Below are 57,405 nucleotides of genomic sequence, written 5' to 3'. Positions count from 1 at the left end.
GATGTTGGGGAAATCCGTTGTCGGCGTGGTTCCAGACGATGGGATCCATGTGGCAATATGTGCGCATCTGTTTCATTTTACGAGCTATACGATGCCTGAAGAGATTGAAGTCGATACCGACAAATTGCGCGAGGCTATTGATGAGGAGATCGAGAAAAAGTCCGCCTCACTGTTGCGTTTAATCGCTCTGACCACTGCGCTCTTCGCTGCGCTTGCTGCAATCGGCTCGCTTCTCGCAGGCGGCACCATCAACGAGGCGTTGGCCCTGAAGACCGAGGCGGCGCAAAAACAAGCCCAGGTCTCGGATCAGTGGGCCTATTATCAGGCCAAAGGCATCAAGGCTGCGATCCTCACATCACAGAAAGAGCTTCTAATTGCCGACGGCAAATCAGTGCCTCCTGACCTCGATGCGACGAGCCAACGATATGTGGACGAGGAGAAATCGATCAGTGCCCAGGCACATGAACTCGAAAAAGTCCGCGACGAGAGGGATGACGAGGCCAATAGGCTTATTCATCGCCACCACTTCTACGCCTATGCGGTCGCTATGTTGCAGGTGGCGATCGCGTTGGGAGCCGTGGCTGCCTTGACCCGCAAGCGTCTGGCCTGGTGGGGGTCTTCGGCTCTGGGGCTTTTGGGAGGAATGCTGCTATTGTGGGCTTGGGCTTCAGGGTGAACCCGCCCCGAACCGTCGCCTTAACGATCGAGTGAGGTCGACCTTCTATGAGGTGTGACCAATCGTTCTGCCACGGCTCGTAGCCGTTAGAACCAGCCCTTCACCTTGAACCAAGCCAAAGGAATGATGGCGCTGAGTAGGATCACCGCCCAGCCATATTGATAGCCCCAAGCCCAGTCATATTCCGGCATGTTCTTGAAGTTCATGCCGTAGATTCCGGCCAGAAGGGTCGGAGGAATTCCGACAATCGACACGATGGTGAGAACCTTAAATATGTCGTTTTGAGCAATGCCAATCAATCCGACGAGAGCGTCCAGGACAAACTGGACCTTGTTGGCAAGTTGCTCTTCATAATCAATCAGGGAATGAATATCGCGGCCCAGGATTGCCAAGCGCGGTTCAAGCTGTCCTGCAGACCAATCGTTGGCATGTAGATCGGTGTAGGCGATGATGCGCCCCAGGGCCTGTAGACTGTCCCGAACTTCTGAGAGCCGGTCCCCCAGGCGACCGACCTGACGCAATTGTATCCGCAGGAGACGATTGGCATGAGCAGCGTGGCGGCCGCGGGAGTCTTCCGCATGAAAGACATCGACAGACAGACCATTCAATTCGGCCGCTAGGTGCTCCAACCCGTCTGCGACTCGATCGACGATCTCCTCGCAAAGCGAGGTAAACACCCCGAGGCTGGATTTGGGAGCGCTCTCACCTGCGAATTTGGCGGCGACAGCTTCAAAGGCCGGCAAAGGCATGAATCGGACAGTAACCAATCGATCCGAGGACAGGATGAAACCGATCGGAGGGGTAGTCTCTGTCCCCGCTGGGTGCTTTGCAGCCGATGGCATGCTCATGTAGAGAACGCCGTTCTGATTTCTCAAGCGGCTCGATGATTCGATCTCACTGAGCGCTCCGAGGGAAGGGAGCGGTGCTCCAAGGCCCTTTTCCACATCCTTTATTTCGACGCTATTGGGACTGAGGAGATCAATCCACACAGCCCCTGGGGCAAACGCTCTCGGCTGCCCCTTTTCGCTCTCTTCCGGCACAGGGAAAAAATTTAACATTTCTTGCCGTCACCCCTGCAATCTGTGTGGAAGCTCTCACGGAGCGATAGTGGACTTAACCGGAGCCTTTTCGCAATCGCAATAGGCTACTGGCTTACGCAATGCATGAGGCGAGCGGTGGCAAGCATGCTAATTCCCACCGAGAACTGCCAGTGCACGCGCCGCACTAACCTCGCGCCCCGCATGACAGCGACGGAATTGGAACATAATTGCACAACATTACCTTCGCCGCCTGGCGAAAGTTTGTCCCCTTGCTACTATCCAGGGGTGTCATATCCTTCTTAGCCAAACAAGCTTGCCCAAATCTGAGGTGCTGCAGTCACCAAAGCGAGCCCGCATTGCCTCGATCGAACATCATCGATATCCTTGCCGCGTTTCCTATCCATCGATGAGCTTCATGACACTCGCTAGATCAGCACACAGCGCATCGCCGCCGACAGAATAGTTCGGCCCCAATCCACTCTCGTCGTCCTGTCAATCCATCCATCCTTACGCTTGCGGCGACGCATTGCAGATCGATCATCGACCGGTTCATGCCTCTCATTCAAACCGCTGCTGTAAATAAGCATCAAGTAATGACCCCAGACGCTGCAGCGAAAACAATTGCTTGTTGTGCCTATCGGCATCGTGACCCCCATGCCGATTCGCGCGCTGAAGATGAAACACGCCCAGGACCATGGATCGAGATGAAGCGCTGGGGTTCTGTCGCAAACCGGGCACCAAGCGCAAACAACGGTTCTGGATATTCGTTCGAAGACAGTTAATTCGTGAAAACAACTGTGCAAAGCAACAAATTTTACGGGATTTCTTAAGCCGGTTTTTTCAGGCCCCTGTTTAGCTGGCGCTGCATTACAGAACGGGTATAACTCTGATATGATTCTACAACAGCGACATCCCTCCGCCACCGTTTTCAAAGCCCTGCGGAGGGCCACGCTCGGCGCGCTATGCGCCGTGGTCGGTTCCGTTGGTCTTTTACTTCTATTAAACCTATTGATGCCGGATCGACCATTTTTGGTCGGATTTGTCGGTGCAGCACTTATTTCCGCATTTGTGGCCTTTCCGCTGCTTTTTGCATTGCAGCTCAAGAACGGCGTCGTCCGCAAGATGCAGGAAAACGTCACCCAGGCGGCGCGCTACGACAGCGTGACGAAGACGCTGAACGGCACCGCCTTTGCCGCGGCCGTCGAGCACTTTATCGACCGGCGCAAGCATGTCGCCACCGATGCCGGCGGCATCGTCATCGCCGTCGTCGTCGATACGCTCGACGACATCGGCCGCCGCTACGGGCCGCAGTGGGCCGACACCGTCATGCAATCGCTTGCCTCGATCATCCAGTCCTCGGTTCGAAGTGGCGATCTCGTGGCGCGGCTTGCGACCAACGAACTCGGCATCTTCCTGCCTGGCGCCACGGTCGAGAACGCCCGCGACATCGGCACCCGCATCCGCACGCGCGTCGCCGCGGCCACCTTCAGCGCCGACGGCGCGCCGCTTTCCGTCGCCATCCGCCTCGGCGGCACCTCCTTCGACGGCCCGGCCGACTTCAACCAACTCCGCCAGCTCGCCGACCAAATGGCCTTCGAGCGCGGCGACGAGAGCGACGACATCCCGATCAGCGCGCTGCCGGCCGCATGAGGCTGGCGACCCCACCGCCGCGGCGCCGGCGGCACGGGCCCAAACGGCGAGACCCGTCTTTGATGCGGCGTTAAAGCCAGCTGGGATCTCGGTTGGCCTTCTGGATCCGCCGAGGCTGATCAGGCCTCGAAGGATGAAATGTCGGTGTGGGGTCTCGCTAAACAGCCTTCATGACGGAAACCTCGATTACTGCACCCGCCGTCACATATTTACACATCACGACGAGCAGCTTTCCCGGCAAGGCGACGATGGTTGTTTCTTAAGGCGCCCCTGGTTGCGCCTTAAGCCAATCGAGATCGTCGCCTTGCCGGGAAAGCTGCTCTATTTCCGCTTCAATGTCGGCCTGCGCGAAGTCGAAGAATTGATGCTCGAACGCGGCGTTGTCGTTCCTCACGAGACGATCGGGTGGTGTCGTAAACGACGCAATCGAATTCCACGCTCTATTTTGCCGGCGCGCCTTCCAATAGCCCATCGAATTGCTTGTCGATTGGACACGCTTCACCTGTGCGACCGTCCTCATATTGCCCCAGAGCAGCTTGCGCGCTACGCGAGGCATGCCTGACCCCGTAAAGCCCTTGCGTGCCGCATCGGCCATCTCCATCAAACCGGGCCCCGGCGGTAGTCAGATGAGCTGCTGCGGCTTGCGGCGGACTCGCGGTCTGGTCGTCACCACACCGGCGAGCCAGCACCGACTACCTAACATGCCAGCTCTCTCGACGGTGGCGCAACTCCACGAGCGCGTCCGCCAGCATCCGAAGCGCATCGTCTTGCCGAGGCCGAGGAAGAAAGGGCCATGCGCGGCACTGTTTATGCCAACCAGGTCTCGGCACCGCCATCCTGCTCGGCCGCCAGATCCCGCGTTTTGATCGATGCTCCGTTAAATTGCGTTGCCGCGATGTCCTCAGACCGTTGCCCCCTGACGTTACGGTTTCACGACGCGATAATCGAGGGTCCAGGCGCCGACATGGCGTTTCCAGATCGGCGGCCCTTCCGTCCAGGGACCCCAGGCGGCAACCTCCTCGTCCGTCGCATCCTGGAAGCCGACAGCCTCGTAGAGCACGAAATAGCGTGGACAGCCGGGGGACGGATGCAGGTCGGCATGGTCCAGCACCCAGCGCGTCGCGCGCGTCCAGCGCCGCCGCTGCATGGCTTCATGCACATGCACATCGGTATAGAAGCGGTTCCACTCGGCGATCTCGCCGTCACTCGCATCGGCAGGCGGGCTCAGCGCCAGGAGGCGGACGCGATCAGGTCTCCGCCGGGCCGGGCCGGTGTCGGAAATCTTACGCCAGGTCATGCTCCACATTGCCTCGCAGGCGTCGTTCCACGGCTGCGTCGGATCCGCGGGCAACTGCGGCAAATCGGAAGCTCCTGTGAATTCGAAGACTGAAAGAAAATCCGGGCCGAAAGAGCGACGGGGCGACTGCACCATCTTTTCCAGACGATGGGCGCTCGTCGCGCCACAGGGGCCGGAGAGCAGCGGCAGTTCCACATGATCGAGATAGCGTCGATAGGTTTTCCGCTGCGAATTGGTCGCTCCGACCAGGTTGGTGCCGCTCCAGCGCATGATGGCACCCGAAAACAGGTCTTGCATGGCCTCTCCTATGCAGGTCCGCCCGGACGACCCAACACATTCCGTCCGGGCGGGGCCGGCCTCGCTTATTTGCAGCTCTTCCAGGCGTGCAGGAAGGTTACCGTGTTGCCGAAATAGGACGTGTTATGGAGACACGGGGTGTACACGTTGTAGCCAGGCGCGGCGATCACCGGCAGCACGTAGGCGTCGCTCGCCAGCTGCTTATAGATGGTGTTCCAGTCCTGCTGCAGCTCATCGCCGGAACGACCGAGCGACCTGTTAAAGGCATCGGTTACGACGGAATCGTCGACCTCGTGCTGCTGGTCGAGCGGCTGTTGCGGCGTGATGTATTTGGCAAACAGCCTGGGATCAGGCACGCCGCCCGTGTTCACCAGATAGGCCTGATAGGTGCCGTTCTGCAGGATCGACGTATATTGTGCCGGCGGCGGCAGATAGATCTCCGCGTCGATGCCACATTCAGCCCATTCCTGCTGCAAAGCGACAGTAATGTTCTTGGAGATGTCGCTAGTCAGCTTGAACTTGAGGCCGCCGAGTTCCTTGACGAGCGCTTTCGCCCTTTCCTGATTGTAGGAATAGGGATTGAGCGCCTTTGCGGCCTCGATGGAGGGCTTGCCGGACGCATCCTTGGGATAGAGATCCATCCCGTTCACCGGCCCGCCCCAGACATAGGCAGGTTCGGCGAAGCCGCCAAGCGTCTGCTGGGCGATCGGCTCGCGGTCAATGCAATAGGCGAGCGCCTCGCGGGCACGCTTGTCGTTGAAGGGCGCGGCATTGGTGAAATCCACGAAGGCGAAGCTGGCGCCGACGCCCTGCGAATTGGCGAGTTTGGAATTGGACAACGCCTGCTGGATGATTTCCGGATCATAGGCGAAGACGCCGATGCCGGGCAGCAGGTCGACCTGGCCGCTGGCCAGCTTCTGATAGTTGGCCGTCGCATCGGTGCCGGTCAGCACCTCGCGGATGCTGTCGAGATAGACGTGGCTCGCATCCCAATAGTCCGGATTCTTTTTCAAGACGATCGACTGGTTGGGAACATGGGTCTGCACCGTATAGGCGCCGGCGCCGACCGGAAAGAGATCGAAGCCGTTGCGGCCGAGTTTCTTGAAGGCGGTCGGCGAGGCGACAAGACCGACAGGCTGCGAGGCGAGCGCCGAGACGAAGGTGGTATTCGGTGACTTGAAATCCACTTCGACCGTCAGGTCGTCGATCTTCTTCACCTCCTTGACGCCGGTCAAATAGATTGCCGCCTTGGACGACGGGTTCATGTCGTATTCCGGCGACCAGAGCCAGAGGATGGCATCGGCGTTCAGTGGCGTGCCGTCGGTGAACCTGACGTTCGGACGCAGCTTGATGGTCAGGGCCGTGTTGTCGGCATTGTACTGATAGCCCGTGGCGAGATCCGGAATGACCGGGCCGCCGATCTTTTCCGGCGACAGGAACAGGCTGCCCTGGATGAGCACAGAAATATTGAGGTTGCCGACGTGATATCCGGGCTCCAGCCAGGACAGATTGGGCCAAGGCGTACCGTTGACGCCCGGAATGGTCAATGTACCGCCCGGTTTCGGGGTGTTATCGGCCCTTGCAGCAGTGGCGGCCCCCCAGCCGGCCACCATGGCAAGCATACCCATTGCCGCTGCAGCGCGGCGCACGCCACCCGCAGCCAAGAACTTACGCATGTCTCTCCCCTCCTTTGTTTTGGATGTCATCATTCGCTCCTACCCGGCGCATCCTGATATCTCCGCCGTCACCGGCGATGCCTCGCTCCCCGCCGCTATCGCCGAAGGTTGACGGGGATCGTCTTCAACATCTCGTTGATCTCTGTCAGTTCGTCCGCAGCAAGCGGGCGCTCGGTCACTTTCGTTTGCTCGGCGATCTCTTGCGGCGTATGCGGCCCGATCCAGAGCGACGCCACCGGCTCCTGCGCCAGGGTCCAGGCTTGCGCCATTTCAAGCGGCGCGCGCCCGAGCCGGCGGGCGCAGGCACCGATCTTCTCCATGGCTGCGAAGGACTCGTCGTTCCAGAATGGATCGATGTAACGCTGGCGGGCACCCTCGCCGCCGGGACGCTCGCTGGTACGATCATATTGGCCGGTCAGCATGCCGCCGGCATCGGTGATGGCGGCAAACAGGCTGGCGCCCGTGGCGCGCAACGCCGGCAGTACCTCGGCCTCAACACCGCGTTCCAGCATGCTGAAATTCAGCTGCGAAGCCTCGAAGCGATGGAGGAAGGCCTTGTCCGACACCCAAAGCGAACGAACGAACTGCCAAGCATTGAACTGCGCGCAACCGAGATAGCGCACCTTGCCGGAGCGTACGAAACCGTCCAGCACATCCATCGTTTCCTCGAGCGGCGTCGTTTCGTCGAAAAAATGCGCCATGTAGACGTCGATATAATCGGTCTGCAGGCGCTTCAGGCTTTCGTCCAGCGCCTTTGTCATGTGCTTGCGGTTGAGCCCGCGCGCCGTCGGCGCCACGCCTGCCTGCCAGAGTCGGTCGTAATCGAGATTGCCGGTGCGCTGAGCGACATAGTCTTCCCTGATATCGGTCGGCATTCCCTGACGCGAATAGTTCCCGTAGGCACCGACCCGGTAGCCGGCCTTCACCATCAAGACGAGATCTTCGCGGCGCGACTTGATCGCCTCGCCCAGCATGCGCTCGCCCTCGCCGACATTGTAGTCGTCGCCGGTGTAGAAGGTGGTGATGCCCGCATCCCAACCGGCATGCACGATCGCATCGAGTTCCTGCTGTGTCAGCGTCTGCCCGAAATGGGCGCCGCCGATGACGAAACGCGAAACCCTGAGGCCGGTCCTGCCGAGATTGGTATATTGCATGGTGCTTACTCCTTCCCGGCGGTTCAAACCCTTTCAGAGATTTCGGGAACCGCCTTGCCTCCCTGTTTCCTGCGCAAATTCGGGCAAGACCGCCTCGCAGCCTGCCGGAATTGCGCTACAGCATCCTCGCCGTGTAGCGGGAGCCGGGGTAAATGCATGTCGAGATACGCCGATAGACATGCCGCCAGGCCACGCGTCGCCGTTCCCACGCGGCCGGTGCGGTGATCAGATCGGGCGTCACCACGCCGCGAGGTAGGACAGCCGCCGTCGCGGCATCTGCTTCGAAGACGCTGAGAAAACGCGGCGTGTCGGTCGCCGCCGCACCCGGCTTCGTACCGAGATCCTCGAATTCGTATTTGATGACGCGGGAATAGGCGATGCCGCCGACCTTGAGCGGATGATGGTCGAGAAAGGTTTTGCGAAAGGCCGCCTCGTCGGCTGGTGTAGCACCTGCCGGCAGGTCAATGCCTTCCAGGACCACGGCAACCGGCAGGCCTTTGGACGGACCGGATTCGGCAAGCTTGTTGCACATCAGCCGGCCCCATTGCTGCGGACCGCGGCCGACGCCCATCCAGATCGGCGGCTCGGGCAAATAGTCCGGACGCCAGCTTCCAGCCGGATCCTCTGCCCGCACGACGAAAACCTGCGCGCCGTGACGGCTGCTCCACTCATAGACGGACAGCCATTTCGGGCCGAAGGCGCCGTTCGCATCGGCAATGGAAAGCTCGTAACGATAGGCGCGGCGGATGCCCGGATTATTGCGCACGACATCGGGTGTATGGACCTCCGTATAATATTGGCTGAACCGCGCCAGCACGGCCGGGTCCGTATCATGGGCCGGATCGATGCAGGTCATCTGCAGATACAGTTCCGCGAATTCGACACTTTCGCTTTCGTCCATCTATTCCTCCGTCACGGCCCAAGAGAGCCGGCATCCTCCATTTCATTCGTTCATCGGCTATTTCATCGATATCGTCCAATACCGACATCCATGGCTTTCGATAGCTTTCCGAAATCGACCGCCGCCACCTGCGCGAAGATGTTTCGATTTGGAAAAGCTATCGAAGCGCACAAAAACCGGTATTGGACTATATCGAAAAAAGCTGGCCCACTCGTTGAGAGGCTTGGAGGAGAGTCTCGTCGCAATCGGGTGCCCCGTTCCGCGATACCCCCTCCCCTTCTCAGCCACAACCGGCGCAACCGGGCCTATAAAGCCTATCGAACATGGTGCGACCGCAACGGAGATCGCCATGTTACGCATGATTGTTACCCGCATCCCGCAGATGATCGTGGTAATCCTGATCGTGACGATCATCGCCTTCGTCATGGTTAACCTGCTGCCTGGCGACATCGTCTCGGTCATCCTTGGCGATCAGTACACGCCGGAAGCAGCAGCCCAGCTTACGCAGGAGCTATCCCTCGATCAGCCCGTCCCGATCCGCTATCTGATCTGGCTCTGGCGGGCTGTTCATCTAGATTTCGGCACATCGCTGGCGACGCATGTTTCCGTGGTGGAATCCATGCTGCAGGATGCCTTGCCGACGCTGGAACTGGTGATCGGTGCGATGGTTTCGGCCGTCATCCTTGGATCGGCGCTCGCGATTGGCGCCGTCGCCAGCCGCAATCCGTGGATCGATCGCGCCGGCACCGCGCTGGCGCTGTTCTGCACGTCGCTTCCCAATTTCATCCTGGCGCTGATCGTCACAACGATTTTCGGCGTACAATTGCATATCATCCCGACCATCGGCTGGGCCGATCCCGGCGATGCCGGCTGGGGCGCCAATATCGGCGCCATCATCATGCCTTCCATCATCCTTGGGCTGACGATCTTCCCAAGCATCATGCGCATCTTCCGGTCCGAACTGCAGGAACAGCTGGAGTCGGAAGAATATGTGACGCTGGCGCGCATGAAGGGCGTGACCGGTTGGGGCCTGATCTGGCGGCATGTTGCCCGCAACTCCGCCTTCGGCCTCATTACCGTGGTGGCGGCCGGCCTCGGACCACTCGTCTCCGGCGCCGTCATTCTCGAAAACATCTTCGCCATTCCCGGCCTCGGAACGCTGCTGTTCCAGGGGATCCAGCTGCACGACTCGCCCGTCGTCGTCGGCTGTGTCACCGTCGTGGCGGTGATCGTGGTGCTCTCCAACCTGGGAGCGGATCTGGTCTATGCCGCCCTCGATCCGCGTGTGCGCGATGCCCTCAACAGCTGACATCTCCGCTGGCAAGCCGTCTCTGACAGCATCTGTACCCAACCGCATCGCCCTGTCGGAGGCCGACCGGGAATGGGTCGCCACCGGCAGCCGCGCCCAATGGGCGCGAAAATTCCGACGCCTGGCGAGGGCCTTCCGTGATCCGGGCGTCGCCGCACCGGCAGCCATCCTGCTGTTCATTGTGGTCGCCTGCTTCCTCGGCCCGACCCTTTTCAACCTTTACGATCCAAACGTGGGCAGCCTGCGGCAGGGCCTGCTTCCGATCGGCACGCCAGGCCATCCGCTCGGCACCAACAATCTCGGCAACGACCTGCTGTCCCGGCTGCTGCATGGCGGGCAGGTTTCGATCCTCGTCGGCATCGTCGCGACCGGCATGGGCTTTTTAGTCGGCATGACGCTCGGCGCGATCGCCGGCGTCTTCGGCGGTATCTTCGAAGCCGCCATCATGCGCATCTTCGACGCGCTCTATGCCTTCCCGTCGCTGATCATCGCACTGGCAATCGCTGCCTATCTGGGGCCGTCGGTCTTCCACACGATGATCGCCATCGCGCTGTTCACCGTTTCCGGCTTTGGCCGGCTGGCGCGCGGCCAGACCATCCGGGTGCGCAATTTCGATTATATCGTTGCCGCACGGTCCTCGGGCATGCCGGAGGTCAAGATCGTCTTCCAGCATGTGATCCCGAACATCATCCCGCCGCTGATCTCGCTCGCCGTCTTCAACATCGGCAGCGCCATGGTGGTGGAGGCAGGCCTCAGCTATCTCGGCCTCGGCATCCGCATTCCCGACCCGAGCTGGGGCAACCTCATCGCCGACGCCCAGCCCTATCTCGCGCGGGATCCGACGCTCATCTACATCCCGGCGACAGCGCTGTTCGTCACGGTGCTCGCCATCACCCTTCTTTCCGACGGCTTCCGCCGGCGACTGGCTATCGACCGATGAAAACTGCAGCTCCGCAAAAGACCCTCGCCGATCTGGCGCCGATGCCGTCCTCCAACGGCAACCGCGGTCCGATCCTTGACATCAAGAACCTCAACGTGCGCCTGAAGCGGCTGCCCGGCGATGTCACCGTGCTCGACGATGTCAGCTACACGGTCGAACACGGCGAAGCGCTTGCCATTGTCGGCGAATCCGGCGCCGGCAAGTCGGTCAGTACGCGCGCGGTGCTGGACCTGCTCGACGACCGGCGGTTCACGATCGAGGGTTCGATCAAGCTGGACGGCCAGGAATTGCTGACCATGCCGCACCGGCAGCGGCGCAAATACATATCGAGCGTTGCTTCCCTGGTCTTCCAGGATCCGACGCGGGCGCTGAACCCCTCCATGCGCGTCGGCGCGCAGATCGCCGAGGCCATGTACCGGGTCAAGGGCCGCGCGCAGCGCTACAGCCGGAAGGAGGCGGAGGCGCGCGCGCTGGAACTGCTGCGGGCCGTCGGCATCGCCGACCCGCAAGAGCGCTTCCACGCCTATCCGCACCAGCTTTCCGGCGGCATGCGCCAGCGCGTCGTAATCGCCGTCGCCATTGCCTGCGCACCGAAGATCATCTTCTGCGACGAGCCGACCTCCGGCCTCGACGTGACGACGCAGGCGCTGATCATGGATCTCCTGCAGAACCTGCGCGAACAACTCGGCGTCGCCATGGTGCTGATCACCCACGATCTGTTGCTGGCAGCCTCACGCGTCGACAATGTCATGGTCATGTACCAAGGCCGGCTGGTGGAAAAGCTGCCGTCGAACGGCCTGTTCCACAACGCCGCCATGCCCTATACCCAGGCGCTGCTGCGCGCCATGCCGGGCTTCAGCGGCGAGGTTCCCGAGCCGATGCCGACCCTGCCCTATCGCCTGCGCGCAATCCAAGTCGCATGCGCCTATGCGCCGATCTGCCCACGCGTGCAGGACATCTGCCGCGAACGGACGCCGCCGCTTGCGGCGGTCGGAGACCATCACGACGCCCTTTGCTTCTTTCCTGGACCTGCGGAAAAGGCGACGCGCCGGAGCGTCGTCATCGACAACACGAAGCCGGCATCCGCCGATAAGCGCGAGCCGCTGCTGATCTGCGACGACATCGTCCGGGAATTCTCGGTCCGGCGCGGGTTGTTCGGCAAGGGAACGGTATCGGCCGTCGATCACGTGTCGTTCGACATCGCCCGCGGCGAGACGCTGGCGATCGTCGGCGAAACGGGATCGGGCAAGTCCACACTGGCACGCGCGATCATGGATGCGCCCGGACCGAAATCCGGACGTATCAGCATCGCCGGCCGGGCGCTCACTGGCGGCCGCTCGGTATCGCGCAAGCAGCGCGGCAAGCTGGTGCAAATGGTGTTTCAGGATCCGGTCGGCGCGCTCGATCCGAAGTGGACCGTCGCCAATCTCATCGCCGAACCGCTTGGTGCCCAAGGTAGTCTTGCCGCCGAGGAAAAGCGGCGGCGCATCGCCGAAATCCTGAGCCGCGTCGGTCTATCGGCGAGCGAATTCGGCGCGCGGCTGCCTCGAGAAACCTCGGGCGGCCAGGCGCAACGCATCGCCATCGCCCGTGCGCTGGTGTCCTCGCCCGACCTCGTCATCTGCGACGAGCCCGTGACGGCGCTCGACGTCTCGGTGCAGGCTCAGATCATCCGTCTGCTGTTCGAGCTGAAGCGCGACCTGAACCTGACCTTCCTGCTGATCGCCCATGACCTGTCTGTGGTCCGCGTGCTGGCAAACCGGGTGGCGACCATGTATCTCGGCCGTTTCTGCGAGATCGGCGATACAGCCGACATTTTCGCCCGGCCGGCGCATCCTTATTCGGCTGCATTGTTGTCGGCCATCCCGCCGCATCCGGGCGATCCGGTCGAACGTCCGCGCATCCGGCTGCTTGGCGAGCCGCCCTCACCCCTGGCGCCACCGTCTGGCTGCCGGTTCCGCACGCGGTGCGCCTATGCACAGGATATCTGCGCCAAGGTCACACCGAAGCTTACGGAGCACGGACCGAACCGCAGCGTCGCCTGCCATTTTCCACTGACCGGAGTGGAGGCGGCTCCATCCTCGGCGTCGACGGCCACCGCGGAGGCGCCGCACTGATATCGGCCGCAGCGCTCGACGAGGCCGTCATCATCCGGAACCGCTTTACGGAATTGTAAGCTTCCGAACAGGACCTCGCAAAGATTCAAACCAATAGTGCCTGCGGGCTTCGATTGGAATGGATTATGCAAAATCGACAAATCGCCTTCCAGGCGGCCGCGTTCCGCAGCAACCTTCAGATCCTCTCGGGCGATGAGGCCCTCACCGCTCATGGGTAACGCGCAATTGCGGATAGACCGCCCGGATACGTCTGACGTGTCGAAGGCGGCCCACTCTGGAACCAAGTCATCAACGCGAAGATTATCCGAAGTGCGCGCTGAAGCCGAAGCGCAATCGATCAACCCGTGGAAAGTTGCCATCCTGCTATCGGCGGCGTTGACGCTCTACAGGTTTGCCATATTCGCTCAGATCGGCCTTCACCCTGACGAGGCCTACTATTGGCTTTGGTCCCGGGTGCCGTCGGCTGGCTACTACGACCATGCGCCAATGATCGCCTGGTGGATTTGGCTCTCGACACGGCTTCTGGGCGACAGCCCTCTCGGCATTCGCCTTTTTCCCATCCTGTCAGTATTGGTCGTTTCGGCGGTCACCGTCGCTCTTTCATGGGAGCTTTATCGCGATCGGCGGCTCGCCGTAAGAGCGGGTGTGTGGCTAAATGCGATGCCGCTGATTGGTTTTGCAGCGCTGTTTGCCACGCCTGATGCGCCGTCGATGCTATTCTGGACCTTAGCGGTATGGGCCCTGGCGTGGCTGCGCCGCAGCGGGGACAGGCGCATTTGGTTGCTCGTCGGCTTGCTCGCCGGTCTCGGTTGCCTGTCCAAATATACCAATCTGTTTCTCGGCCTTGGCATCGTCTTCTGGATGATCCTCGATTCCGAAGCGCGCAAACGCCTGTTTGGCCCTTACATGTTCGTTGGGGGCGCGATCGCTCTTGTCGTCTTCTCGCCCACTATCTTCTGGAATTTCGAACATCACTGGGTGTCGTTTACTAAACAGTTCGGCCGCATCGATAGTGGGCAACCGTCTTCGTGGCATACGCTGGAGTTCCTGGCAGGGCAATTCGGGCTTGCCAATCCGGCAATTGCGATCTTCGCCGCCATCGCCGTCGGGATAGCTTGGAAACAACGGCGCGCCGGCGACTTCTCGTCGGCCGCATTTCTGTTTGCGCTTTCAGCTCCGCTGCTCATCTATATGTTGCTTCACTCGCTTCATAGCCGCGTCCAGGGCAACTGGCTGGTGCCAGTCTACCCGGCCATGGCTATTATGGCCGCCGAAGGTGCGCGGCGTTCTGCCGGTTCACGTCACCTGAGCCGCATGACGAAATTGGCCGCGCCTGTCGGTATCTGTCTGATCGTTGCTTCTCTTTTCTATTTCGCTTCGCCTCTCGGACAGCAGGCGTCCTTTCCATCGCCGGCGGATAAGCTTATCGGTTGGAAAGAGTTGTCGCAGGACATCGCACGCTACAGGCCGCTCCATGATGCACGTTGGATCGGAACGATCGACTATGGCGTCACGGGCGAGCTCGCCTTCTATGCCGGTGATCCTCAGCATGTGCAGGAAATCGTCAGCCGGGAACGCTATTCCTTCGAAATGGTCGATCCGCAACTCGTTGGACAACCGGCCCTGCTGGTCATTCCAAAAGCCACCTGGATGCTTCCGAGGCTGCAAAAATGCCTGCCTCAGATGGAGCCTGTCGGCGAAGTTGCGCGTCGGGCGGGCAAACGCGTGCTGGAGCGATACACGATCTTCAAAATCAACCAAGCTCCACAGGACATCTTCAGCAAGGGATGCACCTTTTGACCGCAGGCCACCGCCTTTGGCGGCCTAATTCCGTCCTAATTTTAGCAGTTTATTTCCGGGCCGAGACGTCTGACTCACATCGGACCATCGCCAGCGATGGCGGTGTCCGTTTCGCCATGATCGTTGGTACAGGACCTTTTCTATGTATGATTTCGATATTGCCGCAACACAATGGATCAATGCCTGGTCGGGCAAAAGCGCGGTGCTGGATGCGGCGATGATTTGGGTTTCGGCCATCGGCGTGCCCTTGATGATACTGGGAGTTGCCGGCCAGTGGTGGCTGCAGGTTGACAAGAGGCATACGCGCCACGTTCTTGTGGCGACGGGAATGGCTTTTCTCTTGGGCCTTGCCGTCAACCAGATCGTGCTGCTGTTCGTTCATCGAATGCGTCCCTACGACAACGGCCTTACTCATCTCCTGATCTCTAGGAGCGCCGATTTCTCGTTTCCGTCCGATCATGCGACCGCCAGTTTCGCAATCGCGCTGACCTTCCTACTTTACGGTATGCGCCGCGGATATATCTTCCTCGCGGCGGCTCTGATCGTGACCCTTTCGCGAGTCTATGTTGGAACGCACTACGTCAGCGATGTTGTGGGCGGCGCAGTGACGGCCTTGATCGCGGTCATTGCGGTTCGGGCAATATATCGCGAAGATACGAGGATCGATCGCTTCATCACCGGAATATTGTAGGAAACGCTTGTTTGATATTGTTTCCCCAGCACACATCCACGACCTGATCCAGGCCTATGGCCTTTGGGTTCTGTTCGCACTGGTCATGGCGGAAAGCATGGGCGTGCCGCTTCCGGGGGAGACCGCGTTGGTGACAACGGCGCTCTATGCCGGTTCGACGCATCTGATCAGTCTGCAGGCCGTCGTGGCGACCGCAAGCATGGCCGCTATTGTCGGCGACAATATCGGCTATCTGCTTGGCCGGTTGATTGGCCTTCCCTTGTTGGTACGCTACGGCGAACGTTTTCGTATCGGCAGTGACAGGCTCAAAGTCGGCCAATATTTCTTCATGAGACACGGCGGTAAGATCGTCTTTTTCGGACGATTTGTTGCGCTACTCCGTACTTTCGCCGCTCTTCTTGCAGGGGCAAACCGCATGCGCTGGTGGTATTTTCTGTTGATGAATGCTTGCGGTGGCGTGTGTTGGGCAACCGTCTTCGCCGGCGCGGCCTATCTGTTCGGCAAACAGGTTCAACATGTGAAGGGGCCTATCGGCTTGCTGCTTTTCGTGGTTGCGATCGGATTCGTCTTTGCTGGGATGGTGTTCTTCCGCCGTCACGAAAAGGAGTTGGAGAAACGGGCGAAGGCGGCGCTTGGCGATCCGTGACTGCCGGCCCCGTATCGAGGGTTGGATGCCGCGATATTCCGGCAATCCCGAAGCTATCTGGCCCGGATCTATCCCGATTGGGCGGAGAAGCCGGTAGGATCCTGCAATCGCGGAAATGACAGGATCGCGCTGAATCCTCGACAATCCCTGCGATTCGACAGGAGAAGATCCAGATCGTGGCGCTGTGCAATCGTTCGGGCGATGGCAAGTCCCAGGCCGCTACCCTCTTCATTCGATTGGTGGCCCCGGAAAAAGCGCTCGGTGAGCCGCGGCAACATATCCTCTGGAACGCCGGGACCGGTGTCGCTGACCGAAAGTTCGATGCGGCCGGCACGTTCGGCGATGGCGACATCGACGATACCGCCCGACGGCGTATATCGAACGGCATTGTCGACAAGGATCTCCAGCAAGGCGCGCAGGTCGGCATTCGAGCCGGTGACCTCGGCTGACGCCATCGCGCCAAAACCGAGATCGACACCCCGTTGATCCGCAAGCGGGATCAGGCCCGACACGACATCCTTGGTCAATTCGTCCAGGCGGATCGTTTCATGTTCCGTCGGCCCGTCCATGCTTTCATAGCGCGCCATCCGCAGGAGCTGCGATGCGAGCGCGGACGCGCGTCTGGCGCCGGCCTGCAATTCGGCCAATCGCGCATCAAGCTCGGAATTGTTTTCCGCCTGCCGGATATTGCCGATCTGGATGGTCAGGGCGGCAAGCGGTGTCCTGAGCTCGTGGGCGGCGTCCGAGAGAAATTCCCTTTGGCGCGCCATTGAGCGTTTCAGACGCGACAGGAGATCATTGATGGCCATGATGAGCGGCTGGATTTCACGAGGGATTATCGCCATTTCAATCGGCGACTGATCCGTCGCTTCGCGTCGCGCGATATCGTCAGCCAGTCGCTCCAGTCGGCGAAAGGTGCGTCCGACAACGAGTGTCACGACCAGCCATGAAACCGGGATGGCCAGAACGAAGGGCAGGATCGCACGAATGGCCGCATCGGCCGCTATCTCCTTCCTGACAAACGTCTGCTGAGCCACCTGCACAGTTCGCTCCGGCGTTACGAGTGAAAATACGCGCCAGTGGCCGATAGCATTGTCGAACTCCGAAAATCCCGTAGCCGGCTGATCGGGAATGACAATTGCTTCATTGGAGCTGCGCGGTGCCCGGCCGTCCGTGTAGCTCACCTCGACGACATAGTCGTCCTCTGTATCGTGGGGAGGCAAAGCCACGTCGCCGGGTGCGACGAAAGTGAGATCGCCAACATAGCGAGCGATCTGGCGCTGCTGCAGGTCCAGGAATTCGTTGCTTTCCTTGCGTGCGACGATATAGGAGGCGGCGCCGCCGAACACCGCCAGGACGGAAAAAACTGCCGCCAATATCAGGGTCGTGGCCCAGCGAAGCGACGTCAAGATTTCAGCACCAGCCAGCCGGCACCGCGAACATTGCGGATAACGTCCTTGCCGAAACGACGCCGGATATAGTGAATCAGGACGTCGACAGCATTGCTCTCAACCTCTTCGCCCCAACCGTACACGCGATCTTCGATCTGCGACCGCGACAGGATCGTTCCGGGACGCTCCGCGAGCGCCCGCATCAGCGCAAACTCGCGCGCTGGCAGCATTTCGGTCTGTCCACGATAACTCAGCTCGTGCGAGGCGAGGTCGAGCACAATCTCCGATGTACCGATGCGGGACGTCGCGTGGCCGGCGTGACGGCGCAGGACGGCCCGGATACGCGCAAGAATTTCCGGCACTTCAAAAGGTTTCACCACGAAATCGTCACCGCCCGAGTCCAGTCCCCTGACACGGGTATCGAGATCGTCGCGCGCTGTGATCACGACGATTGGTGTGCTTATGCCGTGGCGGCGGACGTTCTCCAAAACTTGGATACCGTCGGAATCGGGCAGACCAAGATCCAAAAGGGCGACCGCATGGCCGCCGGCCAACAACGCCTCCTCGCCAGCACGGCCGTCGGCGACCCAATCCACACTCATGCCGGCGTCAGCCAGCGCCTGGCTGAGGCTGCGGCCAACCATCGGATCGTCTTCAACAAGAAGAATGCGCATTCTTTTCCCGCCGAACCTTTGCCTTCCGATATGATCGAATAATTAAGGGCAACTTAGGGCACGCCGCCGCGGTCCAATAGCTTAGTGCGGTCGTCGGTAAGGCCATTCGGCCTCGGCCTCCTCATTCCTACAGTCAATCGGAACAGGAACCGCAACGGGCGCATTGCCTGCTCGCTTGTCCTGGCCTGTGAGCTTACAAAAGCGTAAGACCTCAGCGAGGCATGTGTAAGCTTGCCATGTCATACTTATTCCATTGGCGAACACGTGCCGGGAGGAGCTATCTCATGCCCTCAATGGAATTGTGCAAGGCCGCTCTCGCATCGGCTGCGCTCTTATTGTTGCCGACGCTATCGCCGGCAAGTTTTCAGGGCGCGCTTGCCGCTGAGGCACCGGCTGCAGCGGAGAAAAATCCTCCCGGAGACATACCGGACAATCAGGTTTTCATCGACTACGTCTCAAGGCTGGGCTTTTCTCTAAAAGTGCCAGAGGGCTGGGCGCGCACCGACCTGGCGAATGGCGTAAGTTTCACCGACAAGCTCGACGGGATCGTCGTCAACCAGTCCGACATGGCCGGTGCGCCGACTGTAGAGGGGGTTCGGAAGGATTATATTCCGGGACTGGAGAAGGAAGCGGGAGCCGTCAGTATTGGTAGCGTCAAAGCCGTAAAACTACCAGCAGGCAACGCCATCCGTATCAACTATGCCTCGAATTCTGAACCCAATGCCGTGACGAATAAGCGGATTCGCCTCGAAAACCAGCGCTTTCTTTTCTTCAAGAACGGCAAGCTGGTTGCGTTGGAGCTTTACGCTCCACTCGGCGCGGATAATGCCGATCAATGGAAATTGATGTCGGAATCGTTTCGGTGGCATTGATCATGAACGTTCTGGAGGCGCACGAGCTCTACCGGTTCTTTCACATCGGCGATCACGAAATTGCTGCCCTGCGGGGCGTCAGCCTCACACTTGTCGAAGGTGAGTTGGTTGCCGTCATTGGCCCGTCGGGAAGTGGTAAATCGACCCTGCTGTCGTGTCTCACTGGGCTCGATGAACCCGATGGAGGTCATGTGATCGTCTGCGGGCGGCGCGTTACACGCCGCTCGGAAGCAAGTCGCGCAGCCATCCGGGCGGTGAGCTTCGGCATTCTGCAGCAATCGAACAACCTTCTCCCTCACCTCACGGTCGCAGAAAATATCAGACTCCCGATGTTGCTGACAGGCAGCGCGGATGAAGAGCGGATTGCCGAATTGCTCAAAGTCATGGGGCTCGTACATCGTGCCACGGCTTACCCGGCAACGCTCTCCGGCGGCGAGACGGCCCGTGCCGGATTGGCAGTCGCGCTCGCCGCCGATCCTCCTGTTCTGGTGGCCGACGAGCCGACCGCCGAAATCGATCGTCGTGCCGAGGCCAGCTTGATGGTCTATCTCGATGCGCGGCGAACAACCGGCAAGACAACGCTGCTGGCCACCCACAGTGCGGCATTGGCGAGTAAAGCCGATCGGATTCTCCGGCTACGGGATGGAAGGCTCGATGATGGATGATCCGCTCGCCGAGACACACAGTCTTTGCCGTAGTTTCGCGGATGGCAACAGGACGCGCTTGCCGGTGCTTTTCGATATAAATTGTCATATCGATGCCGGCAACAGCATTGCGCTCGTCGGCGTTTCAGGCAGCGGCAAGACCACCCTGCTGCATATCCTTGGCGGACTGGATATTCCAACAAGCGGCACCATCGCCTGGCCCGCTCTCGGTCCGCGTGAAAAGCTTCGTCCCGCAAAGATAGGCTTTGTATTTCAGAGACCTAGTCTATTTCCCGCCCTGTCCGTAGTCCAGAACGTCGCATTGCCGCTTCTCCTCCTGGACGGGAGCGACGATGCGCTAGTTGCGGCGACGGATCTTCTTGATCAATTCGGACTGCTTGATCTTGCCGAGAAACTTCCTGAAGAGCTTTCCGGCGGCCAAGCCCAACGCGTCGCCATGGCACGGGCACTCATCACGAAGCCCCGGCTGGTCTTGGCGGATGAGCCAACCGGCCAATTGGACAGCTCGACAGCTCGCCAATTCCTGGACGTCGCGCTGTATCTCATCGGCAGAAGCGGCGCCGCTTTCGTGTTGGCTACCCATGACGACGCGGTTGCGGCGCGGCTCGATATCAGATGGTCGCTTGATGCGGGGCGGCTAAGCATCGACGCATGGGCGCAGGAGGCCCGCCGATGATAAGGCTTTGGCTCAAGGCACTGCTGCGCCGCCGCTTCGGCCGGATCGCCGGGACGGCGATGGGTGTCGCGGTCACGGTAGCCCTGATCACTTTGCTCTCCTTATTCCTGACTGATAGCAGCGCCTCCATGACGCGCCGCGCCGTATCGGCCGTGCCGATCGACTGGCAGGTGGAGGTTTCGCCAGGCGCCGATCCGGCAATGATAAGCGATGCAATCGGTAAGGCTGCGCTGATCTCGGCTGAGCGGCAAGTGTTTTATGCGGCGATAGACGGTCTGGAAGCGAGTGCGCGTGGCACCGTACAAACGACTGGCCCTGGCAAGGCCGTTGCTTTCGACAGGGATTATCTCAAGGACTTTCCCAAGGAGATGCGCCTGCTTTCCGGTCGCGCCGACGGCATTCTGGTCGCGCAACAGACAGCCGCCAATCTCGCTATTGTCCCCGGCAACACGATCTCCATTACGCGGGCCGGCTTGCCGCCCTATTCGGTGAAGGTGGATGGCGTCGTCGATCTTCCCGACGCCGACGCGTTGTTTCAGGCGGTAGGGTTGCCGCCGCAGGCCGCGCCGAAGGCGCCGCCGGACAATGTGGTGATATTGCCAATGGAGACTTGGCAGGCCCTGTTTGGATCGCAACAGGTAGCGCGCGCGGATACCACACGCGTCCAACTCCACGTCCGCCTCGATCACGCGCGTTTGCCGGCAAGTCCGGTCGACGCCTGGAATCAGGTCGCAGGTGCCGCGAAAAATCTGGAGGCGCGTATCGCCGGACAGGCTTTGCTTGCCAACAATCTCGGTGCACGCCTCGACGCTGTCAGGGGCGATTCCCTGTATGCGACGGTGCTGTTTGTCTTTCTCGGCGTGCCGGGAATCGCTTTGGCTTGCCTGTTGACTTTTGCGATTGCATCGGCAGGCGGTGGCCATCGCCGAATGGAGCAGGCCCTGTTGAGGATCCGCGGCGCAGACACGCACCATATCCTTATCTTGTCTGCGGCGGAGGCGATCGTGGTCGCGATGATTGGAACCACTACCGGTCTGATCGTCGCAGTTTTATTTGCAAGCAGCCAATTCGGTACCGACACGCGGCTCAGCATCCCTCTAATAGCCCTGTCTTTTTTTATGGGGCTGTTACTTTCCCTCGCAGCTTTCCAAGTTACCGCATGGCGGAACGCACACTATCGGAGCGTGCACGTAGCGCGGCGCGCCATCCACCGGCCTGAAACGTCGCCTTGGCAACGGCTTTGGCTTGACGTCCTATTGCTTGCAGCATCGCTGCTGCTCTTCCTGCAATCGGCAAGCACAGGATATCAGGTCGTGCTAGCGCCCGAGGGCGTGGCAGCAACGGCGATCAATTATTATGCCTTCATTGCACCGGCACTATTCTGGATCGGTTCGGCATTGCTGGTGCTCAGGCTTTCAGGCCTTGCCATTGCTGGCAATGGTAAGGTGTTGAAATGGCTGATAGGTCCCGTTGCTGGACGGTTGACGCCCATTGTCTCGGCTGCGCTTTCGCATCAGTCCACCCGTATCACCACCGGCATTGCCATGACAGCGCTCGCTGTCTCTTTCGCAACGTCGACCGCAATCTTCAACACGACCTACAATGCACAGGCGCTGGTCGATGCCGAATTAACCAACGGTGCCGACGTTACCGTCTTCGGTACGACGGCCAACCCCGCCGGCGAAAAACGCGATGCGCTGGCGGCGCTCCCCGGCGTCAAAGGCATTCAGCCCATGCAGCATCGCTTCGCCTATGTCGGGAACGACTTGCAGGATCTTTATGGCATAGATCCAACGGCGATCGGCAAGGCCACCAGTCTCTCCGACGCATATTTCTCCGGCGGAACAGCCGCCAAATTACTGGCCGATCTAGCGGCGGCCCCAAACGGTGTCCTCGTTTCCGAGGAAACGGTGCAGGACTTCCAACTGAAGATCGGCGACACGATCAATCTGCGGCTGGTCAATGGCGCGGATAACCAATATCACGCCGTTCCATTTGTCTTTTTAGGTGTTGCCCGCGAGTTCCCGACAGCGCCGAAAGATTCGTTTCTGGTCGCCAACGCCGCCTATGTCGCGAAGATGACCGGCATCAAGGCGAGTGAATACGTGTTGATGAAGGCTGCGGATGACCCAGCGGTGCTGGCGCGCACAGTCAGCCGCATTCTGTCCGTCGATCCTTCACTTCAGGTCAAGGACATCGGCTCGGCTGCCAATATTATCGGATCCAGCCTGACCGCAGTGGACCTTTCGGGGCTAACAGCGATCGAGCTCACTTTCGCTTTCGGTCTCGCCATTTCCGCTGCGGGGCTAATGTTGTGGCTGGGTTTTGCAGACCGGCGTCGTGACTTCGCGATTCTCATAGCCATAGGCGCCAAGCCGGGACAGATAGCCACCTTTCTGTGGGGCGAAGGTATCGTGATCGCGGCCGGTGGTTTGGTCTTCGGTCTGTTGTCCGGGATTCTGTTGGCTTGGATGCTTGTCAAGCTTTTGACGGGTGTCTTCGATCCGCCGCCCGACACGCTGTCAATTCCCGTTGGCTACCTGGCGATGGTGATCGCTTTGCTGCTCGCTTCGATTGCAGCGGCGATCGTTTCGATGAGGATTTCCGGCGGGGAAGAGAGCGGGGGATATTTGCAGGATATCTAGCATCCGTCATTTCATTCGGCAGTCCGCGCATGGGTGCCACTAAACCAATATTTTAGTTATTTGATATATCCAATTCAGGCGAGTGTCAGCAATTCATAGCATCTATCGTGCAGGTCCGGTTATGGGGGCGACCGTGCGAATATTGCTCGTCGAGGATGATGCGATCTTGGGGGATGCGTTACGCGATCATGTCGCGGCTGACGGCTGGGATGTCGATTGGGTAGCCGATCTGCAAGGCGCGAAGCGCGCTGTGGATGCAGCATGTTATTCCTTGATCCTTCTCGACCCTGGTTTGCCGGACGGCAGCGGCTTGGAGCTGCTGACGCATTTGTCGGCGCGATCGCCCGCCACGCCCACGATCATCATCTCTGCCGACGATCAAGTTACCGACAGGCAAAGAAGCCTCCAGCTCGGCGCGGCTGACTGTCTTGTCAAGCCGTTCAGCCTTAGCACGCTAAGTGCGCGTATCAGAAATGTGCTCAGCACTTCCAGCCGCGTCTCGGGGACGAGCGCTCTTTTGGACCGATCGGGCGACGCTTGCGATGGCCCTGAACAGTCGACAGATACTGATGCCCCACAGAAAGGGGAAGGAAAAGCGGCGAGGTGGCTGTCGACACGATCACGCAGGACGAAAATCGCAGGCGCTCTGGCGGCAACGCTTGCCCTGCCAATCCTGGGGATCGGCATTTACCTCGCCGCACTGCAACTGAGCGGCAATTTTCACCAGGTGATCCCCGGGGAGCTCTATCGCTCCGCCCAGCTCTCGCCGGCGGAAATCGAGACCTACGTGCACGACAACGGCATCCGCACGATCATCAATTTGCGCGGCGAGAACAAAAAGCGGGCTTGGTACGATCAAGAGATAGACACAGCGCGGCGCCTGGGCATCGAGCATATCGACTTCAAGATGTCTGCATCGAAAATATTGACGCCAGACAGGGCCGATCAACTGGTCAGCATTCTGCGTTCGGCGCCAAAGCCTATCCTCATACATTGTCAATCGGGAGCGGACAGAACCGGTCTTGTTGCCGTTATCTACAGCCAGCAGATCGCCGGTATCGACCAGAAAACCGCTGAACGCCAGCTTTCCATCGTCTATGGCCACATCGGAATTCCATATCTGTCAAGCGCATTCGCAATGGACGAAAGCCTGCAGAACTTGGAGAAGCATTTCAGCCGTCTTGACTAGATCTCGCCCGCGTGCAACGGCGGTAACAAGGTTGTCCCACCGCCGTTAGATGCGGTCAGGAGTGCTGAAGATTGACCTTGTCCAAGGCGGACCTTAGCCCCCGTGCCAACTTATTCACGTCGTCGTTGGCCCAGAAATGCATGAAGAACAGCCGCGGTTCGTCGTCGAGCATATGATTGTGCACGGCGGTAACTTCGATTCCGCCCTCGCGCAACGCCTGCAACACAGGATTGACCTCGGAGGCGATCAACACGAAGTCGCCTGTTATCGCTGCCTTGCCGTTATCGGTCGGCTGGAAGTTGATGGCGATCGCTGAGCCCATGGCTTCCGGCACCTCCATGCCGTCGTCCTTGATCGTCTCCGCTCGAGGGATGCTGATCTGGTAAACGCCGGCGTTCGTCTTCCCCTTATGGCCAAGCGTCTGATCGATGGCGGAGGTATCGAGATCGACGGCAGCCGAGGGAGCACTCGCCGGCGAGTCGGAAAGCGGCGTTCCACTTTCCTGCAACGCGGCGTGTAACGCTGCCGCCAACTTGACCGGATCGCCATGCCCGAGGACATGCATGTACATGGTGGCGGGATCCGACCGCAGCAGATGATTGTGCAGCGCGGTCACGTCGATGCCGCTCTCGATGAGCTTCGTCATCACCGGATTGACCTCGGGCTGGGTCAGGACAAGATCGCCCATGACCATGGCGTCGTGGTCGCTCGTCGGCTTGAATGCCAGCCAGGAGCCGAGCGCCAGGGCTGGTTTGAGCTGCACGCCGTCCAGAGTGACTTTCAGGTCCGTGCGCGGCAGTCCCACGCGGTAGACGCCGCCGGCTACTTGTGCGCCGGATCGACCGAGCGCTTTGCCGACCGCCGTCCAGTCGGGATCGGAGTGCGCTGGCATCGTGAGTGCCAACAACAGGATTGCGGCCGTGGCTAGTCTTACTCGCATCGTCTTGCTCCTGTTTGCTTGTTCCCCCGTCTGAGAAAAGTCCCTCTCCGCCTTGCCATCAGGCAAGGTCTGATCCGTTTCGAACTGCCAGCAACCGCCTTTGCCAGCATCTCCTGCCAAGGCGGCCTTGGCTGAGTTCGTGGTGCCGCTGGGAGTGATCGCCGGTACGACGACCGCACACGCGCAACGCCCTAAAAGTCGAGCTCAAGCTGCTGTGGGCTTCATTGCAGGCGGCCAGCTATGCGTCTCGGTCTTGCGCCGCGAAGCCCATGCATAAAGCGCGTCATAGATAACGAATCCATGCTTCAGAACCTCGTGATCATCGGGCGTCACATCCCGAAGCCCCATGGAGATCGCAAGCAGCCCAGCCGATTGCGGCGTGAGGTCGTGCCGGTCGGTGTCCGCGCCGCGAACGATGGCGGCGATGGTCACGATTGCCGGATCGGTGTCGAGGCTATGCTTCGCAACGAAGGCGTCGAAGCTGCAGCCCTCGCCTACATGGGTGTATTCGACACCGGGCACGTCATAAGGAATGGCTCCTGTCTCCCCCGCCACCTTGGTCACCTGATCCGGCGGCACGAACAGGAATTCCGGTTCCTTGTCGATGAACCGTGCGATCAGCCAGGGGCAGGCGATACGGTCGATGACCGGACGTTCGCGAGTAACCCACTTCATGATGCTATCCTCCTTCAATGTTTTCCGATGCGTGCGAACGGGACGGTCGGGCCGCCGATCGCATGCCAGGCGGCAATTCCGCCCGAGAGCGCCCGTGCGTTCAGGCCGCGACGGCGCAGCTCGGTGACGGCGTCGCCGCTGACCTGGAAGCCATAGACGCAATAGATGACGATCGGCTTGTCCTGGGGCAGTTCGTCAGCCCAGCCGCCGATTGTCTCTGGTGGCTGGAAGATCGCGCCGGGCAGCATGTCGCTGCGGTTCGGCAGATCTTCGGCGAGACAGACATCGAGCAGGACGATGTCTTCCCGGCGTTGAATGCGGGCGAGCAGATCCTCCGCCGCGACATCCTGGTCTCGCGTTATCGTCTCGGTCGCGGCGGTGTCGGTCAGACGTTCGCCCATCCGCTGGAAGCGGGCAGCAACACGTTCCCAGTGAATGTTCTTCATAAAGGCGTCGACATAGGCGCCAGCCTTGGCTCCGAAATCGAGGTGGTAGGCATGCTCGTACATGTCGAGCGCCAGTATGGGGATGCTGCCGGCGAGGCAGTTGGTGTGGTCCGCCGCCCATTGGATCTTCAGACGTCGGTGGCGTTCCGACCACACGAGCAAGGTCCAGCCCGAGCCTCCCGCCTGCGCCTTGGCGCAGGCCGTGAAGCGGGTATGCCAGCCGGCAACGCTGCCAAAATCGCGTTCCAGCGCTTCGGCGAGATCGCCGGTCGCATCCCCCGATCCACCGAGCCCGTCGAAGTAGATCTCGTGGAGGATAGCGGAGTTCGCCGCGACAAGCTCCTCCCGCTTCAGACCGTTGATGTCGAAGACAGGAGCCGCGCTCCAATCGAGTTCATCGAGCCGCCGTTCGATCGCATTCAGGCGTCGCACCGCGCCGCCATAGTTGTTCTCGTAATGGCTCGCCAACAGCCGCTCGGAAAGTCCGTCGAGCCGGGGTGGCTTAAAGGGTAATGGGATGATCCGGTGCATGGTGCCCTCACTCAGGCTAACACGACTGAGGTAAGGATACGCCTGAATATGAAATGATACAAGTGTTGCTTTTTCAAGCTATGATGATACAGTGCAAACATGAACGATGATACGAAACCGGTGGAACAACGCTGGCTGCTTTTGATCCACCAATTGCCAAGCAAGCCAGCCTACTTCCGGGTGAAAATCTGGCGGCGCCTGCAGCGCATCGGCGCCGTCGCCGTCAAGAGCACGGTCTACGCCCTGCCGGCGAACGCCGAGACGCAGGAGGATTTTGAATGGCTTCTGAAGGAGATCGTCGAAGGCGGTGGTGAGGCCATGGTGTGCGAGGCGCGCCTCATCGACGGCCTCTCCGACGCCCAGGCGCATGCACTGTTCGATACGGCTCGCGACGAGGACTACGAAGCGATCGCCAACGAGGCGCGGACGCTTTCAGCACGACTGGAGGCACTTGCGAGGGTGGAGGAACGGGCCGAGATCCGCGCGCAGACCGATCGCCTGCGCAAGCGGATAGCCGACATCGCCACGATCGATTTCTTCGGAGCAACCGGCCGGCTCTCGGCGGAGGGCCTGATTGCGGACCTGGAGCACAGGCTGGAGGAGGATGCGGACATGGTCGAAGAACATCCGAAGGCTCCGCCGCTCAAGGCGGCCGATCTGAAGGGGCGCATCTGGGTCACCCGCAAGGGCGTGCATGTCGATCGTATCGCCTGCAGTTGGCTCATCCGTCGCTTCATCGATCCGGATGCGGTTATTCGCTTCGTGCCGGGCAAAGGTTACGTCCCGAATCCTGGCGAAATTCGCTTCGACATGTTCGAAGGCGAGATAACCCACGAAGGCGATCACTGCAGTTTCGAGGTGCTGCTCGCCGGGGCTGGCATCGCCGATTCCGCGTTGCAGGCCATCGCCGAGATCGTCCACGACATCGATCTGAAGGACGCAAAGTTCGGGCGCGAGGAGGCGAGCGGCATCGCCAGCCTGATTGCAGGAATCTGCGCCGCCAATCCGCAGGATGAACAACGCATCGTCCAGGGCGGGCCGGTCTTCGACAACCTCTATCAATATTTCCGCGCGAAACGCGGCTGATACGGACACGGATCATGAACAAGATCGAAAGTCTCGACGCCTCCCCGCTCCAGCGCGCTGATCCGCCCTCCCACGGGATTTCATTTGGCGAAGCAGTCCGAGTCTGGGCACGCGTCGCCGCCCTGAGTTTCGGCGGCCCCGCCGGCCAAATTGCGGTCATGCATCGGATCATCGTCGAAGAGAAGCGATGGATCGGCGAAAACCGTTTCCTTCAGGCATTGAATTATTGCCATCTCCTGCCGGGTCCCGAAGCCCAGCAACTTGCCATCTATATCGGCTGGCTTCTGCACAAGACCAGGGGCGGGCTGGTGGCCGGGACCTTGTTCGTGCTCCCCGGCGTCGTCGCCATCATGGCGCTGAGCTGGATCTACGCCATCTTCGGTAGTGTCGGATGGGTCCAGGCGCTCTTCTTCGGGCTGAAGGCGGCCGTATTGGTAATCGTTGTCGAAGCCGTCTTCCGGATCGGTCGGCGAGCCTTGAGGAACAATGTCCTGAGGGGATTGGCCGCCGCGGCTTTCATTGCGTTGGCATTCTTTCATGTTCCGTTTCCACTCGTCGTCCTAGCTGCCGCGATCATCGGCTATATCGGCAGCCGCGCCGGCTGGGCGGCGTTTGCCCCAGGCGGCGGCCACGCAAAGACCGACGGCACGCAACTCGCTGATATCGATAGCGCCCTTGGCGAGGAGACGCCCGTCCACGCCCGTCCGGCAGTAAGCTGGTCCATGAAGGTGGCCGGTGTTTTTTTGTTTCTGTGGTTCGCCCCCACTCTCATGTTGTGGATGACACTCGGCCAAGGGAACGTCTTCACCGACATTGCGCTCTTCTTCTCCAAGACGGCCGCTGTATCCTTCGGCGGCGCCTATGCAGTCCTGTCGTACGTGGCCCAGCAGGCAGTCGATCACTATGGCTGGCTGAAGCCGGGCGAAATGCTGGACGGCCTCGGCATGGCCGAGACGACGCCCGGCCCCTTGATCATGGTGACGCAGTTCGTCGGCTTCATGGGCGCCTACCGCGCGCCGGGCTCCCTGAATCCTCTGCTCGCCGGCACGCTGGGCGGCCTGCTGACGACCTGGGTGACTTTCGTTCCCTGCTTTCTCTGGATCTTCCTCGGTGCGCCGTTCATGGAGGCGATGCGCAGCAACAAGGCCCTCTCTGCGGCACTGGCCGCAGTCACGGCCGCCGTGGTCGGGGTGATCTTGAACCTGGCGGTGTGGTTTGCGCTGCACGTGCTGTTCCGCGATCTCCACGAAATGCGCGGCTTCGGCGTGGTCGTCACTCTTCCGGTACTGAGTTCCGTCAACGTGCCGTCCCTGATCCTGACACTCGGCGCCGCCGTCGCGGTGTTCCGTTTCAAGGTCGGCATGCTGGCGGTGCTCGCCGGCTGCTCGATCCTTGGGCTTGCCTATGGACTGCTCATGGGATGGGTGTAGCGCGAACCAAATCGAAGCGGGTGTCGGACAGGAAGGCGCTCGCCTCGGCTCCCCCCGCCAAGGCAAGGCGCGATCGAGAGCAATGATACAGGTTCAAAGCATCCAGCCGACGACATGGCTCTTCACGGCGCGCTCTTTGCGCGACTTTGGCGATGGCTTCATGGCGATCCTGTTGCCGGTCTATCTACTCGCTCTTGGATTCTCGCCTCTGCAGGTCGGCATCATTGCGACGGCATCCCTCCTTGGCTCTGCGCTCTTGACGATCGTCATCGGATTTCTTGGCGCACATCATGATCTCCGTCGCTTGCTTCTCGCTGCCGCCGGCCTGATGGTCGCCACCGGTGCCGCCATGCCCATTATCAGCGACTATGCGCTTCTGCTCGCGGTCGCATTTGTCGGCACAATCAATCCGTCAGCCGGTAGCGTGAGCATCTTTGTGCCACTTGAGCACGCAGTTCTCGCCCGCGAAGTGGCCAACGTCGAACGAACAAGGATGTTCGCCCGTTACAGCCTGGTCGGGGCGCTTGCAAGCGCCGGCGGCGCGCTCGCCGCGGCCCTGCCCGACTTCATGACACGGTTAGGTCTTGCGCAACTGACAGCCATCAAGCTGATGTTCGTTCTCTATGCGGTCGTCGGCATTCTCGGCAGTCTTGTTTATGCTCGCATACCGCCTCGTCCAGCGAGTCACGAAACCGACAAGCCGGGGACGCTTGGGCCCTCGCGCGCCATCGTCTTGAAGCTCGCGGCCCTCTTCAGTCTCGACGCTTTCGCCGGAGGTTTCGTGGTTCAGTCGCTGCTCGCCCTGTGGCTGTTCGAGCGATTTAATCTCTCGCTCTCCGAAGCCGGAGTGTTTTTCTTCTGGACGGGTATGCTGTCGGCATTCTCGTTTCCTGTCGCCGCACGGCTCTCGCGGCACGTCGGCCTCGTCAACACCATGGTGTTTACCCACATTCCGTCGAGCGTCGCCCTGATGCTCGCGGCCTTCGCGCCCACCTTGCCGCTGGCGCTCGCGTTACTGCTGGTTCGGGCGGCACTCTCGCAGATGGACGTGCCGACACGCTCATCCTATGTGATGGCCGTCGTCACGGAGGCGGAGCGTGCTGCCGCCGCAAGCTTCACGTCTGTGCCGCGAAGCCTCGCCGCGGCGGTCAGCCCTGCCATAGCGGGCGCCCTCTTCGCCGCATCTTATCGAGCCTGGCCTCTTTTGATCTGTGGCGCACTGAAGATCACATACGATCTCCTATTGCTGCTGCAGTTCCGGCATCTCAAGCCACCTGAGGAAGGCTGAGCCTAGCGCCGTCCGGGCCGGGTGCTCGCGCCAAATGTAGTTAATCACCAATCCCGACAGCAAACGGACAGCTTTGTCGTTCTATCGATTTGCCCGTCGCCCACAAGGGCACTAGCAAAGGGTAGAATCATGAAGCTGAAACTTATCGCCGCACTCGCGATCATATCTGTCACCCCGGCACTGGCGCTTGCGAGCCCGAGCTGCACAGGCGAACCGAAGTCCAAATGGATGTCCGAGGACGCCATGAAAGCGAAGATCGGTGCGATGGGCTACAAGGTCAAGACGTTCCAGATCACGGGTAACTGCTACGAAATCTACGGCAAGGACAAGGGTGGCAATCGCGCCGAGGTCTACTTCAACCCGGTCTCCGGCGACATTGTCCAGATGGGCGACTGATGATGACGGCGATCTCATCGAAGAAGGAGGGCGCTCAGCCCTCCACCGCCGCCCTATCCGTGATCAAGGTCTGGGATCCAGTGGTCAGGCTATTTCATTGGACCGTCGTTACGGCTTGCGTGCTCAACCTCTTCATCCTGGATGAAGGCAAATACTGGCACCGCGTCACGGGATATACTGTTGCCGCCGCCATCGCCGTCCGTGTCATCTGGGGATTCGTTGGAACGAAACATGCGCGTTTCAGTGATTTCCTGCCGACACCCGGTAAGATCGTGAGCCAGATCGTGGGTATTCTGGATGGCAACGAGAAGCGGTACATTGGACACAATCCCCTGGCATCGGTCATGATGCTTTGCCTGATGGCGCTTCTCGCGACAACGGCACTGACCGGCTGGATGACAACGCTCGATGCCTTCTGGGGCGACAAATGGCTGGAGGAATTGCACGGTATCACTGCCAACGGCATTATGGTGCTCGCTTTTGCCCATGCCGGTGCTGCCGTCATCGAAAGCTGGAGACACAGGGAAAATCTCGTCTGGTCGATGGTCACGGGTCGAAAGAAGGCATGAGGATACTGCTCATCGAGGACAGCGCCCGGCTTCGCGAGCTGCTTTGCGAGACCATCCGAGACGCCGGATGGAAAATCGATGCCTTCGCAACAGCGCAGGAGGGGCGGCTGACACTCGAAAGCGCGGATTACGATCTTCTCCTTCTCGACCTCGGTCTGCCTGACGAGGACGGCATCGACATGTTGAAATCACTCCGGGCCGCAAAGGTTCAAATACCTGTTCTCGTGCTGACAGCACGCGGAGCTATCGATGAACGCATCATTGGCTTAGATGCGGGTGCGGACGACTATCTCGCCAAGCCATTTCACAACGGCGAGTTGATTGCGCGTATTCGCGCCCTGATGCGGCGGGCGCCGGTGACGACCATGCCGACGCTGGAGTTCGCAGCCATTCAATATGAGGTGGCGCAGCGGCGCCTAACCTGTGCCGGCAGTGAGATTGCACTTACTCCGTCCGAGAAGGGGCTGCTCGAACTATTGCTGCGCAACGGCGGCACGGTGGTGCCCAAGCCAAAGATCGAGCATGCTCTTTCCGAATTCGGCGACGAGAAAAGCAGCAATGCCATCGAACTGGCCATTTCCCGATTGCGCAAGAAGCTGGAAGGACATCCGACCGGAGCCGTGATCGAAACCATCAGAGGTGTCGGATACATGATGCGCGAGGTACGCGATTGAGCCGGTCACGTCCAACGCTCGGCACCATTCTGACACGACGGATCGCGTTCTTTGCCTTGCTGGCAATGGTCCTGCAGCTCGCCGTCGTCGTCTCCGACTACTATTGGAATGTTGGTGAGCTCTCGCGGCTTTTTGTCGAACAGGAAACCCAGAGGCTCGCAGGCGGCATCGCCGTGACAAATGGGGGTGTCAGCTATGAGCTTCCCGAAAATGTGCGCCAACGCTACCAGCATGCCCAAACCGGCTATGTAGCGCAAATTCGGGATGCTAACGGCAGCCTGGTTTTTGAATCCTGCGACGACGCATGTGAAAGTCGGTTTCTTTCCCGGGAGGACAATCCGCCGGATTTCTGGCTGAGATCGCTGACGCCGGGCCGGCCGCTCACGCTGGTCGGCGGCCGCGCATTCCTCGTCGGAAAGCAACGCTTCGTCGTCGACGTGGCCACGACGGGCGATCCGCAGGATGTCGTCTCGGATGTCCTTTGGAACGAAATCATCGAGCACATGATCGTCCCGATGAGCATTCTCCTGGTGCTCGTTCTTGGCGCGACCTTGCTCTCCGTGCGCCAGGCGCTCAAACCCGTGCGGGCGGCGGCCGATGCGGCGGATCAGATCGACCCGATGAATTCGCGCTCGCACCTGCAGTTTCAGGATATGCCGCGCGAGATTGCCCACCTCGCGATTGCCGTGAACCGCGCCTTCGAACGTGTCGGCGAACTTATGAAGTCCCAGAAGGTTCTGACATCCGGGATCGCGCACGAAGTCCGCACGCCGCTTGCAGCGATCAAGCTGGAACTTGGCCGCATCGATCATCCGCGGGCGAGAAAGGCAGAGGCCGATCTCGACGATCTCGTGCGTTTCGTCGGACAGCTGACGATGCTCGCTCGGCTCGACACGTTCGATCATGCGATGTTCGAAAAGGTCGATCTCGTCGAACTGTCTTCAAGTGTCGTCGAGCAGCTTGCGCCATGGGTCTATGAAAACAATCGCTCGCTCGAGCTTTCTGTTCAGACCGACACGGCCGTGGTTCAGGGTGTTGCGGCTCTCCTGAAAGATGCTCTGCGCAATCTCATCGAAAACGCCGTGCGCCACACACCCGACCGCACCAATATCGTTGTGCGGGTAGGCAGCCGCACGATCCAGGTCGAGGATCGATATCCGGAGGGCCATCGGCGAAATACCTATGTTGGCCAACGCCCCGACAGCCTCGGCATAGGCCTGAAGATTGTGGAGCGCATTGCCCAAATACACCGAGGTTCGCTTCGTCGCTCCTGGTCCAAGCGGGGCTACATCTTTGAATTGGAAATTGGCACGCGAATTGGCGAAGGAACGGCCACGCGTCAGCACGCATAGTTCGACGAAGAAACGTAGAACAGCCTCGGAAGTGAACGGTTCAAGCAGATTGCCAGCGGAGAACGCGCCCAAGCGTCCGATGATCGAATCAATCATTCTGTGAATATTTGATTGAAAAGATCATGAGGATACGATTTCATGATGCTCAACAGCATGTCTCTTGATCGCAGATATCTCCAAGGACGGACGAATGGCGAAACCGATCATAGCAATCACCATGGGCGATCCCTCAGGCATCGGACCGGAGATCATCGCCAAGGCGCTGGCATTGCCGACAGTTCGAGAATTTTGCCGCCCCGTGGTCGTGGGTGATTTGGACCGGATGCGGAAGGCCACTGCCATCGTAGGAACGACGGCGCCGATCCGGCCAATCACCGCGATCGGCGATGCAAACGAGGAGATCGGGGTAGACGTCGTGCAAATCGGCAATCCCCTATCCGATCTGCCCTTTGGCATTGTCAGCCGCGACGGCGGCGAAGCCGCTTATCGGTTCATCGTCTCGGCCGTCAGGCTCGCGCAATCCAAGCAGATCGATGCCATTTGCACGGCGCCGATAAGCAAGGAAGCGCTGCATCTTGCAGGACATCGCTATCCCGGGCACACCGAACTCATCGCGCATCTGACAAACACCAAGGAAGTCTCGATGATGCTGGCCTCGCCGAAGCTTCGCGTCGTCCATGTCACGACCCATGTCGGTCTCATCGACGCTATTGCGAAGATCGAGCCGGGACTGGTTTTTCGCACGATCGAACGCGGCCGCGCGGCACTCATCGGCATGATGGGCCGCGAGCCGCGCATCGGCGTCTGCGCCATCAACCCGCATGCCGGCGAAAGCGGGCTTTTCGGGCATGACGAGGAAGCGATCAAGATCGCGCCGGCCATCGCCGAGGCAGTCGGGAAAGGCTATGACGTGTCCGGGCCGCTCGCCGCTGACACTCTCTTCTTCCGCGCCGTGCGGGGCGATTTCGACCTCGTCGTTGCCATGTACCACGATCAGGGGCACGGACCCGTAAAGGTCCTCGGCATCGAGGAGGGCGTCAACGTGACCGTCGGTCTGCCGATCATTCGCACGTCGGTGGATCACGGAACCGCCTTCGATATTGCCGGCCAGGGCAAGGCCGATGAGCGCAGCCTGATCTATGCGCTGCGTCAAGCCGCGATTCTATCCGGGAAGGCCGCCTGACCATGTTATTGGCCTGTCGGTGAGTTTGATGGGTCGCCGAATTCTTTCGTGTGGCCGGCTTGGATCGAATGGTTTCGAGGGGTCGTGATGAGCGGTTTCAACCAGAGAAAGGACGCGCTGCTTCGGCTGCTGCAAATAGGAGCGCCCACTGTCCAGGCCTTGAGCGCTGCGCTTAACGTTTCGGTCGCGACGGTGAGGCGCGATCTGGCAGCACTCGCCGAAGAGGGTGTGATTGCCCGCACCTACGGAGGCGCGACGCTGCTGCAACGAGCCGAGCCGACCTTCGATTTCCGCATGCGGGTCGCCGCCGCCGCAAAACGCAGGATCGCCGAAGCGGCATTCGATGCACTTGACGGAGCTTCCACGATCTTTCTGGATGCCGGCACGACCGTCGGCGCGCTCGCGGAAAAGCTAGCTCTCATGCAGGATAGTCTGAACGGTCTCGTTGTCGTCACGCAATCACACCGGGTCGCCGCCATTCTGGCGGATATCGCCTCGATCGAACTTTTCCTGCTAGGGGGCCGCTACCGGGCCAATTCAGAAGGCGTGTTCGGCCCGCTTGCAGAACGAACCATCGAAGCCTTTCGTTTCGAAAAAATCTTTCTTGGGGCAGATTCCGTTTCCGCCGAGTTCGGGCTCGGCGAAACGACGCTGGAACAGGTCCGCCTGAAAGAAATCGCCATGCAGCGAACCCAGGCGACGATCGTGCTGGCCGATGCGACCAAATTTCAGGATCAGGCCCTACCCTTTTGGGCAAGGCTGCCGGAGGGCGCCAAATTGTTTACGGATGAAGCAAGCGAACAAATGCGGCAGCGATATCGCGATGCGGGTTTTGCGATTTGCACCGCCCAGTAACAGGTATTTCAGATCGAGCTTGGGACTCATCGATCAAAGCCGGCAGTCAAGTCTCGCAATCCTTGGTGCCAGTCCGGGGTTTCCAATCAGAATGAATTGACGATATCGCCGCCGGTCTGCATTTGCTGGACCATCTTGTGTGCGTGATAGTGCATGGCGCATTTGATGGCATAGATTTGCAGGATTATCGGTGAACGGCGGCGCAGCAGGAGTTTCCAGAGGCGTTGACGATAGATATTGCGCAAGTCCGCCTCCTGTACCCGGCTCATCAATCTTGTAAAAATGCCCGCTGCTTCAAAAGCCCAGGTCAGATTTAAGGCAATCAGGCGGAGGGGATGGCGGCGCAGATGGCGCAGGCGCGACCGCTCCGGCTGGATATTGGCATCGAGATAGAGCGCGTCCAGCCTGTCGAAATAAGCGGCGGGTTGGTGAAGGTCGCTCAACACGGAGAGATAGCCATCGCGCAAAGTCTCGCGGCTGAGATTGAGAGGAATGACGTTGGTGCCGAAAGCCGGGGGATCGTCATGATCAAGCCGCCCTTCCTTCTCGAGGCGCGTATAAAGCGGTGTCTTAGGGATGGCGGCCAGCATGCCGATCATCGCACTGACGATCCGCGCGTCCTTGATGAAGACGCGTTGGGCGTCGAAGATCGTCGCGTCGTCGCTATCGAAACCTAAGATCATGCCGCACCACACTTCCATGCCGGTCTCTTGGATCGCATGGATCTTCTCCAGCATCGTCCCACCTTTTCGGAGATTCTGGAGCTTCTTGGTTTCGCGTAGCGCTGCTTCGTTCGGTGTCTCGACGCCGATGAAGACAATACGGATATTGGCATCGACCATGAGCTGCATCAGTTCATCGTCGTCGGCGAGGTCAATCGAAGCTTCGGTGAGGAACGTCATCGGATAGTGGTTGCGCTCCTGCCACGCCACGACGTCGCGCAGAACCTCTTTGATCGCCTTCTTGTTGCCGATGAGATTGTCGTCGACAATAAATGCCGTATCCATTCCGGCGGATAGCAACGCTTCCATCTCGGCGATGATCTGTGCGCTGGTCTTGATCCGCGGCTTTCGCCCGAACACGACAATGATGTCGCAGAAGTCGCAGGTGAACGGGCAGCCTCGCGAGAACTGGAGACTGCCGAGCGCATACTCATCCATCTTCAATAGATCGAAGCGCGGGACCGGCACCTTGCTCATGTCCGTCTTGTCGGATTGCTCATAGCGCCTGACGTGACGGCCCTCTTTCCATTCGAGCAGGAATTGCGGCCAGGTCTCTTCGGCCTCGCCGATGAATGTGACGTCTACAAGGCCTTCGAAATAGTCCTCTTTGACGGTGACCCACGGCCCTCCGACGACGATGAAGCAATTGCGCCGTTTGAGTTCCGCCAGAATTTCCTTCATCCGAAACCGTTGGACGATCATGCCCGTGAGTGCGACGATATCCGCTTGCGCGCAGAGGTCGTAGTCGATCGGCTCGACATTCTCATCCATAAGCGTAACGGTGTGTTCGGCTGGCGTGAGCGCCGCCAGCAGAGGAAGACAGGCGACGGGAAGATTCGCTTTTACGTCAAACAACGGAAGCGCGTGTTCCATGCCCCAATAGGAGGTTTCGAAACGCGGATTGATGATGATGATATGCGCCATTGATCCCACCGCTCCATGACCTTGAAGACTTAGTTCGGTATTCTGCTAAGGCTTTTCTCGTTTGGATCGGCTTGGTACTTGATCGCCCTGGCCCCAAACGGAACGGCACCACGCTCCCGGGGCACCGCAGGCGCAGTATTAGCAGCCGTAAATGAGCTCAAAATTAAATTACGGGAAGCCGCAGAAAGCCGTGGCCCCGCTATTGCCGAGGCAATTTCAAATTACCACGGCTCCGGGCCGGAAGAATAGTCCAACTTGTTCGCTGCCTCTTTCCGGGCTGTTGTCATGACGGTGAGTATCCGCGTGCAGAATACAAGGAACTATACGAACATATACGCGTTGAGGAAAATTCGTCGTTCGGGGGTTCTCTCATGTCGTGCTTCGCTCGTCTTCTCCTGATCTTGTTATTCGGCCTTTTCCCGAGTTTGGCCGCCGCAGACGAAAGCAATTTTCTGCAATCTCTGCAGGGAAAATGGACCGGCAAGGGAACTGTCATCCGACGGATCGGAACGTCGCCGATCAACGTCGCATGTACGTTTGCACTAGCGGCAGCCGGGCCCTCGCTCTCCATGCGCGGCAATTGTCGAGGCTTACTCGTCGTGAACCGCGCGATCTCTGCAGATCTTAGGGTGAATGGCACCCGCTATAGCGGCGTCTATGTCGGCCCAGCAGGGGGGCGTTCCGGATTGTCCGGAAAGCGCCAGGGCAATACCATCGACCTTGCCGTTCACTGGGCACAAGAGGTCAACGGCAATCGGTCGGCGAATATGACGATCCAGCAAGTCGGCGGCAACAGCCTCAATCTGCGAACGATCGACCGCGATCCGACAACCGGGAAATCGGTAGTAACAAGCGATATTGCTCTTCGCCGGCTGTAGTACGGCCGCCGGATCGGGCCTGAAGACACATGTTTTCACGCACCGGAAAACAGGCCTAACCGAGCATTTTCTGACTGCTGATGCCAAGAATATCGTTTACCAGAGCGATTGCGATCCCGGCGGCCACGATGAGGAGCCCAATCAGAAAAAGACGGCGGGCGCGGTCGTATTTGGCCACCAGCAGGGAATCCCGTGAAAGCAGGTCGGCGAAGACTTTCACCTGCAGGGCAATTCCAACAACCATCACCGTCATCGGCAGAATGTCGATGCGGCTCCAGTCGTTCGGATTGGAAACCCAGTTATTGATGAAACTCAGCGAGAAACCGGTAATGATCCCAACGGCCGTCAACGATCCATTGCGAAAGGTCGCATCGATTTTTTCCTGACCGTCCGTTTCCGACGCCATGCCGCTTCCCGTCAAATGACAACCTGAGTCGTCAAAATACCGTAGTCAGCCAAGCATCCTCTCCGCCTGATGTCCAGATCTATCGAGTCTTCGGCACGGTTTGGTTTTGCGCCGTCCTGTGCGGTTCGCCGAGATATTCGTCATGCAATTCTTCTATGCGGCGCAGCAGGTATTTTACGAAATCGTCGGAGACAGCTTTCGTAAACGTGAGCTTGGTTCCCGTCTTGGCGTAGTTCACTGTGGCAAGGGTCATTCCCTTGGAAACGACTTCTTGAACGCGGTCGCACGCCGCTGTGGGCGTGCTTTCGGCCATGGAAACCGCGTTCAGCACGGCGGAAAATCTGGCATCGCTGGAAAACGACCGAGCAGCCGGCTCCGCCAAAAACCGTTCCGCGATCTCCACCGCATCAGCATTCGTGCTCCAGCGCTCGGCGAGCTGCGCCCAGCGCCGCCTGCCGGTTTGCGGAGCAAAACCAATGGCCGTCAGAACCGTCTTCGGAAAGCTCCTTGCGATCTGAAGCATCTCGGAAACGTGCGACTTTCCGGTTGCCAGCGAGGCACAGATCACCTCGCGTTTGAATCCCGCTTCTTCCTGACCGAGGGCGAAAACGCATTTTTCAATGAAGGATAGGTCGTCGCGATTGGCATTCTCTTCGCCCTGGATGACGATTGCCTGTTCGTCCGAAAGATCGCGGATGATTGCTTTGAACTTGATGCCGAGGAGCTTTGCGGCCGCGAGACGGCGCCGGCCGAAGACGATCTGAAACTTGCCCCCCTGCCCGCTGACCGGCCGAACCAGGCCGGGGGTGGTTTGTCCGTGCTCACGCATGGACGTCAGGAGATCTTGAAGCCTCTCTTCATCGTAAGCTCCGTCGAACCGATCAGGTATGTGCGACGGCAAAATCGCATCCACATCGAGTTCGATAATATGATCCGCATCGCGGAGCAGCTTATCGGCAAGTTCGCCGCGCTCCTGAAGCTGTCGAACGCCGGCAGCAACCTTCTGAAGATGCGGGGACGCGGACGTCGAAAGCGACGTGGACGCTGCCTCCTGGCCGAGTCCGACCAGCACGTTCGCGAACATGCCTTTGGAATCTTTCCTGCTCATTCACGCCCCCATGCTTTCCAAAAAAGTTCTTCGATTTCGGCATTTGCGGCGTTGACCGATTCGATTGCCCGGTCATAGGTCTTCGGAGCGGAAAACCTCGCCCGCTGCACCTCATAAAGACTCTGCTTCCAGGTCAGCACATCAGCAACGGCGGTCGACTTGATCACCGAATTCAAAAGCAAATCTTCGCCGAAGACCTGGCGCATCAGCGCCGTCATATTCGCCTGCGGATGATCGTTCGGCTCGAATTTAGTGATCAGAAATTTGGCAAAGTCCCATTGCGCCGAGGTCCCCACCTGTTCGAGAATCTGCATGTAGGATCCGGCAAGCTCCAGAAATTTTGCCGTCGAGTCGACATCGAGCATGTGCGCAGGAACGGGTATCAGAACGCCCGTCGCCGCCGTGAGGGACGACAGGGTGAGAAAGTTCAGCGACGGCGCCGAATCCATCAAAATGATGTCGTAGCGATCCGCAACCTGCTCCAACGCTTGCGATACGCGCAGCAAGAAGCTTGTGCCGCCGGATTTGCGCATTTCAAGAGCGACCGCAGTTTCGAATTCCGTAAGTTCGAGACCGGCGCAGATGACATCGAAACCCGCGATGTGGGTGTGGTGGATGACCTGCTCGGTCGGGAGCGGATCTTCGAAACGAATGGCCGAATAAAGCGTGTCGCCATCGCGGTAATCGAAGTCAGGCAGACTTCCGTGAAGCGTGGTCAGCGACGCCTGCGGATCGAGATCCACCGCAAGCACGCGATAGCCTTTCAATGCGAGATAGTGGCCAAGATGGATCGTGGTGGATGTTTTGCTGGAGCCGCCCTTGAAATTCGTGATCGCCAGAATCTGGCATTGCTCGGCGCCCACCCGTCGTGGATTCATCCACTTCTTGCGGCCATTTTGCGCAAGATGCATCCGGAGTTCGAGGATCTGCTCCATCGAGTAGAAGCGCCGGCCATTTGAGACCTCGGGAGACGGTCCCTGCTCTTTCAGCGAAATCTGCCTGATATAAGCCTCGGTAACGTTGAGGAGCGCGGCAACTTCGGAGGAGGTGAACTTGCGCATCGTGCGGCGGGCATCCGGGGGATGCTGCGCGAGGCTCAGATTTCCCAACGCGACGTCCAGCTTCGCTGAGAATGTCTGCATGAAGGCGAGGCTGCTCAAATGTCGTGTCACGGCTCTCTCCCGTCTTGGCCAGGATACTAAGCGCCTCGATGGTTAACGTTTGATGAAGGATCGCGTAGTTACGCGAAACGCCGATATTGCCAATATTTGGCGTAGGTATTGGGATAACTCGATTCTATCGCCACTGACAACCGTCATACGGCCGTGTTCCCCGCGGGGAACTTTCGGTTCAGTATGGAATGCACAAATCGAATTAGAACATTTTCGTCTAAGCAATTGCGACAAAATCACACTGACCGATGCCGCGTCGAGTTTGCGATGCTCAACGCGGCCGGCGTTGTCGATCAATTTGCTTGTCGGTCGTAGCGCCGCTTACTGCTGTGCAGGCGCAGGCTGCTGTCCAGGTGCGGATTGCTGTGCAGGCGCGGCCTGCTGGATCTTTTCCTGAACTTTCTTAACGAGCGCAGGATCCTTCTGCGCAGCAGTTAGAATTGAGTTGTATTCCTGTACCGACATGCCCGGTGAGGTCTGAACAGCCTGTACCATCTGTTTGCCAGCTTCGGCCTGTAGCTGTTGCTTCGCGGTCGCATCCGGCGTCGCTCCGATCTTGGCTGAATATTCCTGCCTGATCTTGTCTACCTGGAGATACGCGACGGCAAAAGCTTGGATTTTCTGATCGCTGATAGGCGCGCCCTGGGTACCTGGTTGCTCTTGGGCCGGCTGCTTTTCTTGCGTTGCCTGCTGTGCGGACGCAGGATTGCCAAGAAACATTAGGCTCAAGGCTGCAGCGGTCAACGATGTAGCGGTGATATAACGAGTAATCATCTTCATTCCTCTTTGTAGCGCAGGGAGAGAACGCCTCTTTGATGGCGCAGAGTGAACGGCGGCATATCGCATTGATTAAGCCGTCGGTTAGGGTTGAGGAACGAACCGGCGACAATGTGGCTCTCAAACGTTTTCTGTAGGGCAATAGCGTGGCGATCCGCTGACCGTAGAGCGGCGGCTTTGTGGCCGCCGCCAGCCGACACACCACTCCACCACTCTACCAAACAGCGTGGGCCACCGTTCTTTTACCTAGTTCTTACATACCACTCGACCGTTGGGAGAGTTCCCCGCGGGGAACATTGGAACACAGCGAGCACGGCCGAGGCTGCTTCCGCTTACAGAACCACCGGGGTAAATGATGACCGTCGCAGATCCGACGTGCAGTCAGGCAGGTGGAGAGGCCGACCGCAAAGACGCGGTCCTTTGTAACCAATTGTATCCGAACGTCCGAAAGCTACATCGGCATTCAAAGCCTATGAGATCACGACACATCCCGGATACATGGAAGCGGTTTCTTTATGACGACGCCTGATCCTATTGGAGAGAGAGCAATGTCCGAAAATATCAACCATCACCGCCGCCGTTTTTTTGGTACCGCGGCTATGACCATCGCCGCCGCGCAGCTCGGTATGCTCGGCGTCGCACAAGCACAGTCGGCCCAGACGAAGCCGACGGCTTTGCCCGCGGTCAAGCCGGGAACCAGCACGACCTTTGGCGCCCTGAAGCAGATCAATGCCGGTCTGCTGAATATCGGATATGCCGAGGCTGGCCCCGCCGATGGTCCGCCGGTCATTCTTCTGCATGGCTGGCCCTATGATATCTACAGCTTCGTCGACGTCGCTCCCGTGTTGGCGTCGCAGGGCTACCGCGTGATCATTCCCTATCTGCGCGGCTATGGCACGACGCGCTTTCTTTCAAATGATACGGTCCGCAATGGCCAGCAGTCGGTCGTGGCTGTCGATATCCTTGCCTTGATGGATGCCCTGAAAATTCAGAAAGCCGTCCTCGGCGGTTTCGATTGGGGCGCCCGCACGGTCAACATTCTCGCCGCGCTCTGGCCGGAGCGCTGCAAGGCAATGGTCTCTGTCAGCGGTTATCTGATTGGCAACCAGGAAGCCGGCAAGACACCGCTACCACCGAAGGCTGAGCTGCAATGGTGGTACCAGTATTATTTTGCAACCGAACGCGGCCAAGCAGGCTACGCCAAATACCGGCACGACTTTGCCAAGCTCATCTGGCAGATCGCATCACCGAAATGGAACTTCGACGACGCGACCTTCGACCGCAGCGCCGCATCCTTCGACAATCCGGATCACGTCGCTATCGTCATTCACAATTATCGCTGGCGGCTGGGGCTGGCGGAAGGCGAGGCGCAGTATAACGATCTGGAACAGCGGCTGGCAAAGGCTCCGGTGATCAGCGTGCCCACCATTACTATGGAAGGCGATGCGAATGGTGCGCCCCATCCCGAACCGGCAGCCTACCGCAACAAATTCACGGGCAAATATGAGCATAGAACCATCGAGGGCGGCATCGGCCACAACCTGCCGCAGGAAGCGCCGCAAGCTTTCGCCCAGGCGATCATCGACGTCGACAAATTCTAATCCTCGGAGCACGTCGCCAGCAGTGGTGTAAAATACCATGCTGGCGTTATCAGGGGCTCAAGCTCCCCCTGATGCCTATCCCCGGCAAACGCCTATACATTTGTTTTGTCATAATTATTAATGTGATAAGCGAAACGCGGTTGCCCGGTTTGAACAGCGGCGGCATTGTTGACCTACCGGCAACAATCCGTTCAGTGGCCGTTCAAAAATTGCTGTTGCGCCGTCCGCAGAAAAGAGGCCCCCGACGATGGATCACATCGACCACATCCTGATCGTCGATGACGATCGCGAAATCCGTGAGCTGGTTTCGAACTATCTCAAAAAGAACGGGCTGCGCACCACCGTCGCGGCGGACGGCCGGCATATGCGGGCGTTTCTGGAAGCAAACTCTGTCGATCTCATCGTCCTCGACGTGATGATGCCCGGCGATGACGGCCTAGTTCTTTGCCGAGAGCTGCGCGCCGGCAAGCACAAGTCGACGCCGATCCTGATGCTGACGGCACGCGATGACGAAACGGATCGGATCATCGGCTTGGAGATGGGAGCGGATGATTATCTGACAAAACCCTTTGCCGCGCGCGAGCTGCTAGCCCGTATCAAGGCAATCCTGCGCCGGACGCGCATGCTTCCGCCGAATCTTCAAGTGACGGAAGTCGGCCAGCTTTTGTCCTTTGGCGATTGGCAGCTCGACACGACCGGTCGCAACTTGCTTGATCGCGAAGGAACCGTCATCGCGCTGAGCGGCGCGGAATATCGTTTGCTCCGTGTGTTCATCGACCATCCGCAACGCGTTCTCAACCGGGATCAGCTCCTGAACCTCACGCAAGGGCGTGATGCCGAGTTGTTCGACCGCTCCATCGACCTATTGGTCAGCCGGCTCCGTCAGCGCCTCGGCGACGACGCGCGCGAGCCTGCCTACATCAAGACCGTCCGTAGCGAGGGCTATGTGTTCGCGGTGCCGGTCGAAATATCCGAGCTGCGTCAATGAGCGCCGTCGCAGGGTTTCGCGGATTTCGGCCTTGGCCTCGCACCTTGGGATCGAGGCTGTTTCTCATCCTTCTCGCCGGCTTGATGCTTGCGCAGGGGCTTACCTTCGGTGTCCAGTCCTTGGAACGCTACCTGACGGCCAAGACGGTGATGCTCAACACGCTGGAGAGCGATGTGGCGACCTCGATCGCCGTTCTCGACCGTCTACCCGCGGCCGAGCGCGCCGATTGGCTGGACCGCCTCGACCGCGGAACCTATCGATTTGTGCTTGGTCCAGGCCTTCCCGGCGTGCCCGCGATGACTGATCAGGGCAGGCAGATTGCCGGAAAAATACAGGATGCCGTCGGCAAGCGTTTTCCCATCAGGTTCGAGTCGATACCGGGTGACGGCAAACGGCTCCAAGCCCACCTGACCCTGAACGACGGCAATCCGCTGACGATCGACGTCAACCCCGCACCCATCATGCCGATGGCTCAATGGCTGCCCATTGTTCTTCTCCTGCAACTCGGTCTCCTCATTCTCTGCACCTGGCTCGTCGTCCGCCAGGCGCTCCGTCCGCTTGCTGATCTGGCCAATGCCGCCGACGCGCTTGACCCGAACAAGAAGACGCCGCGCTTGATTGAGTCGGGGCCAAGCGAAGTCGCCCATGCCGCCCGCGCCTTTAACGCGATGCGCGACCGGATCGCCCACTATCTTGAAGAAAGAGTGCAGATCCTTGCGGCAATCTCGCACGATCTCCAAACGCCGATCACGCGCATGAAGCTTCGCGCCGAGATCGCGGAAGAGTCTGCGGAGAAGGAAAAACTGGTTCAGGACCTGGCCGAGATCCAGCGCCTTGTCCATGAAGGGGTGGCCTATGCGCGTAGCGCCCACGGAAATACCGAGAAACCCTCCCGCATAGACATCGGCTCCTTCATCGAGAGCCTCGCTTATGACTACCAGGACACCGGCAAGGCCGTGATGGTCGCCGACAAAGTCGACGGCGCGGTTGTCACCCGGCCGCATGCTCTGCGGCGGATCCTGACAAATCTCATCGACAACGCCCTCAAATTCGCGGGTACGGCGGAGATATCCGTGCAGAAGGACAGCGATGGGGCAGTTCTCATAAAGGTGCTCGATCGCGGTCCCGGCATTCCGGAGGATCAGCTCGATGCCGTGATGCAGCCTTTCTTCCGGCTCGAACAATCCCGAAGCCGGGGAACCGGGGGAACCGGACTGGGATTGGCGATCGCCGGACAGCTTGCTCAGGCGATTGGCGGCTCGCTCGCATTGCGCAATCGCGTGGGCGGCGGGCTATCGGCGGAAATCACCATCCGCTGACGGGTGCAAGGCCGCGCTACGTTTGTATCCCAACGTAGCGGCCCACTCTCTTCGAACACTTCGTTACACTTTCGCCCGATCGGGACACATGGGGGATACGTCAGCTCCCCCTTATGCGGTCAATGGCCGCTCATCAGCCATTGCGCCCTGGCGCCCGATCAATCCTTGAAAGGACACGATGATGACACTTCTTGTCATTGCCTATCTCGGAGGCGTGCTGACGATCCTCAGTCCGTGCATTCTCCCCATTCTTCCCTTTGTCTTCACCCGTACCGGGCAGCCTTTCGTTAGAAGTGGCTTGCCGATGCTTGCCGGCATGGCGATGACCTTTGCCGCTGTTGCGACGCTTGCGGCAGTCGGCGGCGGCTGGGCCGTTCACGCCAATCAATATGGCCGCTATGCCGCCATCGCATTGCTTGCTGTCTTCGGTGTGACCCTTGTCTCGCCGCAGATAGCCACAGTGCTCGCCCGGCCAATCGTGGCCTTGGGAAACAGGCTCATGAATTCGGCTGGCCAACGTTCCCGCTCCACGGTTGCAAGTTCTCTGGTTCTCGGCATCGCAACCGGGCTGCTATGGGCACCCTGTGCCGGTCCAATCCTCGGCCTCATCCTGACGGGTGCCGCCCTTCAGGGGGCGAATGCCCATACGACCTTGCTGCTCCTGGCCTATGCGGCAGGTGCGGCGACATCGCTCGCCGTCGCTATTCTGGCCGGCAGCCGGGTCTTCGCGGCCATGAAAAGCTCTCTTGGCTCCGGCGAAAGAGTGCGCCAAGCGCTCGGCGCGGCGGTCCTCGCCAGTGTCGCGGCGATTGCACTTGGCCTCGACACAGGGTTTCTGGCGCGCCTGTCCTATGCCAGCACCTCGACATTCGAGCAGGCCGTTCTCGATAATTTCAACGCCGATCGCCGGGACCAGGCGGCAACTATGGTGGCCAGCAACACACCGATGATGGCCGCCACAAAACCTCGCTTCAGGAGCAGGCTTCCCGTCGAAGGCCGGCTTCCTTCTCTGGATGGCGCCGTCGAGTGGCTGAACTCGCCGCCGCTGACCGCCGAGCAACTGAGCGGCAAGGTCGTGCTGGTGGACTTCTGGACCTATTCCTGCATTAACTGCATCCGCACGATCCCCTATATCAAAGCCTGGGCGGAAAAATACCGCGACCAGGGGCTGGTCGTGATCGGTGTGCACGCGCCGGAATTCGCTTTCGAGAAGAATATCGACAACGTCAAGGGAGCCCTTAAGGACTTCGAAATCGGCTATCCCGTCGCCATCGACAACAATTACAGGATCTGGCAGGCATTCCAGAACAGCTACTGGCCGGCTCTCTATTTCGTCGATGCCAAGGGGCAGATCCGACATCACGTTTTCGGGGAGGGGGAATACGACACCTCCGAAAAGGTCATCCAGGAGCTACTGGCAGACGCCGGCAGCCAGATGCCCGAAAACAGCATGGTCACGCCGAATGCGCGAGGCGCGGAAGCAGCACCCGATCTCGGCAATATCAGATCCGGTGAGACCTATATCGGCTACAAGGAAGCCTCGAACTTCGTATCGCCGGAAGGTCTGAACGGGAATGCCGCCCAGGACTACACCACCGGCGAACCCGGTCTCAACGAATGGGGCCTCTCCGGCAACTGGACCATCGGTCCCGAGCAGGCGACGCTCAACAAGGCCGGCGGTGGCATCACCTATCGCTTCAGTGCGCGTGACCTGCACCTCGTTCTCGGCCCCGGCGCCGACGGCAAGCCGGTGCGGTTTCAGGTCACGGTCGATGGCAAGGCGCCCGGCGCAAGCCATGGCGCCGACACTGACGCCGAGGGTAACGGCACGATCACCGAAACACGCCTCTATCAGCTCGTGCGCCAGGCCGGCGATGTCGGGGAACGGACCTTCACGGTTCGCTTCCTTGATTCCGGCGTCCAAGCCTACGTATTCACCTTTGGATGAGGCGCAGAACGATGCAGTCCAGAACGCATTCTAGGTTTATCACCCGTTTCGGGACCCTACGTCCCGTTCTCGTTGCCGGCGGCTTGCTTGGCTTTTTCGGAGCGCCGCTTCTCGGCAATTCGTCAGCCGCCGAGGAGCCGCGATTGGTGCCGCCTGCGATTCATGATGCGGCAAACGCCACCGGCCCGCAGACCGCCGTGTTCGCCGGCGGCTGTTTCTGGGGTATGCAAGGCGTGTTCCAGCATGTCGAGGGCGTCATTGCCGCAACGTCAGGTTATGCCGGCGGCAGCGCAGAGACCGCGAACTACGAGCTGACGGAAAGCGGAACCACCGGCCACGCCGAAGCCATCCAAATCGTCTTCGATCCGAAGACAATCAGCTACAGCAAGCTGCTGCAGATCTATTTCTCGGTCGCCCACGATCCCACGCAGGTCAACCGGCAAGGCCCGGACAGCGGCACGCAATATCGCTCCGCGATCTTTCCGGTCGACGCAGAGCAGCAGAAAGTCGCATCGGATTATATCGCCCAATTGGAAACGGCCCATGTCTTCAAGGCGAAGATCGCAACGACCATCGAGCCCGGTAAACCCTTCTACAAGGCCGAGGCCTATCATCAGGACTATATGGCCAACAATCCGAGCCAGCTCTATATCGCAATCAACGAGCAGCCCAAAGTCGACAATCTGAGGAAGCTCTTTCCCCAGTCCTTCAGGGAAAAGCCGGTTCTGATCTCGGACCAACAGGGCTGACGGAAGCGCCGAAGCCTTGCCTTGTGGGGCCACGACTGAGCTTCGCGAATTCTATTATCTGCCGAAATAAAGCTCCTCTGACATCAAGCCGGAGGAGTTTTTCGAACTCGTATCACTCGGCTGCCCTTTCGAGTGAAAGCCCCGACGTATCTCAGATGTTCGCGACCCTGCTTTGTACGACAATGTACAAGAGCCGCCACCCTCCCACACTCCGTTACACTTCTGCTTAATCCGGACACATGCGGGATACGTCGCTGCCGCTTTATGCGGACAATGGCTGGTGAGCAGTCATTGCGTCCCAAGGGGGCGCCATCAACCGCTTCAAAGGAACAGAGATTATGACCCAGACCGATAAGGTACTCTACACCGGCAAGACCCACACCACCGGCGGCCGCGACGGCGCGTCGCGCAGCTCGGATGGACGCCTGGACGTCAAGCTTTCCTCCCCCGGCACCTCCGGCGCCGGCACCAATCCGGAGCAACTCTTCGCTGCCGGCTGGTCGGCATGTTTCGAAGGCGCGATCGGACTTGCTGCCCGCAAGATGAAGGTCGCCGTCCCGGCTGACGCGGCCATCGACGCCGAAGTGGATCTGTGCCTCATCGACGGCGCATATTTCCTGCAGGCCCGTCTCAACGTCAGCCTGCCGGGCCTGGAGCACGATGTGGCTCAGGCGCTCGTGGACGCCGCGCACCAGACGTGCCCCTATTCCAAGGCCACCCGCGGCAATATCGATGTCGTGATCAACCTGGTCTAACCGGATTTTCCCCTGCTGGCCGTCACAAGATGGTCGCGAAGTCCTGTGACGGCCTTCTGCAGGAGCAGGAATTCTTCTGCCGTTAGACCGGAGGCTTTCGCCGTCACCTCGGCGAAGCCTAAGCCTTTCTCTCGAACACGGCGGCCTGCATCGGTCAGTGAAATCCGAACGTTGCGTTCGTCGTCCGTATCCCGGGTACGCCGGAGATAGCCCATGACCTCCAACCGCTTCAGCATCGGCGTCATGGTGCTCGGCTCCAAAAACAGCCTCTCGCTCAGCCCTTTGACCGTCTGCCGATCCTCTTCCCACAGGGAGATGATCGTTATGTATTGCGGATAGGTCAGGCCAAGCTCCTCCAGAACCGGTTTGTAGACCCGCGAATAGGCAAGATTGGCCGAATAGATCGCAAAGCACATAAAGTCCGCCAGTTTCCCGGTCTTGGTGCGGGCAGAGGTTTTCTTGGCCATCGGGTCTCCGGGAGCGGCTAAATAATTATGTTGCGAAGGATTATCACCGGTGTAAGCGCCTCAGCCGGCCGAAACAACTGCTATCCTAATGATTATGACAATAATTAAATGGCCCACAACGAATGGCGCGATCGAGACCGGCATCGCGACTTGAACGCAAGCCGACGCCCATCCATTTAATCCTTAACGAGAGCGCCATGGCGAACCAGGCATCCGTGTGATCGGTCCGCTGGCGGCAGCGACGATGGGCGCCGCTGTTTGAGGATCAAACGATGGGCTACATAGATAAGGACATAGTGCCTGCGGACGACGGGGCACTGATAGATGCATATTCTCAATCCATAGCAAGTGCGGTGGACACGGTCGGACCGGCAGTCAGCCGGATCGAGCGGGTTGGCGGCAGGGGCGGGCATGGTTCCGGCTTTGCCGTCTCGCCGGACGGGCTGATTGTCACCAACAATCATGTTGTCGACGACGCCAAGATCGTCCGCATCACCACGCCGGACGGCTCGGTCACGGAGGGACGCGTCCTTGGACGCGACATCGATACCGACATCGCTCTCATCCGTGCGAACTCCGGCGTCGGAGCCTGGGCTCGGCTCGGGGACTCCAAGCGTTTGCGCAGGGGCCATATCGCGATCGCCATCGGAAATCCGCTCGGCTTCGAATGGACGGTGACCGCCGGTATCGTTTCGGCGCTCGGCCGCTCGATGCGGTCTGCGAGCGGCCGCCTGATGGACGACGTCATTCAAACGGATGCAGCGCTCAATCCCGGCAACTCCGGAGGACCGCTGGTGTCTTCCGGCGGCGAGGTCATCGGGGTCAATACGGCGGTCATCCAGGGCGCCCAAAGCATCGCATTCGCGGTCGCTTCCAATACGGCAAACTTCGTGGTCTCGGAGATACTCCGCTACGGCCAGGTCAGGCGCGCCTTCATCGGGATCGCCGGCGATACAATCGAGCTGCCGCGAAGGATCGCGCTTGAAGCCGGCACCGGCCAGGCAACTTCAGTGCGCGTGAGGCGGGTGGAACCCGACGGTCCGGCCGCGCGTGCCGGCTTGCGAGACGGCGACTACATCCTGGCGATCGACGGCACGCCGGTCGGCGGCGTCGACGATATCGTCAGATTGATGAGCGGCGACAGGATCGGTCAGAACACCGATCTACTCGTTTTCTCGGTTGCGGGTCGGATCGAGAAGCGGACATTGCTGCCGGTTGCCCGGTCATAAGATATCCGACGAAAATGAAACGCCGGTCCGTTCAGTTGATTTGGTCGCCTGATATCCTGCGCGGATCGGAACCGCTCCGCGCGGAAGATGAACGCTTGGTCCGGTGCGGCGAAGCAAGGATGCCTCGTTTCGCTCCCAGATAACAATTATGTCCTATAGGTCGTCGGTGCTGCAGCGCCGACGAAGGAGAGTGTGAATGGAGAACCCAAGGCAGCATCCGGCATTTGAGGCGGTCTTCAAGCCGGGCAAGCTTTCGTTCGGTTTTGTGCTTCCTCTGACGCGGACCGCCGAGACCAGGCCGGATCTGCGTGCGCAACTCGATTTCGCCCGGCTGGCCGACCGGCTGGGATTCAGTGCCGTTTGGGTCCGGGACGTGCCCTTGAACAGCCCCGACTATCCCGACCCGGTCGAACATATGGACCCCTGGGTTCACCTCGGCGCGCTGTCCGCCGCCACCGATAGGATCACCCTTGTTACCGGCGCCATCGTTTCCCCATTGCGGCATTTCATCCACACGGCCAAGGGAGCGGCGTCCGTCGATCATATGTCGAAAGGCCGCTTTCTGCTTGGGCTGGGCTCAGGCGATCGACCGGGGGAGTTTCGCCCGTTCGGACAGGAGCTGTCGGATGCTGCAGAGCGGTTCCGGGAGAATTGGGAGCGGATCTCCGGGTTGTTGAACAATGACGGGCGCACTGACCCTTCAGGTGCTACGGCCAACACCGGCTCCGAAATTCGCCCGAGACCAATGCACGGAAGCATTCCCATGCTGGCGGTCGGGTCCGCTGGACAGACGATAGGCTGGATCGCCCGCAACGCCTGCGCCTGGGCAACCTATTACAGACCTCTCGCAAGGCAGCGTGACCGCTATGCGATCTGGCGCGCGGCGGTGCAGAAGGTCGATCCGACGAAATCGCCCGCGTTTGCATCATCTCTTCGTCTGCAGCTTGAAGACAATAACCGTGCGCCAGCCCAGCAGCTCGACCTCGGTCTGCGGGCCGGCCGGGACGGACTGATCGAGGAACTTCTGGCATTGCGCGAAATGGGCGCCCAACACATCATGTTCAACCTGACAAGCGACAAACGGCCGGCAGAGGAGGTAATGCAGGAACTTGTGTCGGACGTCATCCCGCAGTTTAGCTAGCACCACAGCCAGGACGCTACGAAGAGTTATTCACCGCAATCGCCCGCTCACGCGCACCAAACAAAGGAAATCCTAATGGCCCAGCCCGCCCTTTTCACTCCGCTCCGCGTCCGCAACCTCGACTTGGCCAACCGCATCGTGATCGCTCCCATGTGCCAATATTCGGCGGAAGACGGGTGCATGAACGATTGGCATTTGATCCATCTCGGCCAGCTTGCCCTTTCGGGAGCGGCATTGCTGACCATCGAAGCAACAGCGGTTCTTCCGGAAGGCCGCATCAGTTGGGCGGATGTCGGGCTATGGAACGATGAAACCGAAGCGGCCATGCGCAAGACGTTGGAGGGCCTCCGGCGCTGGTCGGACATGCCGATCGGAATTCAGTTGAACCATGCCGGCCGCAAGGCGTCGACCGAAGTACCCTGGCTCGGAGGGGCGCAGATCGCTCCGGGCAAACCACACGGCTGGCAGACGCAGGCGCCCTCCGCCGTGCCGTTTGCCGAGGGCAGGGTTGCGCCGACCGCCTTGGATCGCGACGGGTTGCGGCGGGTTCGCGACGCCTTCGCGGCCTCGGCCGTCCGCGCCGGCCGACTTGGGCTCGACTTCGTCCAGCTTCACGGAGCCCACGGCTATCTCCTGCACCAGTTCCTGTCGCCGCTCTCGAACCGGCGTGAGGACGAGTATGGCGGTTCGCTGGAGAACCGGATGCGGTTTCCGCTGGAGGTGTTCGATGCGGTGCGTGCCGCCTTCCCGTCCGATAAAGCGGTCACCATGCGGGTGTCGGCTACGGATTGGGTCGAGGGCGGCTTGACCGTCGATGAGATCGTTGCTTTCGCGAAGGTGCTCGATGCCCGCGGCTGCGATGCAATCCATGTCTCCAGCGGCGGCCTCCACCCAGCGCAGCAGATTCCGATCGGACCGAGCTATCAGGTGCCGCTTGCCCGCGCCGTCAAAGCGGCCGTTCGCATGCCAGTTGTTGCCGTCGGGTTGATAACCGAGCCAACGCAGGCCGAGGCGATCGTCTCGACCGGCGACGCCGACTTGATCGCACTCGCGCGCGCCATTCTCTACGATCCGCGCTGGCCATGGCATGCGGCCGCCGAACTGGGAGCCCAGGTGCGCGCGGCCAATCAATATCTCCGCAGTCAGCCGCGTCAATTCAAGGACCTCTTCGAGATGAGCGGCACGGCTACCCGCAAGTAAGCGAGGCCGCCGAGTCTCCTCCCCACGACTGCGGCTGATGCTTTTTCGGCCGTGAGGATCATAGCAGGCGGTGGGCATGTCATGGCGACATGCCTCATCGTCTTGGTGATCGCATCACTGCGGATGAAGGACGCGATCGCGTTCTGGCGATACCACCGCAGGATAGCGGCCCAGGAGCCGGGGGAACCGCGAACTACCCCGGTCGTTATGACATTAGGTTATAGCGATGGAGAAACACCATGGAGATCGCAGGTAGACCTGGTTCGCATGCGCTCAGCGCATTTTTTGACGACGAGTCCGATGCTGAAAAGGCGTCCGAAGAACTCATGGAGGCCGGCATACCGAAAGATGCCATCACCATGACGCCCGGAAACCGGCCCGACGTAGCGCCGATTGATCATATCGGTTTCGTCGACGCCTTGAACGGGTTCTTCTTTACCGAGGAGCAGCGCAAAAACTATGCGGAGGCGCTTCGACGCGGAGGCGTCCTTGTGACCGTGCAGGAAGTCAGCAGGGAGCAGCATGACGCCGCACTCAAAATCCTCACGGAAAGGGGAAGCATCGATATGGATGAGCGCGTAGAGGAATGGCGGCGCGAGCACTGGAAATGGCCGCGGTCCGCTGGCCGGCGAACACGCCGAAATCGGTGAAAATGCCTTCGGGGTGGGCGTCAACGGCACCACGACTCTTGGCGCTGAGAAATCATCCCGTGCCGAGATGAGCACCGGCATCCTTTCGCGATAGCCTCGCGCGACATCAGCAACGCTTATAGGAATTGTTTTGCCGAGTAACCTTCCAGCAGACAAATAAAACCAAGGGAGCATGTCGAAATCGCGCCGGCTCGAGCGTCTTTAGGAGATGGACGGCCACGCCGAATAGGACCGCCCATGCCGCATTAAAGATTGATCGCACAGATATGGGGTTTAGCGGATATGAGCGTTTCCTATCGTTGGGTCATCGTGGCCGCCGGCGCACTGATGACCTGTGTTGCGCTTGGCGCAATGTTCTCGCTGGCTATTTTTCAGGTGCCGATTGCCGCCGCCACCAATTGGTCGCATGCGGGCATTGCGAGCGCGATGACGCTCAATTTCCTGGTGATGGGCCTCGGTGGCTTCCTATGGGGTGCGGCGAGCGACCGTTTCGGTCCTCGCATCGTCGTATTGACGGGAGCGGTGTTATTGGGGCTCGCGCTTGTCCTGGCAAGCCGCGCAGGATCATTGCTCCAATTTCAATTGACCTATGGCATTCTCGTCGGGCTTGCCGCCAGCGCATTCTTTGCGCCGATGACCGCGGCCACCCTCGCATGGTTCGAGGAAAACCGCAGTCTTGCCGTTTCGCTGGTCTCCGCCGGCATGGGCGTCGCGCCGATGACGATTTCGCCGTTCGCCCGTTGGCTGATTTCGGCCTATGACTGGCAGACTGCCATGATGCTCATCGGTATTCTGGCCTGGGTGTTGTTGGTGCCGGCGGCGCTTTTGGTACGGCGCGCGCCCACGGTTGCGGGCGGTCCTGCCGCCGATCTCGCGCTCGAAGGTCCCGGCGTGCCACTTGGACGGATATTCCGATCGCCGCAATTCCTCGTTCTTGGGGGAACCTTCTTTGCCTGCTGTGCGGCTCATTCGGGACCTATCTTCCACATGGTAAGCTATGCAACGATCTGTGGCGTGGCGCCGATGGCGGCCGTCAGCATCTACAGTGTCGAGGGGCTGGCGGGGCTCGGTGGCCGGCTTCTATATGGCACACTTGCAGACAGGCTCGGCGTCAAGCCGGTCCTCGTCGCGGGCTTGCTGGTGCAGGCGGCTGCGCTCGCGACCTATCTCTTTGTCAGTCAGCTCGGCGAATTCTATGCGCTCGCAGTCATCTTCGGCAGCGCCTATGGCGGGGTCATGCCGCTTTATGCGGTGCTTGCACGCGAATATTTCGGCCCGCGCGTCATCGGCACGGTTTTGGGCGCGGTGACGATGTTGTCGAGCATAGGAATGGCGTTCGGTCCGTTGGTTGGCGGCTGGATCTTCGATACGTTCGCGAACTACTCCTGGCTCTTCATCGGATCGTCCATGGTCGGGCTCGGTGCCGTCGCCATCGCGCTCGCCTTCCCGCCATTGCAGCGCGTCACGCTTCAACCGGCATAATCCGAGCACGGCGCCAATGCACATGACCGAAATGATCACGGCCCCCATAGACATGAGATGGAGGCCGCGTAGAGCCGGTCGCCACAGCCTACGCACCAGCATGGTCTTTCCGCACTGTCGCGGACCGTTGACCAACACAACAGGCGCATCGACCAGAGCTGTCGAGATATGCTCGGTGACCCCTCGACGATAAAGGGGGGACAGCTAGCTTCTTTAGGTAAAGGGATACGCCGTCCGATCCGGATTTTATGCTCATCCAATTCGGATCTTAAGGTCGTCCAATCCAGAATTGGCGCGATTTCGGCGGTCCGAGGCTATGGCTTCTGCGGAAGCTTATCTTCTCATGCTTAGATTGAAGATCGCACTTGGTATTCTTCAACCACGGCGGCTAAGGAAAGAGCGTTATCGCTGGATTACCTTGCCCCGTTCGACGCCTTACACACAGTTTTAGGCAGTGGACGCAAGTTGCGGGCATTGCATTTTTCAATTTTTGCTTAACACTTCTCTTGTGCATCGGGTGCGTGACCTCTGGGAGGAGGAGATCCGGAGGCATGCACCGGCGCTGGTTTATCGTGCCAGTCCGGCTGGGGAGCCTATGCACAAATCAACATGGAGGACATGGCAAGGTCTGATTGGCCATGCCCTTGGTGCAACTGGGAGGAATAAAAATGGTAACCACCTCTGTGGGTGAGACTTCTGGTCGAGGTATGACCAGGGAAGAGAAGAAGGTGATATTTGCATCTTCGCTCGGAACTGTTTTTGAATGGTATGACTTCTATCTCTATGGCTCCTTGGCCGTGTTCATCGGCGCGGCCTTTTTCAGCGATTATCCGGAGGCAGCCCGCAATATTTTCGCACTGCTGGCTTTCGCGGCTGGCTTCCTTGTTCGGCCATTCGGCGCGCTGGTGTTCGGACGGATCGGCGATCTCGTCGGCCGCAAATACACGTTCCTGGTCACGATCACGATCATGGGCCTGTCGACCTTCCTCGTCGGCGTCCTGCCCGGCTCGGCCAGTTGGGGCATCATTGCCCCGGTCATCCTGATCGCATTGCGCCTGCTGCAGGGCTTGGCACTCGGCGGCGAATACGGCGGCGCGGCGACCTATGTCGCAGAGCATGCGCCCAACGACCGGCGCGGCTACTACACATCCTGGATTCAGACGACGGCAACCCTCGGGCTTTTTCTGTCGCTCATCGTTATCCTCGTGGTGCAGAATTGGGTCGGCAAGGACGCCTTTGCCAGCTGGGGCTGGCGTGTCCCCTTCATCGTGTCTTTCATCCTTCTCGGCATTTCCGTGTGGATTCGTCTGTCACTCAGCGAATCGCCGGCCTTCCAGAGGATGAAGGAAGAGGGCAAGGGCTCCAAGGCACCGCTGTCGGAAGCATTCGGGCAGTGGAAGAACGCCAAGATCGCTCTGCTCGCGCTTCTCGGCCTTACCGCCGGTCAGGCGGTCGTCTGGTATGCGGGCCAGTTCTATTCGCTGTTCTTCCTGCAGAACGTGTTGAAGGTCGATGGCCAATCGGTCAACATTATGATCGCCATCGCGCTTCTGATCGGCAGCGGCTTCTTCGTGGTGTTCGGCTGGCTGTCCGACAAGATCGGCCGCAAGCCGATCATCATGGCCGGCTTTGTCCTGGCGATCCTGACCTATTTCCCGTTGTTCAACGCCTTGACCTATGCGGCAAATCCGGCTCTCGCCCGGGCACAACAAACGATCCGCGCCACCGTCACCGCAGCCCCCGGCGATTGCACATTCCAGTTCAACCCTGTCGGCACGGCGAAATTCAACAACTCCTGCGACATTGCGACCTCGTTTCTATCCAGGAGTTCCGTCCCCTACGTCATCGTTCAAGGTCCCGCCGGCCAGCCGGCTACGGTTAAGGTTGGCGACACGACCGTCACCTCGTTCAACGCGGCCACCGCCGGTGCAGACGCCGCGGCAAAAACCGCAGCGTTTACGCATGATCTGAACCTGGCTCTGCAGAAGGCCGGCTTCCCGCTCGCACGCGATCCGGCAAAAGTACCGGACGCCAAACTGGACGGCTTCATTGCGGCAAACCCTGAACTCGGCCTGAATGCAGCAACAATCCGCGCCGGCGAAAAGACGGTCACTCCGGTTGCCGACCTCATCAAGGCGAAACTGCTCACTGCGGAACA

51 protein-coding genes and 1 pseudogene (1 of these 52 cut by a window edge) are annotated in these 57,405 nt (G+C 59.8%); 36 read left to right on the top strand and 16 right to left on the bottom strand.

Going from position 1 to position 57,405, the window contains the following annotated elements; all coding sequences use genetic code 11:
- Positions 1-91: 91 nt before the first annotated feature.
- On the top strand, positions 92-676 hold the full coding sequence (locus CCGE525_RS22645; RefSeq protein ID WP_120708577.1) for a DUF4337 family protein: 585 nt from the start codon (positions 92-94) through the stop codon (positions 674-676).
- An 86-nt stretch (positions 677-762) separates the two neighbouring features.
- On the opposite strand, the gene CCGE525_RS22640 is transcribed toward CCGE525_RS22645, so the two are convergent.
- The gene (locus tag CCGE525_RS22640) at positions 763-1,734 is read right to left on the bottom strand and encodes a magnesium transporter CorA family protein (RefSeq protein ID WP_120706633.1); all 972 of its coding nucleotides are present in this window, start codon (positions 1,732-1,734) and stop codon (positions 763-765) included.
- A gap of 1,011 nt (positions 1,735-2,745) precedes the next feature.
- Here CCGE525_RS22640 and CCGE525_RS22635 point away from each other — a divergent pair.
- Both CCGE525_RS22635 and CCGE525_RS22630 read left to right on the top strand, forming a co-directional pair.
- Positions 2,746-3,366, top strand: a complete 621-nt coding sequence (locus CCGE525_RS22635) for a GGDEF domain-containing protein (RefSeq protein WP_245472267.1) — start codon at positions 2,746-2,748, stop codon at positions 3,364-3,366.
- 319 nt (positions 3,367-3,685) lie between these two features.
- Positions 3,686-3,796, top strand: a pseudogene (locus CCGE525_RS22630) (IS6 family transposase); the annotation flags it as partial.
- A gap of 492 nt (positions 3,797-4,288) precedes the next feature.
- On the opposite strand, the gene CCGE525_RS22625 reads toward CCGE525_RS22630, so the two are convergent.
- The 4 genes from CCGE525_RS22625 to CCGE525_RS22610 all read right to left on the bottom strand — a co-directional run bounded on the left by CCGE525_RS22625 (position 4,289) and on the right by CCGE525_RS22610 (position 8,691).
- Entirely contained in the window at positions 4,289-4,960 is a 672-nt protein-coding gene (locus CCGE525_RS22625) for a hypothetical protein (RefSeq protein ID WP_120706631.1), read from the bottom strand.
- A gap of 65 nt (positions 4,961-5,025) precedes the next feature.
- On the bottom strand, positions 5,026-6,636 hold the full coding sequence (locus CCGE525_RS22620) for an ABC transporter substrate-binding protein (RefSeq protein ID WP_162950271.1): 1,611 nt from the start codon (positions 6,634-6,636) through the stop codon (positions 5,026-5,028).
- A 95-nt stretch (positions 6,637-6,731) separates the two neighbouring features.
- Positions 6,732-7,790: an aldo/keto reductase gene (locus CCGE525_RS22615; protein WP_120706629.1), complete on the bottom strand. Its 1,059-nt coding sequence runs from the start codon at positions 7,788-7,790 to the stop codon at positions 6,732-6,734.
- Positions 7,791-7,905: 115 nt separating this feature from the next.
- The gene (locus CCGE525_RS22610; RefSeq protein ID WP_162950270.1) at positions 7,906-8,691 is read right to left on the bottom strand and encodes a hypothetical protein; all 786 of its coding nucleotides are present in this window, start codon (positions 8,689-8,691) and stop codon (positions 7,906-7,908) included.
- A gap of 349 nt (positions 8,692-9,040) precedes the next feature.
- On the opposite strand from CCGE525_RS22610, the gene CCGE525_RS22605 reads away from it, so the two are divergent.
- The 6 genes from CCGE525_RS22605 to CCGE525_RS22580 all read left to right on the top strand — a co-directional run bounded on the left by CCGE525_RS22605 (position 9,041) and on the right by CCGE525_RS22580 (position 16,194).
- Entirely contained in the window at positions 9,041-10,000 is a 960-nt protein-coding gene (locus CCGE525_RS22605; protein WP_162950269.1) for an ABC transporter permease, read from the top strand.
- Positions 9,984-10,940: an ABC transporter permease gene (locus tag CCGE525_RS22600; protein ID WP_162950268.1), complete on the top strand. Its 957-nt coding sequence runs from the start codon at positions 9,984-9,986 to the stop codon at positions 10,938-10,940. Before CCGE525_RS22605 ends, CCGE525_RS22600 begins: the two co-directional genes overlap by 17 nt.
- Positions 10,937-13,057, top strand: coding sequence for a dipeptide ABC transporter ATP-binding protein (locus tag CCGE525_RS22595; protein ID WP_120706625.1), 2,121 nt, complete (start codon positions 10,937-10,939; stop codon positions 13,055-13,057). Before CCGE525_RS22600 ends, CCGE525_RS22595 begins: the two co-directional genes overlap by 4 nt.
- Positions 13,058-13,366: 309 nt before the next feature.
- Positions 13,367-14,857: an ArnT family glycosyltransferase gene (locus CCGE525_RS22590; RefSeq protein ID WP_162950267.1), complete on the top strand. Its 1,491-nt coding sequence runs from the start codon at positions 13,367-13,369 to the stop codon at positions 14,855-14,857.
- Between the two features lie 142 nt (positions 14,858-14,999).
- Positions 15,000-15,548, top strand: coding sequence for a phosphatase PAP2 family protein (locus CCGE525_RS22585; protein ID WP_120706623.1), 549 nt, complete (start codon positions 15,000-15,002; stop codon positions 15,546-15,548).
- Positions 15,549-15,555: 7 nt separating this feature from the next.
- Positions 15,556-16,194: a DedA family protein gene (locus CCGE525_RS22580; protein WP_245472266.1), complete on the top strand. Its 639-nt coding sequence runs from the start codon at positions 15,556-15,558 to the stop codon at positions 16,192-16,194.
- 68 nt (positions 16,195-16,262) lie between these two features.
- Here CCGE525_RS22580 and CCGE525_RS22575 read toward each other — a convergent pair whose 3' ends face one another.
- Positions 16,263-17,603, bottom strand: a complete 1,341-nt coding sequence (locus CCGE525_RS22575; RefSeq protein WP_120706622.1) for an ATP-binding protein — start codon at positions 17,601-17,603, stop codon at positions 16,263-16,265.
- On the bottom strand, positions 17,600-18,259 hold the full coding sequence (locus tag CCGE525_RS22570; protein ID WP_120706621.1) for a response regulator transcription factor: 660 nt from the start codon (positions 18,257-18,259) through the stop codon (positions 17,600-17,602). Before CCGE525_RS22570 ends, CCGE525_RS22575 begins: the two co-directional genes overlap by 4 nt.
- A 284-nt stretch (positions 18,260-18,543) precedes the next feature.
- Between CCGE525_RS22570 and CCGE525_RS22565 the strand changes: the two genes are divergently transcribed.
- From CCGE525_RS22565 to CCGE525_RS39695, 5 genes are all read left to right on the top strand, one after another.
- A complete protein-coding gene (locus CCGE525_RS22565; protein WP_245472265.1) occupies positions 18,544-19,131 on the top strand; it encodes a P-loop NTPase family protein in 588 nt (195 codons plus the stop codon).
- Entirely contained in the window at positions 19,095-19,796 is a 702-nt protein-coding gene (locus tag CCGE525_RS22560) for an ABC transporter ATP-binding protein (protein WP_342637449.1), read from the top strand. The genes CCGE525_RS22565 and CCGE525_RS22560 overlap by 37 nt, the downstream gene beginning before the upstream one ends.
- Positions 19,786-20,472, top strand: a complete 687-nt coding sequence (locus CCGE525_RS22555) for an ABC transporter ATP-binding protein (protein ID WP_245472264.1) — start codon at positions 19,786-19,788, stop codon at positions 20,470-20,472. Before CCGE525_RS22560 ends, CCGE525_RS22555 begins: the two co-directional genes overlap by 11 nt.
- A complete protein-coding gene (locus CCGE525_RS22550; RefSeq protein ID WP_120706618.1) occupies positions 20,469-23,117 on the top strand; it encodes an FtsX-like permease family protein in 2,649 nt (882 codons plus the stop codon). Before CCGE525_RS22555 ends, CCGE525_RS22550 begins: the two co-directional genes overlap by 4 nt.
- Positions 23,118-23,238: 121 nt before the next feature.
- Positions 23,239-24,306, top strand: a complete 1,068-nt coding sequence (locus CCGE525_RS39695) for a response regulator (RefSeq protein WP_342637448.1) — start codon at positions 23,239-23,241, stop codon at positions 24,304-24,306.
- 55 nt (positions 24,307-24,361) lie between these two features.
- On the opposite strand, the gene CCGE525_RS22535 is transcribed toward CCGE525_RS39695, so the two are convergent.
- The 3 genes from CCGE525_RS22535 to CCGE525_RS22525 form a co-directional block, all read right to left on the bottom strand.
- Entirely contained in the window at positions 24,362-25,246 is an 885-nt protein-coding gene (locus tag CCGE525_RS22535) for a DUF1259 domain-containing protein (protein WP_120706617.1), read from the bottom strand.
- Between the two features lie 204 nt (positions 25,247-25,450).
- Positions 25,451-25,921 carry a chromate resistance protein ChrB domain-containing protein gene (locus CCGE525_RS22530; RefSeq protein WP_120708573.1) on the bottom strand — a complete coding sequence of 157 codons (471 nt, stop codon included), beginning with the start codon at positions 25,919-25,921 and terminating at the stop codon, positions 25,451-25,453.
- A gap of 14 nt (positions 25,922-25,935) precedes the next feature.
- Complete coding sequence (locus CCGE525_RS22525) at positions 25,936-26,898, bottom strand: Fe-Mn family superoxide dismutase (RefSeq protein ID WP_120706616.1); 963 nt, start codon at positions 26,896-26,898, stop codon at positions 25,936-25,938.
- A gap of 99 nt (positions 26,899-26,997) precedes the next feature.
- Between CCGE525_RS22525 and CCGE525_RS22520 the strand changes: the two genes are divergently transcribed.
- The 9 genes from CCGE525_RS22520 (at position 26,998) to CCGE525_RS22480 (ending at position 35,731) form a co-directional block, all read left to right on the top strand.
- Positions 26,998-27,984, top strand: coding sequence for a chromate resistance protein ChrB domain-containing protein (locus tag CCGE525_RS22520; protein WP_205587502.1), 987 nt, complete (start codon positions 26,998-27,000; stop codon positions 27,982-27,984).
- Between the two features lie 14 nt (positions 27,985-27,998).
- The gene (gene chrA / locus CCGE525_RS22515) at positions 27,999-29,414 is read left to right on the top strand and encodes a chromate efflux transporter (RefSeq protein WP_120706615.1); all 1,416 of its coding nucleotides are present in this window, start codon (positions 27,999-28,001) and stop codon (positions 29,412-29,414) included.
- A gap of 82 nt (positions 29,415-29,496) precedes the next feature.
- Positions 29,497-30,702: an MFS transporter gene (locus CCGE525_RS22510; protein WP_120706614.1), complete on the top strand. Its 1,206-nt coding sequence runs from the start codon at positions 29,497-29,499 to the stop codon at positions 30,700-30,702.
- A 129-nt stretch (positions 30,703-30,831) separates the two neighbouring features.
- Complete coding sequence (locus CCGE525_RS22505) at positions 30,832-31,098, top strand: PepSY domain-containing protein (RefSeq protein WP_120706613.1); 267 nt, start codon at positions 30,832-30,834, stop codon at positions 31,096-31,098.
- 2 nt (positions 31,099-31,100) lie between these two features.
- Positions 31,101-31,667: a cytochrome b/b6 domain-containing protein gene (locus CCGE525_RS22500; RefSeq protein WP_120706612.1), complete on the top strand. Its 567-nt coding sequence runs from the start codon at positions 31,101-31,103 to the stop codon at positions 31,665-31,667.
- On the top strand, positions 31,664-32,341 hold the full coding sequence (locus CCGE525_RS22495) for a response regulator transcription factor (RefSeq protein WP_120706611.1): 678 nt from the start codon (positions 31,664-31,666) through the stop codon (positions 32,339-32,341). Before CCGE525_RS22500 ends, CCGE525_RS22495 begins: the two co-directional genes overlap by 4 nt.
- A complete protein-coding gene (locus CCGE525_RS22490) occupies positions 32,338-33,693 on the top strand; it encodes a sensor histidine kinase (RefSeq protein ID WP_120706610.1) in 1,356 nt (451 codons plus the stop codon). Before CCGE525_RS22495 ends, CCGE525_RS22490 begins: the two co-directional genes overlap by 4 nt.
- A 190-nt stretch (positions 33,694-33,883) precedes the next feature.
- On the top strand, positions 33,884-34,876 hold the full coding sequence (gene pdxA, locus CCGE525_RS22485; RefSeq protein ID WP_120708571.1) for a 4-hydroxythreonine-4-phosphate dehydrogenase PdxA: 993 nt from the start codon (positions 33,884-33,886) through the stop codon (positions 34,874-34,876).
- Between the two features lie 87 nt (positions 34,877-34,963).
- On the top strand, positions 34,964-35,731 hold the full coding sequence (locus CCGE525_RS22480) for a DeoR/GlpR family DNA-binding transcription regulator (RefSeq protein ID WP_120706609.1): 768 nt from the start codon (positions 34,964-34,966) through the stop codon (positions 35,729-35,731).
- An 86-nt stretch (positions 35,732-35,817) separates the two neighbouring features.
- Here the strand turns inward: CCGE525_RS22480 and CCGE525_RS22475 are convergent, their stop codons facing one another.
- On the bottom strand, positions 35,818-37,377 hold the full coding sequence (locus CCGE525_RS22475) for a B12-binding domain-containing radical SAM protein (RefSeq protein WP_120706608.1): 1,560 nt from the start codon (positions 37,375-37,377) through the stop codon (positions 35,818-35,820).
- 371 nt (positions 37,378-37,748) lie between these two features.
- Between CCGE525_RS22475 and CCGE525_RS39875 the strand changes: the two genes are divergently transcribed.
- Positions 37,749-38,255, top strand: a complete 507-nt coding sequence (locus CCGE525_RS39875) for a hypothetical protein (RefSeq protein ID WP_120706607.1) — start codon at positions 37,749-37,751, stop codon at positions 38,253-38,255.
- 55 nt (positions 38,256-38,310) lie between these two features.
- Here the strand turns inward: CCGE525_RS39875 and CCGE525_RS22465 are convergent, their stop codons facing one another.
- From CCGE525_RS22465 to CCGE525_RS22450, 4 genes are all read right to left on the bottom strand, one after another.
- The gene (locus tag CCGE525_RS22465) at positions 38,311-38,661 is read right to left on the bottom strand and encodes a hypothetical protein (protein WP_120706606.1); all 351 of its coding nucleotides are present in this window, start codon (positions 38,659-38,661) and stop codon (positions 38,311-38,313) included.
- Between the two features lie 79 nt (positions 38,662-38,740).
- A complete protein-coding gene (gene repB / locus CCGE525_RS22460) occupies positions 38,741-39,769 on the bottom strand; it encodes a plasmid partitioning protein RepB (protein ID WP_120706605.1) in 1,029 nt (342 codons plus the stop codon).
- Entirely contained in the window at positions 39,766-40,941 is a 1,176-nt protein-coding gene (gene repA, locus CCGE525_RS22455; RefSeq protein WP_120706604.1) for a plasmid partitioning protein RepA, read from the bottom strand. Before repA ends, repB begins: the two co-directional genes overlap by 4 nt.
- A 321-nt stretch (positions 40,942-41,262) precedes the next feature.
- Positions 41,263-41,715, bottom strand: coding sequence for a DUF4168 domain-containing protein (locus CCGE525_RS22450; protein WP_120706603.1), 453 nt, complete (start codon positions 41,713-41,715; stop codon positions 41,263-41,265).
- A 551-nt stretch (positions 41,716-42,266) separates the two neighbouring features.
- Here CCGE525_RS22450 and CCGE525_RS22445 point away from each other — a divergent pair.
- The 6 genes from CCGE525_RS22445 to CCGE525_RS22420 all read left to right on the top strand — a co-directional run bounded on the left by CCGE525_RS22445 (position 42,267) and on the right by CCGE525_RS22420 (position 49,078).
- Entirely contained in the window at positions 42,267-43,319 is a 1,053-nt protein-coding gene (locus tag CCGE525_RS22445) for an alpha/beta fold hydrolase (protein ID WP_120706602.1), read from the top strand.
- A gap of 247 nt (positions 43,320-43,566) precedes the next feature.
- Positions 43,567-44,307 (top strand): response regulator, encoded by a 741-nt coding sequence (locus tag CCGE525_RS22440; protein WP_120706601.1) that lies wholly within the window; start codon positions 43,567-43,569, stop codon positions 44,305-44,307.
- The gene (locus CCGE525_RS22435; protein WP_120706600.1) at positions 44,304-45,626 is read left to right on the top strand and encodes a sensor histidine kinase; all 1,323 of its coding nucleotides are present in this window, start codon (positions 44,304-44,306) and stop codon (positions 45,624-45,626) included. Before CCGE525_RS22440 ends, CCGE525_RS22435 begins: the two co-directional genes overlap by 4 nt.
- A 181-nt stretch (positions 45,627-45,807) precedes the next feature.
- Complete coding sequence (locus tag CCGE525_RS22430; RefSeq protein WP_120708570.1) at positions 45,808-47,574, top strand: cytochrome c biogenesis protein DipZ; 1,767 nt, start codon at positions 45,808-45,810, stop codon at positions 47,572-47,574.
- An 11-nt stretch (positions 47,575-47,585) separates the two neighbouring features.
- Positions 47,586-48,323 carry a peptide-methionine (S)-S-oxide reductase MsrA gene (gene msrA / locus CCGE525_RS22425; RefSeq protein ID WP_120706599.1) on the top strand — a complete coding sequence of 246 codons (738 nt, stop codon included), beginning with the start codon at positions 47,586-47,588 and terminating at the stop codon, positions 48,321-48,323.
- Between the two features lie 338 nt (positions 48,324-48,661).
- Positions 48,662-49,078 (top strand): organic hydroperoxide resistance protein, encoded by a 417-nt coding sequence (locus CCGE525_RS22420; protein ID WP_120706598.1) that lies wholly within the window; start codon positions 48,662-48,664, stop codon positions 49,076-49,078.
- Here CCGE525_RS22420 and CCGE525_RS22415 read toward each other — a convergent pair.
- Positions 49,075-49,545, bottom strand: a complete 471-nt coding sequence (locus tag CCGE525_RS22415) for a MarR family winged helix-turn-helix transcriptional regulator (protein WP_120706597.1) — start codon at positions 49,543-49,545, stop codon at positions 49,075-49,077. The two genes, CCGE525_RS22420 and CCGE525_RS22415, sit on opposite strands and share 4 nt — an antisense overlap.
- Positions 49,546-49,817: 272 nt before the next feature.
- Here CCGE525_RS22415 and CCGE525_RS22410 point away from each other — a divergent pair, with 272 nt between their 5' ends.
- The 6 genes from CCGE525_RS22410 to CCGE525_RS22385 all read left to right on the top strand — a co-directional run.
- Positions 49,818-50,774, top strand: coding sequence for a S1C family serine protease (locus tag CCGE525_RS22410; protein ID WP_120706596.1), 957 nt, complete (start codon positions 49,818-49,820; stop codon positions 50,772-50,774).
- Positions 50,775-50,970: 196 nt separating this feature from the next.
- A complete protein-coding gene (locus tag CCGE525_RS22405) occupies positions 50,971-51,915 on the top strand; it encodes a TIGR03571 family LLM class oxidoreductase (protein ID WP_120706595.1) in 945 nt (314 codons plus the stop codon).
- 75 nt (positions 51,916-51,990) lie between these two features.
- Complete coding sequence (locus CCGE525_RS22400) at positions 51,991-53,115, top strand: NADH:flavin oxidoreductase/NADH oxidase (protein ID WP_120706594.1); 1,125 nt, start codon at positions 51,991-51,993, stop codon at positions 53,113-53,115.
- A gap of 239 nt (positions 53,116-53,354) precedes the next feature.
- Positions 53,355-53,765: a hypothetical protein gene (locus tag CCGE525_RS22395; RefSeq protein ID WP_205587501.1), complete on the top strand. Its 411-nt coding sequence runs from the start codon at positions 53,355-53,357 to the stop codon at positions 53,763-53,765.
- Between the two features lie 282 nt (positions 53,766-54,047).
- Complete coding sequence (locus tag CCGE525_RS22390) at positions 54,048-55,247, top strand: MFS transporter (RefSeq protein WP_120706593.1); 1,200 nt, start codon at positions 54,048-54,050, stop codon at positions 55,245-55,247.
- A 668-nt stretch (positions 55,248-55,915) separates the two neighbouring features.
- Positions 55,916-57,405, top strand: partial view of an MFS transporter gene (locus tag CCGE525_RS22385; RefSeq protein ID WP_120706592.1) — the 5' portion only. It continues 394 nt past the right edge of the window; only the first 1,490 of its 1,884 coding nucleotides appear in the window; the start codon lies at positions 55,916-55,918; its stop codon lies beyond the right edge, outside the window.

Source organism: Rhizobium jaguaris (assembly GCF_003627755.1).
Lineage (GTDB): Bacteria > Pseudomonadota > Alphaproteobacteria > Rhizobiales > Rhizobiaceae > Rhizobium > Rhizobium jaguaris.
The sequence above is the reverse complement of the archived record's forward strand: the minus strand, read 5'-3'. Positions and strand labels throughout refer to the sequence as shown.

Excerpts from the sequence above, each read along its gene's own strand:
- CCGE525_RS22645 (WP_120708577.1), top strand. The coding sequence starts at position 92 with ATGCCTGAAGAGATTGAAGTCGATACCGACAAATTGCGCGAGGCTATT.
- CCGE525_RS22640 (WP_120706633.1), bottom strand. The coding sequence starts at position 1,734 with ATGTTAAATTTTTTCCCTGTGCCGGAAGAGAGCGAAAAGGGGCAGCCG.
- CCGE525_RS22625 (WP_120706631.1), bottom strand. The coding sequence starts at position 4,960 with ATGCAAGACCTGTTTTCGGGTGCCATCATGCGCTGGAGCGGCACCAAC.
- CCGE525_RS22620 (WP_162950271.1), bottom strand. The coding sequence starts at position 6,636 with ATGCGTAAGTTCTTGGCTGCGGGTGGCGTGCGCCGCGCTGCAGCGGCA.
- CCGE525_RS22615 (WP_120706629.1), bottom strand. The coding sequence starts at position 7,790 with ATGCAATATACCAATCTCGGCAGGACCGGCCTCAGGGTTTCGCGTTTC.
- CCGE525_RS22610 (WP_162950270.1), bottom strand. The coding sequence starts at position 8,691 with ATGGACGAAAGCGAAAGTGTCGAATTCGCGGAACTGTATCTGCAGATG.
- CCGE525_RS22605 (WP_162950269.1), top strand. The coding sequence starts at position 9,041 with ATGTTACGCATGATTGTTACCCGCATCCCGCAGATGATCGTGGTAATC.
- CCGE525_RS22600 (WP_162950268.1), top strand. The coding sequence starts at position 9,984 with ATGCCCTCAACAGCTGACATCTCCGCTGGCAAGCCGTCTCTGACAGCA.
- CCGE525_RS22595 (WP_120706625.1), top strand. The coding sequence starts at position 10,937 with ATGAAAACTGCAGCTCCGCAAAAGACCCTCGCCGATCTGGCGCCGATG.
- CCGE525_RS22585 (WP_120706623.1), top strand. The coding sequence starts at position 15,000 with ATGTATGATTTCGATATTGCCGCAACACAATGGATCAATGCCTGGTCG.
- CCGE525_RS22570 (WP_120706621.1), bottom strand. The coding sequence starts at position 18,259 with ATGCGCATTCTTCTTGTTGAAGACGATCCGATGGTTGGCCGCAGCCTC.
- CCGE525_RS22565 (WP_245472265.1), top strand. The coding sequence starts at position 18,544 with ATGCCCTCAATGGAATTGTGCAAGGCCGCTCTCGCATCGGCTGCGCTC.
- CCGE525_RS22560 (WP_342637449.1), top strand. The coding sequence starts at position 19,095 with ATGGAAATTGATGTCGGAATCGTTTCGGTGGCATTGATCATGAACGTT.
- CCGE525_RS22555 (WP_245472264.1), top strand. The coding sequence starts at position 19,786 with ATGATGGATGATCCGCTCGCCGAGACACACAGTCTTTGCCGTAGTTTC.
- CCGE525_RS22550 (WP_120706618.1), top strand. The coding sequence starts at position 20,469 with ATGATAAGGCTTTGGCTCAAGGCACTGCTGCGCCGCCGCTTCGGCCGG.
- CCGE525_RS39695 (WP_342637448.1), top strand. The coding sequence starts at position 23,239 with ATGGGGGCGACCGTGCGAATATTGCTCGTCGAGGATGATGCGATCTTG.
- CCGE525_RS22535 (WP_120706617.1), bottom strand. The coding sequence starts at position 25,246 with ATGCGAGTAAGACTAGCCACGGCCGCAATCCTGTTGTTGGCACTCACG.
- CCGE525_RS22530 (WP_120708573.1), bottom strand. The coding sequence starts at position 25,921 with ATGAAGTGGGTTACTCGCGAACGTCCGGTCATCGACCGTATCGCCTGC.
- CCGE525_RS22525 (WP_120706616.1), bottom strand. The coding sequence starts at position 26,898 with ATGCACCGGATCATCCCATTACCCTTTAAGCCACCCCGGCTCGACGGA.
- CCGE525_RS22520 (WP_205587502.1), top strand. The coding sequence starts at position 26,998 with ATGAACGATGATACGAAACCGGTGGAACAACGCTGGCTGCTTTTGATC.
- chrA (WP_120706615.1), top strand. The coding sequence starts at position 27,999 with ATGAACAAGATCGAAAGTCTCGACGCCTCCCCGCTCCAGCGCGCTGAT.
- CCGE525_RS22510 (WP_120706614.1), top strand. The coding sequence starts at position 29,497 with ATGATACAGGTTCAAAGCATCCAGCCGACGACATGGCTCTTCACGGCG.
- CCGE525_RS22505 (WP_120706613.1), top strand. The coding sequence starts at position 30,832 with ATGAAGCTGAAACTTATCGCCGCACTCGCGATCATATCTGTCACCCCG.
- CCGE525_RS22500 (WP_120706612.1), top strand. The coding sequence starts at position 31,101 with ATGACGGCGATCTCATCGAAGAAGGAGGGCGCTCAGCCCTCCACCGCC.
- CCGE525_RS22495 (WP_120706611.1), top strand. The coding sequence starts at position 31,664 with ATGAGGATACTGCTCATCGAGGACAGCGCCCGGCTTCGCGAGCTGCTT.
- pdxA (WP_120708571.1), top strand. The coding sequence starts at position 33,884 with ATGGCGAAACCGATCATAGCAATCACCATGGGCGATCCCTCAGGCATC.
- CCGE525_RS22480 (WP_120706609.1), top strand. The coding sequence starts at position 34,964 with ATGAGCGGTTTCAACCAGAGAAAGGACGCGCTGCTTCGGCTGCTGCAA.
- CCGE525_RS22475 (WP_120706608.1), bottom strand. The coding sequence starts at position 37,377 with ATGGCGCATATCATCATCATCAATCCGCGTTTCGAAACCTCCTATTGG.
- CCGE525_RS39875 (WP_120706607.1), top strand. The coding sequence starts at position 37,749 with ATGTCGTGCTTCGCTCGTCTTCTCCTGATCTTGTTATTCGGCCTTTTC.
- CCGE525_RS22465 (WP_120706606.1), bottom strand. The coding sequence starts at position 38,661 with ATGGCGTCGGAAACGGACGGTCAGGAAAAAATCGATGCGACCTTTCGC.
- repB (WP_120706605.1), bottom strand. The coding sequence starts at position 39,769 with ATGAGCAGGAAAGATTCCAAAGGCATGTTCGCGAACGTGCTGGTCGGA.
- CCGE525_RS22450 (WP_120706603.1), bottom strand. The coding sequence starts at position 41,715 with ATGATTACTCGTTATATCACCGCTACATCGTTGACCGCTGCAGCCTTG.
- CCGE525_RS22445 (WP_120706602.1), top strand. The coding sequence starts at position 42,267 with ATGTCCGAAAATATCAACCATCACCGCCGCCGTTTTTTTGGTACCGCG.
- CCGE525_RS22440 (WP_120706601.1), top strand. The coding sequence starts at position 43,567 with ATGGATCACATCGACCACATCCTGATCGTCGATGACGATCGCGAAATC.
- CCGE525_RS22435 (WP_120706600.1), top strand. The coding sequence starts at position 44,304 with ATGAGCGCCGTCGCAGGGTTTCGCGGATTTCGGCCTTGGCCTCGCACC.
- CCGE525_RS22430 (WP_120708570.1), top strand. The coding sequence starts at position 45,808 with ATGACACTTCTTGTCATTGCCTATCTCGGAGGCGTGCTGACGATCCTC.
- msrA (WP_120706599.1), top strand. The coding sequence starts at position 47,586 with ATGCAGTCCAGAACGCATTCTAGGTTTATCACCCGTTTCGGGACCCTA.
- CCGE525_RS22420 (WP_120706598.1), top strand. The coding sequence starts at position 48,662 with ATGACCCAGACCGATAAGGTACTCTACACCGGCAAGACCCACACCACC.
- CCGE525_RS22415 (WP_120706597.1), bottom strand. The coding sequence starts at position 49,545 with ATGGCCAAGAAAACCTCTGCCCGCACCAAGACCGGGAAACTGGCGGAC.
- CCGE525_RS22410 (WP_120706596.1), top strand. The coding sequence starts at position 49,818 with ATGGGCTACATAGATAAGGACATAGTGCCTGCGGACGACGGGGCACTG.
- CCGE525_RS22405 (WP_120706595.1), top strand. The coding sequence starts at position 50,971 with ATGGAGAACCCAAGGCAGCATCCGGCATTTGAGGCGGTCTTCAAGCCG.
- CCGE525_RS22400 (WP_120706594.1), top strand. The coding sequence starts at position 51,991 with ATGGCCCAGCCCGCCCTTTTCACTCCGCTCCGCGTCCGCAACCTCGAC.
- CCGE525_RS22395 (WP_205587501.1), top strand. The coding sequence starts at position 53,355 with ATGGAGATCGCAGGTAGACCTGGTTCGCATGCGCTCAGCGCATTTTTT.
- CCGE525_RS22390 (WP_120706593.1), top strand. The coding sequence starts at position 54,048 with ATGAGCGTTTCCTATCGTTGGGTCATCGTGGCCGCCGGCGCACTGATG.